The sequence below is a fragment of the Streptomyces lushanensis genome (assembly GCF_001700515.1).
GTDB lineage: Bacteria > Actinomycetota > Actinomycetes > Streptomycetales > Streptomycetaceae > Streptomyces > Streptomyces lushanensis.
This window is the reverse complement of record NZ_MAUD01000069.1, coordinates 1-50,547: the sequence shown is the minus strand read 5'-3', so window position 1 is coordinate 50,547 and position 50,547 is coordinate 1. Positions and strand designations below refer to the sequence as shown.

The window sequence follows — 50,547 nt, the reverse complement described above, 5'->3', positions numbered from 1 at the left end:
AGCGACATCGATCTGACGCCGCGCGGAGCCGAGCAGGCGGGCGGGCTCGGTGTCTGGGCGGCGGGCGCCGGCCTCGACGCGATCGTCACCTCACCGCTGCGGCGAGCCCGCCGCACCGCCGGGCCCGCCGTCCGCTCCACGGGTCTGGCCGCCGTCGTGGAACCGGACCTGAGGGAGCTGGACTTCGGCGTCGCCGAGGGCCGGACCATCGCCGAACTCGAAGCGTCGTACCCGCAGGAGGTCGCGGACTTCCGCCGCGACCCGGCCGCCCATCCGCTCCCGGGCGGGGAGAGCCCGAAGGCAGCCGCCGTCCGTGGCGCCACCGCGCTGCTGCGCCTGGCCGAGACCCACCGGGGCCGCCGCGTCCTGGTTGTCGCGCACAACACCCTGTTCCGGCTGGTGCTGTGCCGACTGCTCGGAATCCCGGAGAGCGAGTACCGCCGTGTGCTCCCCGGCCTGCGCAACTGCGCGCTCACCGAACTGCGGGTGGCAGCGGGGCAGGTGGCCCTGATCTCGTACAACGTGCCGACGCCGTAGGACTTCGGCCGGCTTTCCCGACTCGTCGCGGCGAGAAGGACGGCGGGAAGGACACAGGGCGTCCGGCATCGGTGCCGGACGCCCTGGCGGTGTGCGCGGTCGACCGGTGAACGTGACCAGCCGGTGAGTGCGGTCAGCGCGAGAGCCGCAGGAAGAGCAGTGAGGTGTCCAGCGCGGCTTCCAGATGGGCGCTGCTGCCGGTGGACATCAGGATCGTGACCCCGCCCTGGACGGCCGCGACCATCGCGGCGGCGGTGCGTCCGGCGTCGAGTTCGGCCGCGATCCGGCCGCTCCGCTGCATGCCGGCGATGCCGGCGTGCAGTTCGTACTGCCACCGCTCCACGAGCCGTCCGGTCACCGCCTGCGCGGCGGGCGTGCTGCGGCCCAGTTCGGTGATCAGCACACCCAGCGGGCAGTTCATGCCCTGCTGCTGATAGCGCAGTACGACCGCGTCCCGCCAGGCCTGCCACGCGTCCCAGGTCGTCAGCCGGCCGAGGTGCGGCTGCTGGTCCTCCAGGACGCGTTCGGCCTCCCGCTCGGCGACGGCGAGCAGAAGCTGTTCCCGGCCGTCCGGGAAGTAGTGGAAGAGCTGGCCCTTGCTGGTGGCGGTCCTGCGGCAGACATCGTCGAGGGTGGTGGTCAGCACGCCGCGCTCACGGATCTCGGCCGCGGCGCCGTCGATGATCCGCTGCCGTGTCGCGGCGCCCTTGGCGGTCAGCGCCCTCGCCATGTCGTCCGTCCTTCCGGCTTCCGGAGCCCAGGATTCTGGACTTGCGGGTCTATTTTAGGTCTGTGGCGGCGGGCCTGTCGACCGAGGGGGGACGGCGCCCCGGCCCGGACGAGGGGGACGGCCGCCCCGGCTCAGAGGTGGCCGACCGTCAGCGGGTCGAAGCCGACGCGGGTCGTCGAGCCGTCGTCCGCCCAGGTCACCTCGATCGTGCTTCCGTCGACGCCCGCCGTACGGACCGTGCTCACCGCCTCGGACAGCGAGATGGCGCCGGGCTCCCCGGTGAGGGTGGCGAGGGCGGCGAAGAGGGCCGTGCCCTCGGCCTGCGCCGTCAGCCGGGGCACATGGGCCCAGCGCGTGAACGCCGTGCCGTGCGGTGCCCGTTGTTCGTCCGCCGACTCCCAGCCGTACAGACCGAGCAGAGCGGACCGTACGCCGTCGCCGCCGCCCGGGCCGCCGCCCGGACCTTCGCCGTTGTCATCGCCGGTGCCGGTGCCGGTGCCGGTACTGGCGCTGGTCGCCCAGCCCGTCTGCCGTACGCGCGCTCCGGGCGGGGCGCCCGACACGCGGTGCACGCGCAGTTCGTACCGTCCCCTGACCACGGTGACGCTCTCGACCCGCAGTCCGGGCACCACGGGCGGGCCCGACACGAAGACCGGCAGATGCCAGGAGGCGGCCCAGCCCCAGCCGTCGCCGTGTCCGGCACCCAGGGGGCGGATACGGCGGCGGACGCTGCGGACTCCCGCGATCTCGACGGCGAAATGGTTGTCCGCGATGTTCTCCGGCGAGGTGGGGCCCGTCCTGGTGGAGTAGGCCTGCCGGCCGTAGTGCGGGTCGTCCTGGTGGGCCGACTCGCCTTCATGGGGACGGACGTTGTCGCTGCCGTGGTTGTGCAGCCGTACGATCCCGTCCACCGCCGTGGAGTGAACCAGCAGCCCCGGCGCGGGCAGGGCGAGCACCCGGTCGGGGCCTTCGCTGGGCACCGGTTCCTCGGTGGCCGTCCACAGGGGGTGCTCCGGGGGCGCGAGCAGCGCGGCGAAGGCCTTGGACGCCCAGTAGGGCGAGGCGGGGCCCGAGTAGCGCTGGAGCGTCGCGACATGAGGCCCGTGCCAGCCCAGGCTGAGCAGGCCGTCCGGGCCGGTGGCGCCGCGGTCCAGGAAGTAGCGCAGCGATCCGTTCAGCAGCCGGCGCGAGACACCGGGCGCGAGCGGAGTGTGCCCCGTGACGGCGCCCAGGGCGACCGCAGCGCCGGCCGCGAAGCGGTAGGTGAGCGAGCGGCCGAAGTGGATCGGGGCGCCGTCGGCGCCGAACAGCAGCGAGAAACTCTCCAGATGCTCGCGCAGCCGTGCGCCGAGACGTGCGTCCACGGGCTCCTCGGGTCCCGCGGGCTTCGCGGGTTTCACGGGCTCGGCCGACTTCCCTGTGTCGCCCGCGAGTTGGGTGCCGAGGGTAGGGGCCTCAAGGCGCGCGAGATGGGCGTCCAGCACCGGATAGAAGTGCAGCGCCCAGCCGTTGTAGTGGTCGAAGGCCCGGCCGTCGCCGTCGGCGTACCAGCCCTGCCCTCGGTACCAGCCCTCCAGCAGACCGAGCGCCCGCTCCCGCGCGCGTGCCGTCTCCGCGTCGCCCCGGCCCACCGACTCCAGGAATCCGGCGACGGAGTACGGGAAGAGATACCAGTTGTTGGGGGCCGGGGTGTGCCGCAGCGTTCCGCGCAGCCACTCCTCGGCGCGGTCCCGCACCTGCGGATCCAGCCGGTCCCAGAGCCAGGTCCTGGTCAGTCGCAGTCCGACGGCGACGGACGCGGACTCGACCATCGGCTGCCCGTGCACGTCGTGGCCGAGGATCAGCGGCCAGGACTCGGCGTCGTCCCTGCCGGGCGTACGGGTCCCGGCCGCGAGCCCGTCCGCGTACCGGTCGAGCCAGCCGTGCGGATCGTCGCCGCCCGCGCCCGCGACCCGGAAGGCGGCGGCGAGGAACGTACGGGCGTATCCCTCCAGACCGTCCGACCGCACCCCGGAGACGGAGGGCCGGCCGGGCAGGTCGAGCAGGGCGCGGCCCGGGGTGGCCCACCGCCAAGCGGCGTGCAGCAGACGGTCGGCGGTGGCCTCCCAGTCCGCCCGGGTGAGGCCGGTTTCCCGCCCGGGCCCGGGGGTCTCGCGAGGTGAGGTCATGCGAGGAAGGCCAGCCTTTCGCGTCGTACGGGATGGGCGAAACCGTCCCCCGCGGCCCAGCGGGCGGCCTCGCCGACGGCGAGATCGGCCAGCCGGCGCAGCTCGTTGCCCTCCGAGCCCGCGAGATGAGGGGTGATGATCGCGTTCTCGCACTCCCACAGCGGATGGTCCGGCGGCAGCTCGTCGGGATCCGTGACATCGAGGACGGCCCGGATCCGGTCCGCCCGGAGCAGCTCGACGAGGGCGTCCTGATCGACGACGGCACCGCGCGCGGTGTTGACGAGCACCGCGTCCCGCCGCATCGACAGAAGGAGTTCACGGCTGACCAGACCATGGGTGGCGGGCAGCAGCGGGGTGTGCACACTCACCGTGTCGCTCAGCGTGAACAGCTCGCCCAGCTCCACCCGCCGCACGCCGAGCGCCGCGGCCTCCTCGTCGTCGACGTACGGATCGTGCAGCAGGACCCGCAGATCGTAGGGCCGCAGCAGTTCGATGACGCGGCGGCCGATCAGCGAGGCGGACAGAATGCCCACGGTACGGCCGTAGTTGCCCACCTCGGCGGTGGTACGCGGTCCGTCCTCGCGACGGCGCGCGGCCCGGAGGCCGCGGGCGCGCTCCAGGGCGCGTTTGCCGGACAGCAGGATCATCGCGACGGTGTACTCCGCCACCGGAAGGGCGTTGGCCGCGGCGGCCGAGGACACCTCGATCCCGCGCTCCCAGCAGGCCTCGGTGACATGGCCGCGAACCGAACCCGCGGTATGGACGACGGCGCGCAGCCGGGGCGCCGCCGCCAGGGCGGTGGCGTCCAGGGGCGGACAGCCCCAGCCGGTGACGAGGAGTTCGACGTCCGCGAGCGCGGCGCGGGCCCGGTCGGTGGTGAAGTCGTCCAGGACGGGCGGCGGCGCCAGCTCGCACACGGCGCCCAGGGCGGCCAGGGCGTCAGGACCGAGCACGGCGTCCGCGACGTCCGGTGCCATGGCGAGCGCGGCGCGCGGCCGTGACCGCGACCCGGTCCCGGGCCCGGGGTGTGATCGGGACTCTTGCTGTGGCTGTGGCTGTGAGGGCAACGATCTCGATCTCCTGATACGGGAGCGCCGGGCTTCTCCTTGCCTCCGGCGGCTCCGGTCCGTCGGGGACCAAGTATGTCGGCCCGCCCACCGCGACCGGGTGCCGGGCAGCGTCTCGTACGGCTACGAAGGCCGCCCCGGCACCATCAGGACGTATCGGTCACGGAACCTGCCACCCGGCCGGGTTCGAGTCGGCGCCGCTCGGTTCGAAGGGCACGGTGAGACAGGCGAGCCGCGCTCCCGCCGTTCCCGCCTCACCGGGGGCCGTCGACGTGTGGTGCTCGTGGATGACCACGGAACGCGCTCCGCCCGGCCGGAAGCGCCACTCGTGCCGGGACTCGGCGGCGCCATGGCCTTCGGCGTCGGTGGTGAAGTCCAGCCAGACCTCGTTCTCGGGGTTGGCGTAGGCGGGATCGGTGGACGGCTGCTGCGGGTCCTCGACGTTCTGGTAGTGCGGACCGGAGGTGTCCGGCGTCGCGCCGCAGGGCTTGGTGTGCACATGCGCGCCGTACATACGCTCCGGGAGCAGACCGCTCACCCTGAGCCGGACCGTGGTGCCCTCCCCGCCGGCGCGTTCCCCGGTGTGCCCGCCCGTCTGCTCGCGGACCTGCTCGACGACGGAGACGCGGGAGCCCACGGGCACCTTTTCCACGTCGTACGTCAGCGCGTCCGAAAGCCGGAGAGCAGAGGGCGGCGTGAACCACCCTTCCGCCTTCACCGATTCGGAGCCTTCCCACGCGAATGCCGTGATGGCCGGCATCACGAGCACGGCTGTGACGGCGAGGGCTGCGGACGCCTTGCGATGAGTCCTCACGAGCGGTCTCCTTCGACGGTGATGTTGAGGAGTCCAGGGTGGTGGACGGCGGCGGTCCCGCCGTGTCGCATGGCGAGTCCGCGCCACGCGGTTAAGGCGTTCGGTGCAGTGGAGCGCGGAGCGTCGGGTGAGAGCCGAGGCGTTCGGCGCCGGCGCCTCCAATCAGCGCCAGATTAACGCCGGGGCGCATCACCGGCACGCAGAGGGCGTCGGCGCCGCCCCCCGGCATGCGACGAGGGCCCGCCCGGACGGCCCGAGCGGCCGCGCGCGCCCGACGGAGGGGCCCGGCGGGCCGGATCCTCCGTGCGGGTGACAACCGCGACCGCCACCTGCCGCCCCGCCGGACGAGGCCGCTCGGCGTCGGCCGCGCGCCCGTGTCCTCACGCCGTCGGGGCCGCGGGAGCGTCCGTACCGCAGGCCCGTCCGGACATCCGCCCGGCAGCGCCCAGGCGGGCCCGGAAGAAGTCGGCCAGTTTCCCGACCGCGGGCCCGACGTACGGCTCCTTGTCGTAGAGGTCGACGTGGCCGGCGCCGTCGATCCAGTGCAGTTCCTTCGGACCGCGCGCGTCCTGGAACGCGGCCACGCTCATCCACGAGGTCACCGCCTCACGTCCGACGATCATGAGAAGCGGGCGAGGCGCGACGAGGTGGACGAAGCGGAACCCGTCGAAGGACGCCATGCGGTCGACGCTGGACCAGGTGAAGGACCTCGCCGAGCGCGGGTGCCGGGCGCGGTCGGAGCAGTAGTACTCGTAGCCCTCGGCGCCGTGCCGACCTCCCAGCGCCCGGGCCTGCTCCATCGTGCCGGGGAAGACGGGGAAGGTCTGGACCCCCTCACCACGCGCTTCGGCGGTGCGCGCGGCCGAGGCCGCGTCGAGCATGGCCTGGAAGACGGCGGGGTCCTGGGTGCCGTCGGCGCCGTCGCGGAACTGACGGGCGATGTCCACGGCGGAGACGGTGCCGACGGCCTTGATCCGGTGGTCGGACGCCGTCGCGGCGAGGACGTAGCCCCCGGAGGCGCAGATGCCCAGCGCCCCGATACGTTCGGTGTCGACCTCGTCGTGCGTGGCGAGGAACGAGACCGCCGCCTTGATGTCCTCGACCCGGTGGGCCGGGTCCTCCAGACCGCGCGGCTCTCCCTCGCTTTCGCCCTGAAAGGCGGCGTCGAACGCGAGGGTGACAAAGCCCCTGCCGGCCAGGCGCCGCGCGTACAGGCCGGCGGTCTGCTCCTTCACGCCGCTGCCGGGGTGACCGACGACGATCGCCGGGTACGGTCCGGCCGTCCCGTCGTCCGGTGTGTACAGGTGCCCGGCGAGCCTCAGTCCGGCACTGGGAAAGGTGACGTCGGTTCTCACGATGGTGCTCCGGTCTCCGGAGGGACGGGCCTCGCCGCGGGGCGGGCTCCGGCGGCCACCTGGCGGCGGCCGCACGTCCACGGTGGCGTCGGCGCCACGGGGGTACCAGGGAAGGCGCCGCCTATGCACGTCAGTACCAGGCGCGCGGCTGCCCGCCCGCGGACACTGGAGTCATGGAACTCCAGGGGAACGCCTCCGGCGGCAACGAGCTGGGCGACTTCCTGCGCGCTCGCCGTGCCGCTCTGGACCCGCGCGGGGCGGGCGTGCCCGACGACGGCCGTCCGCGCCGGGTGCCGGGCCTGCGCCGTGAGGAGCTGGCCCAGCTCGCGCACGTGAGCGTCGACTACATCGTCCGCTTGGAGCAGGGCCGTGCCCGCCGGGTCTCCCGTCCGGTCCTCGACGCGCTCGCCGACGCGCTTCGGCTCGCCCCGGACGAGCGTGCCTACCTCGTCGCCGTCGCCGATGCCACGCCCGCGCCGGGACCGGGCAGGCAGCAGGTCGACGGGCGGCTCCAGCAGATGCTCTCGGCCATGCACGACATTCCCGCCATGATCCTCAACCGGCGTATGGACGTCCTCGCCTGGAACCGGGGCGCGGTCGCCCTGCTCACGGACTTCGGCGCGCTCGCTCCGGCCGGACGCAATCTGATCCGGCTGACCTTCCTCGACGACGCCTACCGCTCGCTGTACGCGGACTGGCCGGGGGCCGCGCGCGAGTGCGTGGCGGTTCTGCGGATGGAAGCCGGCCTCCATCCCAGGGATCAGGCCCTTGCCGCGCTGATCGGCGAGTTGAGCGTGCGCGATCCGGACTTCCGTACGTGGTGGGCCAGTCACCGGGTCCGCGGGCCGCGCCGGCTGACCAAGACCTACCTGCACCCCGTCGCGGGCAGCATCACCCTGGACGTCCAGCAGTTCTCCGTCGACACGCAACCCGACCAGCAACTGGTCGCGTACACCGCCCCGCCCGACTCTCCCTCCCAGCAGGCGCTGCGCTTCCTCCTCCAGTGGGCGGCCCGTCCCGGCCACATGGACGACAGGCGGGCCACGGAGGACAGCCGTCGCGGGAAGTGATCGGACGGTCCCCTCCGGGGCCGCGCGAACGGTACGGTTCCCGGCGACCGGCGACCGGCGACCGGCGACCGGCGACCGGCGACCCGCGACCCGCGACCCGCGACCCGCGACCCGCGACCGGCCGGCGGACCGGCGGACCGGCGGACCGGCGCGGCATCGGGGACCGGGCCGACGCGCCCTCTCACCCCACGTACCCTCGTCCCCGTGCGAGCCTCATCCCTGCGTCGCGTCGCCGTTCTCGTGCTCGAAGGCGCGAAGCCCCTCGATGTCGGTATTCCCGCACAGGTGTTCACGACCCGCGCGAGCATGCCGTACGAGGTGCGGGTGTGCGGCGCGGCGCCGGGTCTCGTGGCCGGCGGTGACGGCCTGTCGTACAGCGTCGCCCATGGCATCGACGCGCTCGCGTGGGCCGACATCGTCTTCATTCCCGGCTACCGGCACCCGGATCGCGACGACCCGCCGCGGGCCGTCGTCGACGCGCTGATCGCCGCCCACGACCGGGGCGCGCGGCTCGCCGCCATCTCGACGGGCGCCTTCGCGCTCGCCGCCACGGGCCTGCTCGACGGCAAGCGCGCCACGACGCACTGGCACTACACGCGGGCACTCGCGGCGAAGCGTCCGCTCGTGCGGGTCGACGCGAACGTTCTGTTCGTCGACGAGGGCAGCGTGCTGACGTCGGCCGGCGCAGCCTCGGGCATCGACCTGTGCCTGCACATCCTGCGGGGCGATCTGGGGGTGTCCGCGTCGAACCACGCGGCGCGGCGCCTGGTGGCGGCCCCCTACCGCAGCGGCGGTCAGGCGCAGTACGTGCCGCGCAGTGTGCCCGAGTCGCTCGGCGAGCGGTTCGCCGCCACCCGGGAGTGGGCGCTGCACCGGCTCGGCGAGCCCCTCACCCTTGAAGTGCTGGCCCGGCACGCGGCGGTCTCGCCGCGCACGTTCTCGCGGCGCTTCGTCGAAGACACGGGGTACACGCCGATGCAGTGGGTGATGCGAGCCCGTATCGACGTGGCCCGCGAGCTGCTGGAGCGTTCCCAGCGGGGCATCGAGCAGATCGCCGCCGACGTCGGTCTCGGCACCGGTGCGAATCTGCGGCTGCACTTCCATCGCATCCTCGGCACGACGCCGAGCGAGTACCGGCGCACCTTCGCCCAGGGGCAGTAGTAGCCCGTCACCGCCGCGTGGCGTGATCCTTTTGGACCGTGGCGACCGCTCCGCTGTCACCGGCGGACACCGCGCGAGAACCTGACGGCGAACCCGGACCCGGACCCGGACCCGGACCCGGACCCGGACCCGACCCGGACCCGACCCGGACCCGGACCTGAACCCGGACACCGACCCGAACCCGGCCCCGAAGGGACACCACTCATGACCCGCATCGCCATCAACGGATTCGGCCGCATCGGCCGCAATGTGCTGCGCGCGCTGCTCGAACGCGACAGCGACGTGGAAGTCGTCGCCGTCAACGACCTCACGGAGCCCGCCACCCTCGCCCGGCTGCTCGCCTACGACACGACGGCGGGCCGGCTCGGCCGCCCGGTGGCCGCCGACGGGGACGCCCTCGTCGTCGACGGCCGTCGGATCACCGTGCTCGCCGAGCGCGAGCCGGCCCAGCTGCCGTGGGCCGGGCTCGGGGTCGACATCGTGCTGGAGGCGACCGGCCGCTTCACCTCGGCCGGCGCCGCCCGTGCCCACATCGACGCGGGCGCGAAAAAGGTGCTCGTCAGCGCGCCGGCGGACGGCGCCGATGTCACCCTCGCGTTCGGGATCAACACCGACGCCTACGACCCGGCCGCGCACACGATCGTCTCGAACGCCTCGTGCACGACCAACGCGCTCGCGCCGCTGGCCGCGGTCCTGGACGGTCTCGCCGGCATCGAGCACGGCTTCATGACGACGGTGCACGCCTACACGCAGGAGCAGAACCTCCAGGACGGTCCGCACCGCGACGCCCGCCGTGCCCGCGCGGCGGCCGTGAACATCGTGCCGACCACGACGGGCGCCGCCAAGGCGATCGGCCTCGTGCTGCCGAACCTCGACGGCAAGCTGTCGGGCGACTCGATCCGTGTGCCGGTTCCGGTGGGATCGATCGTCGAACTCAATACGACCGTCGCTCGTGAGGTGACGCGCGAGGACGTGCTGTCGGCGTACCGCACCGCGGCGCGGGGGCCGCTCGCGGGCGTACTGGAGTACTCGGACGACCCGCTCGTGTCGTCCGACATCACGGGCAACCCGGCTTCGTCGATCTTCGACTCGGCTCTCACCCGCGTCGACGGCCGCCACGTCAAGGTGGTCGCCTGGTACGACAACGAGTGGGGCTTCTCGAACCGCGTGGTCGACACGCTCGAACTCCTCGCCGCCGGCTGACCGGAAACCCGGGCGGCCCGCCCACGAATGCCACGAAGGCCACGGCGTCCTGCCACCCGACAAGCCGCGGGGCGCCGGGCCCCCGACAACCCGGTTCGCCGAGAGGGGACAGCCGAACCCGCGCATGACCTCGCAGCGGTCATGTACTAGAGTTATCTCGACATCGAGATATCTGCCGAAGGCGTACCGCAGCCGCCACTCGGTAAGGGTTGCCTAACCAAACCTTACCTCAGCGGATCGGCGAGGGCCGTGGCGGCATCGAGCGGCGGTAGCCGCACACAGAGGTACGGGCGCGGTAGTACGCGCACATTGATGAAGGAGACTGTCGTGTCGGCGAACAGCTTCGACGCCCGCAGCACGCTGCGCGTGGGCGACGAGTCGTACGAGATCTTCAAGCTGGACAAGGTCGAGGGCTCCGCGCGCCTCCCTTACAGCCTGAAGGTGCTGCTGGAGAACCTGCTCCGCACCGAGGACGGCGCGAACATCACCGCCGACCACATCCGCGCGCTCGGCGGCTGGGACTCCCAGGCGCAGCCGAGCCAGGAGATCCAGTTCACCCCGGCACGCGTGATCATGCAGGACTTCACCGGTGTGCCCTGTGTCGTGGACCTCGCCACCATGCGCGAGGCCGTCAAGGAGCTGGGCGGCGACCCGGCGAAGATCAACCCGCTGGCCCCGGCCGAGCTGGTCATCGACCACTCCGTCATCGCCGACAAGTTCGGTACGCCCGACTCCTTCGCGCAGAACGTGGAGCTGGAGTACGGGCGCAACAAGGAGCGCTACCAGTTCCTGCGCTGGGGCCAGACCGCGTTCGACGAGTTCAAGGTCGTCCCGCCCGGCACCGGAATCGTCCACCAGGTCAACATCGAGCACCTGGCCCGTACGGTCATGGTCCGCAACGGCCAGGCGTACCCCGACACGCTGGTGGGCACCGACTCGCACACCACCATGGTCAACGGCCTCGGCGTGCTCGGCTGGGGCGTCGGCGGCATCGAGGCCGAGGCCGCGATGCTCGGTCAGCCCGTCTCGATGCTCATCCCGCGTGTCGTCGGCTTCAAGCTGACGGGCGAGCTGCCCGCGGGCACCACCGCCACCGACCTCGTCCTCACGATCACCGAGATGCTGCGCAAGCACGGCGTCGTCGGCAAGTTCGTGGAGTTCTACGGCGAGGGCGTCGCCGCCACCTCCCTGGCCAACCGCGCCACCATCGGCAACATGTCGCCGGAGTTCGGCTCCACCGCCGCGATCTTCCCGATCGACGGCGAGACGCTGAAGTATCTGCGGCTGACCGGCCGCAGCGAGCAGCAGGTCGCACTCGTGGAGGCGTACGCCAAGGAGCAGGGCCTCTGGCTCGACCCGGCCGCCGAGCCCGACTTCTCCGAGAAGCTGGAGCTGGACCTCGCCACGGTGGTCCCGTCCATCGCGGGCCCGAAGCGTCCTCAGGACCGGATCGTCCTGGCCGAGGCCAAGCAGAGGTTCACCGAGGACGTGCGCAACTACGTGTCCGAGGACGAGGAGGCGGGCAAGGAGTCCTTCCCGGCCTCCGACGCCCCCGCCTCCGCCGACGGCGTACCGACGCGGCCGACGCTCGTCACGGCGCCCGACGGTTCGACGTACGAGATCGACCACGGCGCCGTGGTCGTCGCCGCGATCACCTCCTGCACCAACACCTCGAACCCGTACGTCATGGTCGCCGCCGCGCTGGTGGCCAAGAAGGCGGTCGAGAAGGGCCTGACCCGCAAGCCCTGGGTCAAGACCACGCTCGCGCCCGGTTCGAAGGTCGTCACCGACTACTTCGACAAGGCGGGCCTGACCCCGTACCTCGACAAGGTCGGCTTCAACCTCGTCGGCTACGGCTGCACCACCTGCATCGGCAACTCGGGCCCGCTGCCCGAGGAGGTCTCCAGGGCCGTCAACGAGCACGACCTCGCGGTCACCTCGGTGCTCTCCGGCAACCGCAACTTCGAGGGCCGGATCAACCCGGACGTCAAGATGAACTACCTGGCGTCCCCGCCGCTGGTCGTCGCGTACGCCCTCGCCGGCTCGATGAAGGTGGACATCACCAGGGACGCCCTGGGCATCGACCAGGACGGCAAGCCCGTTCACCTCGCGGACATCTGGCCCACCGAGGCCGAGGTCAACGACGTCGTGGCCAACGCCATCGGCGAGGACATGTTCAACAAGTCCTACCAGGACGTCTTCGCGGGCGACGCGCAGTGGCAGGCGCTGCCGATCCCGACCGGCAACACCTTCGAGTGGGACGCGCAGTCCACCTACGTCCGCAAGCCCCCGTACTTCGACGGCATGACGATGGAGACCAGCCCGGTCGAGGACATCACCGGCGCGCGGGTGCTCGCCAAGCTGGGCGACTCGGTCACCACGGACCACATCTCCCCGGCCGGCGCGATCAAGGCCGACACCCCGGCCGGCACGTACCTCACGGAGCACGGTGTTGAGCGGCGCGACTTCAACTCGTACGGCTCCCGCCGCGGCAACCACGAGGTGATGATCCGCGGCACCTTCGCCAACATCCGGCTGCGCAACCAGATCGCGCCGGGCACGGAGGGCGGCTTCACCCGCGACTTCACCGTCGAGGGCGCCCCGGTCTCCTTCATCTACGACGCCTCCCAGAACTACCAGGCCGCCGGCACCCCGCTGGTCGTCCTGGCGGGCAAGGAGTACGGCTCGGGCTCGTCCCGCGACTGGGCGGCCAAGGGCACCGCGCTGCTGGGCGTGAAGGCCGTCATCGCCGAGTCGTACGAGCGCATCCACCGCTCGAACCTGATCGGCATGGGCGTCCTCCCGCTCCAGTACCCGGAGGGCGCCTCGGCGGAGGCCCTGGGCCTGACGGGCGAGGAGACCTTCTCCTTCACCGGCGTCACGGAACTCAACAACGGCACCACCCCCCGCACGGTCAAGGTCACCACGGACACCGGCGTGGAATTCGACGCGGTCGTCCGCATCGACACCCCGGGCGAGGCGGACTACTACCGCAACGGCGGCATCATGCAGTACGTGCTGCGGAGCCTGATCCGCAAGTAGGCCGCTGCCAGGCCGCCACAGCCGCCGAACCGAGGGCCGTGCCCCCGTACGTACCCGTACGGGGGCACGGCCCTCGCCATGTCCCGCGCTCGCCGGCCGCGACGGCTTCGATGGCGTGAACCTCTCTCGGAGACATTGCTCTGTGTAATCACGCGCACATACAATGTGGAGCAGTTGCGCACTCAATCAATCCTGAGTGGAGGCGGGCATGGGGCATGCCTGGGAGGCCGATCCGTCGGCGTTGTTCGAGCGGCGACTGGGAAAGTCGGCCGAGGAATTGGGCCATTCGGACGGCAAGGACGACTGCCCGGACATCTGGCAGCTCGACAACGGCGATATCGCGGTGATCGGTCGTGACCTCACCACGCATTACGCTCCGCGCCTGCCGGAAGGCGTGACTCTCGCCGCGGACGAACGACTGGTCGTCATTCCGGGAACCATGCTCAGCGCCGCGAAACCGGACATCGCCGATGCGTGACCTGCGCGCGCCGACCTTCCCTCCCGGTCAGGGGGAGAGGCTCGTACGAGATGTGTACAAAAGGGATTTCCGGGAGCGGTACGAAGCGATCCGTCACGCGGACTCCTGGAAACTCGAGCGCCGACAGCACTTCGAGGAAAAGGGCAGCCCCAGCCGGGACGCGCTGTCCCGAGGCGACTGGGCGGAAGCGCTGCGACTGATCGACGCACGACGCGAGGATCTGATCGCGTCCGCTCTCGACGACGAGCGCCGTGGTTCCCGATTCCATCGAGTGCGCGTGGTGGAAAAGCCGCTGACTCCCTATCTCCAATGGGAGCTGCATTCGCTGCGGCAGCGCGCGGAATGCGACGAGAGAATCCGTACGGTCGATGCCGAAATGGTGGCCGCTTCGGAGAGCGAGAAGATCCTGCCGGAATTGGTCGTCCTCGGCGGGCATACGCTGTATGAGGTGCTCTACACCGAATCCGGCGAGTCCTGTGGCGCGGTCCGCCATACCGCCCCGGACGTCGTCGGAATCTGGGAAGGCTACATCAAGGAACTCTACCGGGCAGGTGAGGATGTGGAGACCTACTTCGCCCGTGAGGTCGCGCACCTTCCACCGCCGACGATGAACGCGGAGTAGACCGATCAACGAGCACAGAAGAGACGAGGGGCGGCTCGGCAGGACGAACAATGACCTGTCGGGTACGTCACGCGATGCCGTACAGGCGGGCAGCGTGAGAGGAGGAATTCACTTCCACGGGCACGGCACGTCGGGCGAGGACGGTTTCCCCGCCCCCACGCCACGGCAACTCCCGGCCGACATACGCGGGTTCGTCAACCGTACACATGAACTCGACGAATTGAACGCCGTGCTGGCCGATGAGGACGGCCGGCCGCTGGTCATCTCCGTCTGCGTGATCGCCGGCACCGCCGGCGCGGGAAAGACCTCGCTCGCGCTGCGCTGGGCCCATCAGGTCCAGGACCGCTTCCCGGACGGTCAGCTTTACGTCAATCTGCGCGGCTACGACCCGGGGGAGCCGGTCACGGCTCAGGACGCCCTCCACCGTTTTCTCGGCGCACTGGGCGTACGGCCCGGATCGGTGCCCCGGGACCCCGATTCCGCCGCCGCGCTCTACCGCTCCCTGCTGGCCGGCCGCCGGATGCTGATCGTCCTCGACAACGCTGCCACGGTCGGCCAGGTCCGCCCGTTGCTGCCGGGCAGCGAGGGCTGCCTCGTGGTCGTCACCAGCCGGAGCCGGCTCTCCGGGCTCGCCGTCCGGGACGGGGCGCGGCGGCTGACGCTCGGGACACTGCCACAGCCCGAGGCGGTCGCCCTGCTGCGTGCCGTCACCGCCGGGTACCGGCCGGAGGATGATCTCGACAAGCTCACGGAGCTGGCCGGCCTCTGCGCCCGGCTGCCGCTGGCCCTGCGGATCGCCGCCGAACGCGCCGCGAGCCGGCCCCATATGCGGCTGGACGACCTGATCGCCGATCTGCGGGACGAGAGCGCCCTGTGGGACGCGCTCAGTACCGGAGACGACGAGGAGGCCGAGGCGGTCCGTACCGTATTCGCCTGGTCCTACCGGGCGCTGCCGGAGCGTGCCGCGCGCCTCTTCCGACTTCTCGGCCTGCATCCCGGCCCCGAGTTCGGCCTCCATGCCGCGGCGGCCCTCGCCGGACTGGCCGTCCCGAAGACCCGGCAGTTGCTCGACTCCCTGGTCGGCGCCCACCTGCTGGAGCAGACCGCGCCCGACCGCTACCAGTTCCACGATCTGCTGCGCGCCTACGCCACCGACCAGGCGCAGCACGAAGAGCCGCCCGGGGAACGGTCGGCCGCGCTCCGTCGCGTACTGGACTGGTATCTGCACACCGCCGACGCGGCACAGACCTGGATCAGTCCCGCCGAGCTTCATCTCCCGCTCACCCCGCCGGTCGAGGGAGTGCAGGCGCTGTCCTTCGCCGACTACGACACCGCCGTGGACTGGTCGGAGCGCGAGCACACCAATCTGCTCCAGGCGGTACGGGCAGCCATCGCCCTGGAAGACCGGCTCGCCTGGCAACTGACGGCTGTTCTGGCGAACGCGCAGTCTCCCTCCGCTCCCTTCGCCGACTGGCCGGCCGTCGGCCGACTCGGCCTCGAGGCGGCGCGCCGACTCGGTGACCGGAGCGCGGAGGCCCAGCTCCTCACCGAGATGGGCATGAGCCATACGCGGAACGATCGCCTCACCGAGAGCCACGCGAGCCACAGCGCGGCGCTCGGGATCCGGCGTGAACTGGGTGACCGGCTCGGGGAGGCGCATTCGCTCAACCTGATCGGCCTCTTCCATCTCCGTACCCGGCAACTCGCCGATGCCGCCTCGTACTTCGAGCAGGCCCTCACCGTCTTCCGGGAGCAGGGCGCTGCCCACTGGGAGGCCACGACCCTCTCGAACCTCGCGAGTACCCACTACCGCGCCGGCCGCCTCCCCGAGGCGTCCGGCGTCGCGCGGCAGGCGTTGGGGGCGCATCGTGGGCTGGGCAATCAGCGCGGTGAAGGCAATGTCCTGCGTCTGCTGAGCCATGTGGAGCTTGAGCGGGGGGACGGGGAGAAGGCGCTCGGTACGGCGCGTGACGCCGTGGACATCGCGCTGACGTTGCGCGATCACCGGCTGGAGGGCTACTGGCTTCTCACCCTGGGCGACGCCCAACTGGCCAACGGCCGCTCCACCGAGGCGCTCGCCTCCTACCAGCGGTCCGCCACGCTGCACCGCCGGCTCGGGAACCGGAGCCGGGAGGCCATGGCCTGGCACGGTACGGCCCAGGCGTACCGCCGGCTCGACCGGCACGAGGAGGCGGCACAGTTCCACCGTCGGGCCGCCGCCGTCCACCATGAGCTCGGTGACACCTGGGACGAGGCCATGGCCCTGGACGGGCTGGCCGAGGTCCTGGTCGTCGACGACCCGGAAGCCGCCCGGGAGCACTGGACGGAGGCTCTGGGACTGCTGGCCGGTTACGGCGATCCCCGCGCGGTCGAGGTCCGCGCCCGTGTCGAAGGCCGCCGCTCCGGAGCCGGTTGAGCCGGTGCCCCCGCTCGGTGCGCGGGGAACGGGAAACGGGCCGCCGGCTCCCGCCGGCGGCCCGTTCCGTCGTCCGTTCCCCGACCGCGCCCGCTACCGCAGCAGTTCCACCTCCGCCAGCGTCGGCGGGACATCGCCGGGACCGTCGCTCACCAAGCGGTACTTCCCGTACGTCCCCGGCTCGGCGATCGTGAAGGCCCTCGTCTGCTTGTCCCAGGTGAAGGACTGCGCCGACCGCGTGTCCAGGGTCTGCCAGGTCGCGCCGTCGTCCGCCGAGCCCTGGAGCGTCCAGCCGTCCGGGGCCTTCGAGGCCGCGGACGACGTCAGGGTGTACTGGACCGCGCGGGTCGCCGGTTCGACCGGCAGGTCCACCGACCCGACCGCTCCCTCGGTACGGGAGGAGTTGTCGAAGAGCGGGCCCGCCGAGGCCGGCAGCGCGTCCGTCCGCGGCGACGGGGCCTTGTCGTCCTGGGTGATCGAGACCGGCGCCGCGTCCTCGCCCGTGCCCCACGTCGACGGCTCCGGGCCCATCGTGAAGTCCAGCGTGCCGCCGGCCGCGATCAGCTCGTGCGGGAGGGCCGTGGAGTTCCAGGGCTTGCCGTTGACCCTGAGGCTCTGGACATAGATGTTCTTGTCGCTGTTCTCCGGAGCCTTGATCACCAGCGTGCGGCCGTTGTCCAGATGGACCTTGGCCTTGGTGAAGAGCGGCGAGCCGATCGCGTACTCACCGCTGCCCATCACCAGCGGATAGAAGCCGAGCGCCGAGAAGAGGTACCAGCCCGACTGCTCGCCGTTGTCCTCGTCGCCGTGGTAGCCCTGCCCTATCTCGCTGCCGACGTAGAGCCGGCCCAGCACCTCGCGGACCTTCTCCTGCGTCTTCCACGGCTGCGAGGCCGCGTTGTACATGTACGTGACATGGTGGGCCACCTGGTTGGAGTGGCCGTACATGCCCATCCGTACGTCGCGCGCCTCGGTCATCTCATGGATCACACCGCCGTACGAGCCGACGAACTCGGGACCGGCCGTCTCGGGCGTCGCGAAGTAGGTGTCCAGCTTCTCCCCGAGGCCGGCGCGCCCGCCGTACAGATTCGCCAGACCGCGCGAGTCCTGCGGCGCCGTGAAGGCGTAGCCCCAGCCGTTCGTCTCGGTGTAGTCGTAGCCCCAGACCCTCGGGTCGTACGTCGCCGAGTCCACCCGCCAGTCGCCCTTGAGGTCACGGCCCTGGAAGAAGCCGGCCTCGGTGTCGAAGAGGGAGACGTAGTCCTGCGCGCGGTTGCGGAAGTACTCCGACTCCTCCTTGTAGCGCGCCTTCTTGGTCTTCTCGTAGAGCGCCTCGCCCATCTTGGACAGGCCGTAGTCGTTGAGATAGCCCTCCAGCGACCATGAGAGGCCCTCGTGCGTCTCCGTGGAGGCGTAGCCGAGGAAGGGGGAGGTCTCCATGCCCTTGCGGCCCACACCCGAACTCGGCGGCACCACGGTGGCGTTCTTCAGCGCCGCCTCGTACGCCGCCTCCGCGTCGAAGTCGACGCCCTTCACATACGCGTCGGCGAAGGCCACGTCGGAACTCGTGCCGGTCATCAGGTCCGCGTAGCCCGGCGAGGACCAGCGGGAGATCCAGCCGCCGTCCTTGTACTGCTGGACGAAGCCGTCCACCAGCTCGCCCGCGCGCTCGGGCGTGAGGAAGGAGTACGCGGGCCAGGTCGTCCGGTAGGTGTCCCAGAAGCCGTTGTTGACGTACACCTCGCCGTCGACGATCTTCGCGCCCGTCCGCGTCGGCGTGTCCTGGCCCGTCTTCGCCGAGAACGGGCTCGCGTACTGCTGCCTGGGACGGGACGTCGTACCGGTGTTCTCGAAGCCGGAGTTGGGATACAGGTACAGCCGGTAGAGGCTGGAGTAGAGCGTGGTGAGCTGGTCGTGGTCCGCGCCCTCCACCTCCACCCTGCCCAGGATGTCGTCCCAGGCGTCCTGGGCCCGGTCCTGGACCTTCTTGAAGCGGGTGCCCTCGGGGATCTCGTCGGCGAGGTTCTTCTTCGCCTGGTCCACGCTGATCAGCGATGTCGCGATCCGCAGGGTGACGGTACGGTCCTCGCCGGCGTCGAAGCGCAGATAGCCGGTGACGTCCGGGCCCGCGCCGCCGGAGAGCTTGCCGCCCGCGGTGACGGGCGCGTCGAAGACGCCGTATACGAAAAGACGTGTCGCGCCGGTCGACAGACCGCTCCTGACGTCCGAGAAGCCGGTGAAGGAACCGGTCTCCGGATCGAGCGTCAGCCCGCCCGCGTTGGAGATGTTGTCGAAGACCATGGAGGCGTCGGCGCCCGGGTAGGTGACCCGCACCATCGCCGCGTGATCGGTCGGCGTCATCTCCGTTCTGAGACCGTTCTCGAACGTCACGCCGTAGTAGTGCGGCCTCGCGGTCTCGTTCTCGTGCCGGAACGGCAGCGCGCGCGCCGTACGGGACGCGCTGGGCGTGCCCGGGGCCACCGACGGCATCATCTGGAACGTCTGCCGGTCACCCATCCAGGGACTCGGCTCATGGCTGGCACTGAAGGCCTGCACGGTCGGCAGATTGTCGGCGTTGTTGGCGCGGCTGTACTCGTACAGCCAGCTGTTCGACCCCGCGTTGGTCACCGGGGTCCAGAAGTTGAAGCCGTTGGGCACGGCGGTCGCCGGGAAGGTGTTGCCGCGCGAGAAGGATCCGCTGGAGTTGGTGCCACGCGTGGTGGACGCGTAGTCCGACAGATGCTTGAGCCGCTCCTCGGGCGCCTTCGGGGCCAGGGTGATGTCGTCGATCCAGCCCTGGAAGGCCCCGGGGCCCTTGGGGGAGTCGTACGCCACCAGGATCCGGTCGACGGTCCTGCCCGCCGCGACCGAGCCGATGCTCGCGTCGACCTGGTTCCACTGGTTGACGTAGAGCCGCTTGGCGGCGCCCTGGCCCTGCGGGGTGAGCAGTCCGCCGTGCGCGTCGACGGCCTTGAGATCACTCAGATAGGTGCCGTCGGTGAAGGCGAGATCGACGGAGACGTTGGTGGCCGGATAGTTGAGGTCCGTCTCCGGAAGGGACGGATAGATCCGGTAGGAGAGCGCGGTGTCGCGCTCCACGGCCGTGTCGACATCGAAGATCTTGTTGTACGAGTACGCCCGCCCGTCCGGCTGGTGCGTCCCCGCGTACTTCAGCGCCCGCGTCCCGGTGAACCCGGCGGCGGCCTTGGCCGTGGGTGAGCCGGACGGGCCCCGGTCGACCTGGGTGCGCATGTCCTGGGGCGGCGGCGTGCTCGTATCGCCGTCGGAGAACTGGACATCGGCGAGCTGAGTGGCGTCGGAGCCACCGTTGTTGGCCGTGATGTCGAGCCGGTAGTGCCGGTACGCGGTGGTGTTGGCGACGTCGTACGACTTGGTCCGGAAGCGCTCGCCGAAGGTCTCACCCTTCCGCGTGTCCAGGTCTCGCCACTCCTTGCCGTCCGTGGAGCCCTGGAGCGTCCAGTCCCTGGGATCGCGCTCGGCGTGGTCGTTGGCCGAGGTCAGGGCATAGGTGAGGACCTTGACCGGCTCGTCGAGGTCGAACTCGACCCAGGCGGTCCTGGTGAACGCCAGCCACTTGGTGGCCGACTGGACATCGACCAGGTTCTCCTTGGTCTCACCGGCGCCGGTGTTCTCGCCGCTGGCACGGAGCTCCACCACCCGGTCGGTGACATTGCCCGGGATTCCACTGGTGAAGCCCCCGTCGACACCGGATGACCGCTTCTCGCCACCGGGGCCCACTTCGACGGTATTGCGCCAGTCCGGCTGTTTTTCGTCCGCCTCGAAGGACGAGTTGAATTCCTTTTCCGCCGGCTCGGGTTGCGCGGGTTGTGCCACGGCGGCGGACTGTGCCGTTACGACGAGCAGCGCGGCGGTCGCCACCAGGGCGGCCGCGTGCCATTGTCTGCGCCGGGGTCCGGTTCTCTGCTCCATACCGAGTCTTTCCTCCTGCGTACCAAGTCGGACAACGTTGTCAAACGAGAGCGCAGGGTCCAGTAGGAGCCAAGTGCAGAGTGGTGTCAAGGGTGTTGCGGGGGTGGAACATTTGGAATCGGCCATTCCGATCGGGCGGAGGTGGTCGAATGAGTACACAACCGCCTCGGATATCCGCGAGGTCTCAACTAGGGAAAGACTGCCGCCCAAACCTGCTTTCGATCTTGCTCCGCCGACGGGAAGTGGACTATACCTGTCGGCGTCCGCCCCTGGAGTTTCCCGCAGTGGCGGACAACACGTAGGAGGACGGAGGGACATGGGGAGGGCTCTGTCCGCTCCCGGCCGCCCGGCCGAGGCCCGTACTCCCGCGATTCGATCCGGACGACGAAGAACGACATTCCCGTACAACCCGGCTTTATCTGCACGACCCAGCTTCATTTGACCGCGGTGGCGGGGCCCTTCTCCTCAGGCGAGAAGCACGGGCGACCGGTACACCGCCTGAGTCCTGGAGAAGGCGAGGACTTGAGCATGGGATCCACCTCCGCTCAGCACAACGGGGGCCTCGGCCGTCGTGATGTGATCAAGCGGTCCGCCGCGATCGGTCTGATCACCGTCCCGACGATGAGCTTCCTGGCGTCCTGCGCGAGCAGCGACAGCGGGACCGACAACAAGGTCGAGAAGGGCACGACGTCCGAGAAGAACCCGCTCGGAGTGAACGAGACCGCGTCGCTCGACTTCGTCCTGTTCGACGGCGGTTTCGGCACCGAGTACGCCACGGACGCCGTGGAGCAGTACAAGAAGGCCTTCCCGAAGGCGGAGGTGAAGTTCACCCCGACCCAGAAGATCCAGTCCGAGCTCCAGCCGCGCTTCAACGGCGGCACCCCGCCCGACCTGATCGACAACTCGGGTGCCGAGCAGATGGACATGGGTGTTCTCGTCGGCAAGAAGCAGCTCGCCGACCTCACGCCGCTGCTGGACGCGCCGTCCTACGACGACCCGGCCAAGAAGGTCCGCGACACGCTGCGGCCCGGTGTCGTCGAGATGGGCCAGTTCGACGGCGACCCGGTCTGGATCCTGTACTACGCCTACACGGTGTACGGCGTCTGGTACTCGCAGACCGCGCTGGACAGGCTCGACGCGGAGTACCCCGAGGACTGGGACGCGATGCTGGCCCTCTGCGCGAAGGCCAAGAAGAAGGACATCGCGGGCTGGACGTACGCCGGCAAGTACCCGTACTACCTCCCGTTCTCGCTCTACCCGTTCATCGGGAAGATCGGCGGCCGTGAGGTCCTCGACGCGATCGACAACCTGGAGCCCAACGCCTGGAAGCACCCGGCCGTCAAGGCCGCCTTCGAGGCGTACTTCGAGCTGTTCAAGAAGGGCTACATCCTCCAGGGCACGCCCGGCCTCGACCACATCCAGTCGCAGACCGCGTGGACCGAGGGCAAGGCGCTGTTCATCCCGAACGGCTCCTGGGTGGAGAACGAGGCGGCCAAGACCACGCCGAAGGACTTCCAGATGAAGGTGGCCGCGCCGTCCGGTCTGGACAGCTCGGACAAGCTGCCGTTCGGCACCATCTGGGCCTCCGGCGGCGAGCCGTTCATCGTGCCGACGAAGGCCAAGAACCCCGACGGCGGCATGGAGCAGCTCCGCATCATGCTGAGCGAGGCGTCCTCGAAGAACTTCACCACCAAGGTGAAGTCGCTGACCTCCTTCAACGGCGGCACCGACGGTCTCACCCTGTCCACCGCGCTCCAGTCCGGTGTCGACGCCCTCGCCAAGGCGGGCGACAACGTCCTGAACCCGCGGATGCAGGACTGGTACGCCGCCCTCCAGAAGGAGAAGATCGGCGTGGGCGTGCTCGGCGAGATGATGGCCGGGCGCATGACTCCGGCCGAGGCCATGAACAAGGCCCAGGAGTTCGCCGACGCGGCGGCCAAGGACGACTCCATCAAGCACTACAAGCACCAGTAGGAGCGGAAAGCGGCCGGAAGCCCCGCCGGGGCTTCCGGCTCCGGCCCGTCGGCCGCGCGCACGGAGTCCGACGGGCTCCCCAAGGCAGCACGGCGGCACCCGCCGGGATTCGGGGTCGGGAGACATGCAACACGGCAAGTACCGGTTCATCGTGGGGTTTTTGATTGTCCCCCTGACGCTGTACGGACTTTTCGTCGTATGGCCGTTCGTCCAGTCCATCTACTATTCGTTCACGGACTGGACCGGGCTCAGCCCGGACTTCGCGATGGTCGGCTTCGACAACTACACCCGGATGCTCGACGACGACACCTTCTGGAGTTCTCTCCAGCACAGTCTGACCTTCGCGCTCCTGCTGCCCGTGGTGGTGCTGGGGCTGGCGCTGTTCTTCGCGTTCATGCTGAATGTCGGAGGGCGCCACCGTAAGGGATCCGCGATTTCGGGTGTGCGCGGATCCGGCTTCTACAAGATCGTGTATTTCTTTCCGCAGGTGCTCTCGATCGCGATTGTCGCGCTGCTCTTCCAGTTCGCGTACAACCCGAACAGCGGCGCCATCAACTCGGCGCTCGGCGCGGTCGGTCTGGACAGCGTGCGGCCGGAGTGGCTGGGCGACCCGAATCTCGCGCTGTGGTGCGTGATGGCCGTCCTGGTCTGGTCCACCACCGGCTTCTTCGTGGTCCTGTTCTCCGCGGGCATGGCCTCCATCCCCAAGGACTTCTACGAGGCGGCGCTGCTCGACGGCGCGAACCGCTTCACCACCTTCTTCCGCATCACCCTGCCGCTGCTGTGGGACACGGTGCAGTCGGGGTGGGTCTACATGGGCATCCTCGCCCTCGGCGCGGAGTCCTTCGCCGTCGTCCAGATCATGACCGTGGGACCCGGCGGGCCCGCCGATTCCACCAACGTACTGACCCTGCTCGTCTACCAGAAGGCGTTCCGTGACGGTCAGGCGGCCTATGCGACCACGATCGGTGTCGCCCTTCTCGTCGTCACGCTGGCCTTCTCCGCCATCGTGATGCGGCTGGGCCGACGTGAGCGGCTGGAGTACTGATGAAGACCACCGACACCCCTCCTCCGGCCGATGCCCCGGGCCCGGCCGGCCCTCAGGACACGCCTCCGGCCGGTACGGTCACGGTGCGGCCCGCCGTGCGCAGGACGGCTCCGCCGGCCGCCGGGGAGTCGCGGAGCGGCGGCGTCCTCAACGTGTTCTCGCACGGTGTGCTCGTCATCTGGGCCGTCCTGGTCGTGATGCCGCTGCTGTGGGCGGTCATGACGTCCTTCAAGGACGACAGGTCCATCTTCACCCGGCCGTGGTCGCTGCCCGACTCGCTGCACTTCGAGAACTGGTCGCGCGCCTGGACCCAGGCGCACATGAGCGACTACTTCCTCAACACCGTGCTGGTGGTGGCCGGTTCACTCGCCGGCACCCTGCTGCTCGGCTCGATGGCCGCGTACGTACTGGCGCGCTTCGAGTTCCCGGGCAACCGCTTCATCTACTACCTGTTCATCGGCGGGATGAGCTTCCCGGTCATTCTCGCGCTGGTTCCGCTGTTCTACGTGATGAACAATCTTGGCCTGCTGAACACCGTCCACGGTCTGATCCTCGTCTACATCGCGTACTCGCTGCCGTTCACGGTCTTCTTCCTCGTCTCGTTCTTCAGGACGCTGCCGACCTCGGTGGCGGAGGCGGCGATCATCGACGGTGCCTCGCACACCCGGACGTTCTTCCAGGTGATGCTGCCCATGGCCAAGCCCGGTCTGATCAGCGTCGGGATCTTCAACTTCCTGGGGCAGTGGAACCAGTACCTGCTGCCCACGGTGCTCAACACCGACCCGGAGAACAAAGTGCTCTCCCAGGGGCTGGTGCAGCTCGCGGTCAGCCAGGGATACAAGGGTGACTGGTCGGGTCTCTTCGCCGGTCTGGTGATGGCGATGCTGCCGGTGCTCGCCGCGTACATCGTCTTCCAGCGCCAGGTGGTGGCCGGTCTGACGGCGGGCGCACTGAAGTAGACCGCCGGGCGCCCGGCGGTCACGGGACGGCCCAAACCACTCGAACCGCCCGTCGGCACTGGTCGGCGGGCGGTTTGTCGTGTTCCGCATTGCTCAAGGTCTTGACGGGGAGCAGCCCGAAAGGCTGAGCTTAGGGTTCACAAGTTGGAGATACGTCGGGGTCTCATTGGCGCGGCCCCGGCCGGCGGCGGCGGTCGTGCCGGCTGCCAAGGGCAGGAGTGGATCAGTCGTGGAGACTCCAGGGTCGCAGTCGTCTCTGCACCGGGCCAACCTCGAACGAGTCGTACGAGCTGTTCGTATGGCCGGTTCGCTCACCCAGGCGGAGATCGCCCGGAGCACGGGACTGTCGGCGGCCACGGTCTCCAATATCGTCCGTGAGCTGAAGGACGGCGGCACGGTCCAGGTCACGCCCACCTCGGCGGGCGGCAGACGGGCCCGCAGCGTCTCGCTCAGCGGGGACGCGGGCACCGTCATCGGGGTCGACTTCGGCCATACGCATCTGCGGGTGGCCGTCGGCAATCTCGCCCACCAGGTGCTCGCCGAGGAGTCCGAGCCGCTCGATGTGGACGCCTCGTCCGCGCAGGGGTTCGGCCGCGCCGAGGAGCTGGTCGAGCGGCTGATCGAGAGCACCGGTGTCAGCCGCGGCAAGGTGATAGGCGTCGGGCTCGGTGTTCCCGGGCCGATCGACGTGGTGTCGGGCACGCTCGGCTCCACCTCGATCCTGCCGGGCTGGAGCGGCATCAACCCCAGCGACGAGCTGGCCGGCCGCCTCGGTGTGCCGGTCTACGTGGACAACGACGCCAACCTCGGCGCGCTCGGCGAGCTGGTCTGGGGGAGCGGGCGCGGGGTCAGGGACCTGGCGTACATCAAGGTCGCCAGCGGTGTCGGCGCCGGTCTGGTGATAGACGGCCAGATCTACCGCGGCCCCGGCGGCACGGCCGGTGAGATCGGCCACATCACGCTCGACGAGTCGGGCCCGGTCTGCCGCTGCGGCAACCGCGGCTGCCTGGAGACCTTCACCGCGGCCCGTTATGTCCTGCCGCTGCTGGAGTCCAGCCATGGCGCCGATCTGACGATGGAGCGTGTCGTCCAGCTCGCCAGGGAGGGCGATCCGGGCTGCCGCCGCGTGGTCGCCGACGTGGGCCGTCACATCGGCAGCGGTGTGGCGAATCTGTGCAACCTCCTCAATCCCAGCCGGGTGGTGCTGGGCGGGGATTTGGCGGAGGCTGGGGAGCTGGTGCTCGGCCCGATAAGGGAATCGGTCTCCCGGTACGCGATCCCCAGCGCGGCACGGCACCTCTCGGTGCTTCCCGGCGCGCTCGGCGGCAGGGCCGAGGTGCTCGGCGCTCTCGCCCTGGTGCTCAGCGAAATGGGCGATTCGACCCTTTTGGAGAGCGTCATTCCAGCCACGACACCTGCCTTCACTTAGATAACGAATGGCACCGTTGTCATCTCGTTAAGGATTTACTCCTTGACGCCGACCCCGGAGCCGAGTTGACTTCCAGCCACCTCGGCCGCAACGACGCGGCCTCGTCAGGGAGGTTTGTGAAGTGAACGCAATGATGCGTCGTGCTGCCGTGGCCGCCGCCGCCACCGCGATGGCCGTCTCGCTCGCCGCCTGTGGCAGCGCGGCGGAGTCCGGCGACAAGGCGGAGGCGTCGAAGTCGGACAACAAGGGCCCAATCACGGTCGGTCTGCTCCTGCCGGAGAACGAGACCGCCCGGTACGAGAAGTTCGACAAGCCGCTGTTCGAGAAGAAGGTCAGCGAGCTGACCGACGGCACGGGCAAGGTCGTCTACGCCAACGCCAAGCAGGACGCGACGCTGCAGAACCAGCAGGTCGACACCATGATCACCAACAAGGTCGATGTGCTCGTCGTGGACGCCGTCGACTCCAAGGCGATCGCCAGCTCGGTGCAGAAGGCCAAGGACGCCGGTATACCGGTCGTGGCGTACGACCGTCTGGCCGAGGGACCGATCGACGCCTACACCTCCTTCGACAACGAAGAGGTCGGCCGGGTCCAGGGCAAGGCGCTCCTCGAGGCGCTCGGCGACAAGGCCAAGTCCGGCGACATCGTGATGATCAACGGCGCCGTGACCGACCCGAACGCCGCCCTGTTCAAGAAGGGCGCGCACTCCCAGCTCGACGGCAAGGTGACCATCGGCAAGGAGTACGACACCAAGGAGTGGAAGCCGACGAACGCCAACGCCAACATGGAAGGCGCCATCGCCGCCCTGGGCAAGGACAAGATCATCGGCGTCTACTCCGCCAACGACGGCATGGCCGGCGGTATCATCACCGCCCTCAAGGGCGCCGGCTTCACCAAGCTCCCGCCGGTCACCGGCCAGGACGCCGAACTCGCCGGTGTGCAGCGCATCGTCGCGGGCGAGCAGTTCATGAGCGTCTACAAGTCCTACCCCGAAGAGGCCTCCGTGGCCGGCGAGATGGCCGTCGCCCTCGCCAAGGGCGAGAAGCTCGACTCCGTCGCCAAGTCGACGGTCGACAGCGCCACCACCAAGGGCATCCCCTCGGTCCTCGTCCCGGTCGTGTCGCTGACCAAGGACAACATCAACGACACGGTCATCAAGGACGGCATCTACACGGTCGCCGAGATCTGCACCGGCGCCTACAAGGCCCAGTGTGACGCGATCGGTCTGAAGTAGGTCACCCGGGGACCGTGCGGTCCCCGCCGGGTCCGCCCGGTGACCTGCCTCCGGTGAAGCCTGTCCGGCACCCCGCCCACTCAACAGCCCCGCAGCTCGGGCGGGGTGCCGGATGGAACCACCTCGGCCGCCGTGCCGCACACCGTGCCCCCGCACCGTGCGGCCGGCCCCTCAGATTCTCTTCTGCTCGACCTCCGCGCCTCCCCCCGGCGCGGCATCCCCGCCGGTCAGGCGGCGAAGGAGATGGTTCACGTGACCGCTACGCCCGTGCTGGCGTTGCGAGGGGTCTCCAAGCGATTCGGTGCCGTCCAGGCGCTCACCGAAGTAGAGCTTGAGGTCCACTCCGGTGAGGTGGTCGCCCTGGTCGGCGACAACGGTGCCGGGAAATCCACGCTGGTGAAGACCATCGCCGGTGTGCATCCCATCGATGACGGGGTCATCGAGTGGGAAGGCAGGCCCGTCTTGATCGGCAGGCCGCAGGACGCCCAGAACCTGGGCATCGCCACCGTCTACCAGGACCTGGCGCTGTGCGACAACATCGATGTCGTCGGCAACCTCTACCTCGGCCGTGAACTGCGGAGCTGGGGAGTGCTCAACGAGGTCGAGATGGAGCGCCGCTCGCGCGAGCTGCTCACCACCCTGTCGATCCGTATTCCGAGTGTCCGTATCCCGATCGCCTCGCTCTCCGGCGGCCAGCGGCAGACCGTGGCCATCGCCAGGTCCATGCTCGGCGAGCCCAAGCTCGTCATCCTGGACGAGCCGACCGCGGCCCTCGGTGTCGAGCAGACCGCCCAGGTGCTCGACCTCGTCGAGCGGCTGCGCGAGCGCGGTCTGGCCGTACTGCTCATCAGCCACAACATGGCGGACGTCAAGGCCGTCGCGGACAAGGTGGCCGTGCTCAGGCTCGGCACCAACAACGGCGTCTTCGATGTCGCGTCCACCTCGCAGGAAGAGATCATCGCGGCCATCACCGGAGCCACGGACAACGCCGTGACCCGTCGCGCGTCGCGCACCGTGGAGGTTCAGAAGTGACCACCGAGAACACCTCCCCCTCGCTCGACAAGGCGGCCCGGGGCGGCCAGGCGCCCGCCCCGGTCGACGCTCCCGCCGCGGCGGACGGCGCGGTCACCGCGATCGACCCGCGGCTGCTCGTGCGCGAGCAAGGATTCGGCGGCTACCTCACCGAGTTCAAGCGGAAGATCCGCGCCGGTGACCTGGGCGCGATACCCGTCGTGGTCGGCCTGATCATCATCTGGGCGATCTTCGGGAGCCTGAACTCCAACTTCCTGACCGCGGAGAACCTCAGCAACATCTCCGTGGCCATGGTCGGCACCGGCATGATCGCCGTCGGTATCGTCTTCGTCCTGCTGCTCGGCGAGATCGACCTCTCCGTCGGCTCGGTCAGCGGTGTCGCCGGCGCGACCTTCGCGGTCCTCAGCGTCACCCACGGCATGGCGGACTGGCTGGCGTTCGTCCTCGCCATCCTCACCGGTACGGCCGCCGGAGCCGTCCACGGCTTCTTCTTCGCCCGGATCGGCGTCCCGGCCTTCGCCGTCACCCTGGCCGGTCTGCTCTTCTGGAGCGGCTTCATGCTCCAGCTCCTCGGCGACAGCGGCACCGTCAACCTGAGCGCCGACAGCCTGGTCGCCAAGCTCACCACGTACTACTTCACCGATGTGGCGGCGGCCTACGGTCTCGCCGTGGTCGCGGTGGCGGTCTTCTTCCTGACCTCGTTCTTCGAGAGCCGCCGGCGCGAGGCGGCCGGAGTCCCGTCCAGGCCGCTCAGCGAGACCATCCTGCGCTCCGCGCTGCTCGCCGTGGTGGCCTTCGTCGTGGCGGCCCTCTTCAACCAGTACAAGGGCCTGCCGCTGGCGGTGGTGATCTTCCTCGCGGTGCTCGTGATCACCGACTTCGTGCTGCGCCGCACCAGTTACGGCCGTCAGGTCTTCGCGCTCGGCGGCAGCGTCGAGGCGTCCCGCCGCGCGGGTATCAACGTCGCGCTGGTCCGTATCTCGATCTTCTCGCTCGCCGGTACGTTCGCCGCGGTCGGCGGTCTCTTCATCGCCTCCAAGATCGCCGCGGCCAACCAGGGAGCGGGCAGCGGCGACCTGCTGATGAACGCCATCGCGGCGGCCGTCATCGGCGGCACCAGCCTCTTCGGCGGCCGTGGCCGCACATGGAACGCGCTGCTCGGTGTGCTGGTCATCGTCTCGATCCAGTACGGTCTCGCCCTCCAGGGCATCGCCTCGCCGATCCAGAACATGATCACCGGCGCGGTCCTCCTCGCGACCGTCGTCATCGACGCCGTGACCCGCAAGACCCAGAAGGCGGCGGGCCGCGCCTGAGCGGACGCCGTACGATTCGCCTGCCTGTGCCCGGCATCCGGCCCCGGATGCCGGGCACAGCCGTGTTCCAGGTGACGGCGATATGACGTACATACATCCGATCGAGTGATGTGCAACGCACCGCCCGCTGCTGACACGCGCGAGCGGAACATTAGACTCGCCAGATCGGCAGAGCTGGACCAGCCCAAAACGCAAGGAGGCACAGTGAAGCAGGTGCCGCGCGAAGCGCGCCGAGCAGGATCGGGGGTGGGCCGGTGGGAGCTGATGACTCGCATCAGGGGACCCCGCGATCTGGACCGGCTCGGCCCGGAGCAGCTTGAGGAGCTGGCCGGAGAGATCCGGTCGTTCCTCGTGGACGCGGTCTCCAAGACCGGCGGCCACCTCGGCCCGAACCTCGGTGTCGTCGAGCTGACCATCGCCCTGCACCGTGTCTTCCACTCGCCGAAGGACAAGATCCTCTTCGACACGGGCCATCAGTCCTACGTCCACAAGCTGCTCACCGGCCGTCAGGACTTCTCGCGGCTGAAGAGCAAGGGCGGTCTGTCGGGCTATCCCTCCCGCGCCGAGTCCGAGCACGACATCATCGAGAACTCGCACGCCTCCACCGTGCTCGGCTGGGCCGACGGTCTCGCCAAGGCCAACCAGGTCCTGAACAAGGACGACCGCGTGGTCGCGGTGATCGGTGACGGCGCGCTGACCGGCGGTATGGCCTGGGAGGCGCTGAACAACATCGCCGACGCCAAGGACCGCCCGCTCGTCATCGTCGTCAACGACAACGAGCGCTCGTACGCGCCGACCATCGGCGGCCTCGCGAACCATCTCGCCACCCTGCGCACCACCGACGGCTACGAACGCTTCCTGGCCCGCGGCAAGGACCTCCTGGAGCGCACCCCGGTCGTCGGCAGGCCGCTCTACGACACCCTGCACGGCGCCAAGAAGGGCCTCAAGGACTTCATCGCGCCGCAGGGCATGTTCGAGGACCTCGGACTGAAGTACGTCGGTCCCATCGACGGCCATGACATCGAGGCCCTGGAGTCCGCGCTGCTGCGCGCCAAGCGCTTCGGCGGCCCGGTCATCGTGCACTGCCTCACCGAGAAGGGCCGGGGCTACCAGCCCGCGCTCGCGGACGAGGCGGATCGTTTCCACGCGGTCGGCAGGATCCATCCCGACACCGGTCTGCCGATCGCCTCCTCGGGCGTCGACTGGACCGCCGTGTTCGGCGAGGAGATGGTCAAGCTCGGCAGGGAGCGCGAGGACATCGTCGCGATCACGGCCGCCATGCTCCAGCCGGTCGGCCTCGACAGGTTCGCGAAGCTCTTCCCCGACCGGGTCTACGACGTCGGCATCGCGGAACAGCACGGCGCCGTCTCCGCGGCGGGCCTGGCCACCGGCGGTGTCCACCCGGTCTTCGCGGTCTACGCGACCTTCCTCAACCGGGCCTTCGACCAGGTCCTGATGGATGTCGCCCTGCACCGCTGCGGGGTGACCTTCGTCCTGGACCGCGCCGGGATCACCGGCACCGACGGCGCCTCGCACAACGGCATGTGGGACATGTCGATCCTCCAGGTCGTGCCCGGTCTGCGGATCGCCGCGCCGCGCGACGCCGACCAGGTGCGCGCCCAGCTCCGCGAGGCGGTGGCCGTCGACGACGCCCCGACCGTCGTGCGCTTCTCCAAGGGCGCGGTCGGCCCCGCCGTTCCCGCCGTCGGCCGCATCGGCGGCATGGACGTCCTGCGCAGGCCCGACGAGGGCCCGGCGGACGTCCTGCTGGTCTCCGTCGGCGCGCTCGCGCCGATGTGCCTGGAGATCGCCGGGCTCCTCGACAAGCAGGGCATCACGACCACCGTCGTCGACCCGCGCTGGGTCAAGCCGGTCGACGAGGCCCTCGCCCCGCTCGCCGAGCAGCACCGTGTCGTCGTCACCGTCGAGGACAACAGCCGCGTCGGCGGGGTCGGCGCGGCGATCGCCCAGACGCTGCGCGACGCCGGCATCGACGTACCGCTGCGGGACTTCGGCATCCCGCCGCGCTTCCTCGACCACGCCTCCCGCAAGGAGGTGCTGGCCGAGATCGGGCTGACCGCGCCGGACATCGCGCGCCAGGTCACCGGCCTGGTCGCGAAGCTGGACGGCCGGCTGGAGAACTCGCCCACCGAGGCCGCCCGCGACTGAGCACCCGTTCCCCCGAACGGCTGATGGGCCGGTCGGTCCGCCCTGTACGGGGTGGTCCGACCGGCCCATCCGTGTGAAATAAGACATTGCGGTTGCCAGGGCTGCACGGCCTCTCGGTCATTGCCGGAACGACGCGCACACGGAGGTATGCCGGTGAGTACACAGCACACCCCGGGACCGGGCGGAAACGGGCTGTTCCGCACCAAGGGCGTCGAGCAGTCCATCCGCGACACCGAGGCCCCCGAGTTCGCGCTCAAGAAGTCGCTCTCCGCGCTCGATCTCATGGTCTTCGGCATCGGTGTGATCATCGGTACGGGAATCTTCGTACTGACCGGAGTGGTCGCCCGGCAGAACGCGGGACCCGCCACCGCGCTCGCGTTCGTCGTCTCGGGCGTCGTCTGCGCGCTGGCCGCCCTCTGCTACGCCGAGTTCGCCTCGACCGTGCCGGTGGCCGGATCCGCGTACACCTTCTCCTACGCCTCGCTCGGCGAGCTGCCCGCCTGGATCATCGGCTGGGACCTCGTCCTGGAACTGGCGCTGGGCTGCGCGGTCGTGGCCGTCGGCTGGTCCGGCTATGTGCGTTCGCTGATGAGCAACGGGGGCGTGGGCCTGCCGGACTTCCTGTCCGGCACCCATGGCGGGAGATTCGGCTTCGACCTGCTCGCCTTCCTCCTCGTGCTCGCCGTGGCCGGCGTCCTCGTCGTCGGGGTGAAGCTCTCCTCACGGGTCACCGCCGTCATCGTCGCCGTCAAGGTCACCGTCGTACTGCTCGTGATCGCCGTCGGCGCGTTCTTCATCACCGGCTCCAACTACCGGCCGTTCATCCCGCCCGCCGAACCGAGGCCGGGCGGCGGCGGACTGCGGGCCCCGCTCATCCAGCTCCTGTCCGGCTATGTGCCCACCGACTTCGGTGTCATGGGCATCTTCACCGCCGCGGCCGTCGTCTTCTTCGCCTTCATCGGCTTCGACATCGTCGCCACCGTCGCCGAGGAGACCGTGCATCCTCAGCGCGACGTCCCGCGCGGCATCCTCGGCTCGCTGTTCCTCTGCACGGTGCTGTACGTCGCGGTGTCCCTCGTCGTCACCGGGATGCAGAACTACTCCCGGCTCTCCGTGGACGCTCCGCTCGCCGACGCCTTCAAATCCGTCGGCCATCCCTTCTGGGCCGGGCTCATCAGCTTCGGCGCGGCCGTCGGCCTGACCTCCGTCTGCATGATCCTGCTGCTCGGCCAGACCCGGGTGTTCTTCGCGATGAGCCGCGACGGGCTGCTCCCCGGCACCTTCTCCCGCATCCATCCCCGGTTCGGCACGCCCTACCGCTCCACCGCCCTCCTCGGTGTGCTCGTGGCGGTCGTCGCGGGCTGCACCTCCATCGAGGAGCTCGCCGAACTGGTCAACATCGGCACCCTCTTCGCCTTTGTCGTGGTCGCGCTGGGCGTCGTCCTCCTGCGCCGGCGGCGCCCCGACCTGCCTCGCGCCTTCCGCACCCCGCTGGTGCCGTACCTGCCGATCGCCTCCGTGCTGGCCTCCCTGTGGCTGATGCTCAATCTGCCCGCCGAGACCTGGCTGCGCTTCGGCGTCTGGATGGTCGTCGGCTGTGTCGTCTACGCCTTCTACGGACGTGTCCACAGCCGCCTCGAAACCGCCCGCTGACGGCGGACAGCGGCTCGTACCGGCCCCCGCGATGCTCGCCGAGCCGCCGCCGCCCGCCCTTCGGCGCGGACACCCGCCGCGCCGCGCCGCACCGCCCGGTGCCCGCGCGGGCGCCCCGTACTGGCGGCGGCTGATCCCGGTCGTCGCGCTGCTGGTCCTGATCACCCGGATCCCGTCCTTCCGCCACCCCCTGTGGAGCCCCGACGAGGGCTATCTCGCCGTCCAGGCACGGATGCTGGCCGACGGCGGGGCGCTGTACGAGACCGTCGTCGACCGCAAGCCGCCGCTGCTGCCCTGGCTGTACGAGGCCGTCCTCGCGCTCTTCGGGGACGGCTCCCCGTACGCGATGAAGGTCCTCGCCGCCGTGGCCCAACTGCTGACCGCCGCCCTGCTGGCCGCCGTCGCGCGCGAGCGCTGGGGCGACCGCGCGGGCCGGACCGCCGGGGTCCTCCATCCGCTGCTCTCCATCGGCCTCAACCCCGAGGACACCCAGGCCGCCACCTTCGAGGTCTTCATACTGCCGTTCACGGCCGCGGCGATCTGGTGCGCGGGCCGCGGGCGCCCGGGCGCCGCCGGACTCGCCGTCGCCGGCGCGCTGCTGACGAAACAGACCGGCGGCGCCGTCCTCGTACCCGTCCTGTGGCTGCTCTGGCACTCCGCGCCCGGCAGGGCGGGGCTGCCGCGGCTCGCCGCCGGGCTCCTGCTGCCGGTGCTCGCGGCGGCCCTGCTCACCGACCCGTCCGGGTTCCTCTTCTGGACGGTGACGGGATCGGCCGCCTACGCCGCCTTCACCGGCTCCGGACTCCATGTGGTCTCCCGGGGCCTCGCGAACACCGCCCTGCTCGCCCTCGCCTGCTCCGCGCTGCTGGCACCGCTCGCCCGCGCCCGGCGCGCCGCCGCGCGGGGCGGCACCGCGGATCTGTGGGTGTGGCTCGCCGCGTCCGCCGTCGCCGTCGTGGCGGGCTTCCACTTCTTCGGCCACTACTTCCTGCAACTCGTCCCGCCGCTGGTGCTGCTGGCGACCGCCGCCCTGCGCCCGCTGCCCCGCGAACAGGCCGCGTCCGCGCTGCTGGCCTCGGTCTGTGTCTGCGCGCTCTTCCTCACCTGGGGCTTCCTCGCGCCGCGCCCGGAGCTGGCCCACGCCCAGCGGCTCGCCGACGCCGTACGGGCCCGTACCGGGCCCGCCGACCGGGTCCTGGTCTGGGGGATACACCCGGAGACGTACTGGCTGGCCGACCGGACGCCCGCCAGCCGCTATCTGACGGCCGGTCTGCTCACCAACTACAGCGGCGGCCGGGACGGTCCCCAGGTCGGCGAGAAGTACGCCATGGCGGGCGCCTGGCCCGTACTCGTCGCCGAACTGCGCTCCCGTCCGCCGGCCCTGGTCGTGGACGACTCGCGCGGCGGACCCTACGGCCCGGGCCGGCTGCCCACCCTGCGCGCGCTGCTGGCCCGGCAGTACCGGCCGCTGCCCGCCACGGTCGACGGCGCGGTGCTCTACGTACGCTCCTCCGGAGGCTGACGCACGGTCCTGGGGCCCACGCAGCGCGCGCCGTACGCCGCCACCCTGCGGCACAGCTCCCGGTCGGCCGAGACGACGACACAGCCGAGCCCGTCCGCCGCCGCCCGCGCCGCCAGCTCCACGATCCGGTCGTCGCCGCTGCCGGGCGCGGGCTCGACCCGTACTCCCGCCACCGGCGCCACCTCCCGGGCGGCGCCCTCCACCACCAGCACGATCTCCACGGGCCCCGGATGCCCGGCGATCCCGCGCGCGGCGTACGGCACCAGGGAGTCGCGCAGCCGCTCCGTGGCGCCGCGCCGGTCGCGCCACCAGCCGTCGGGGACGGAACCGACCACGTTCGCCGCGTCCACGACGATCTGAGTCCGCATCCGGCAAGCGTGTCACAGCGCCGGCGCGCGGGCTCGCGGATCCGCCGCGGTACCCGCGCGTATCATCGTGTCCCGGGTTTCCAGCGCTCGGAAGGTGGCGGCGGGCCATGACACCGAGGTCCGGACGGACGTCGAGACGATCGGGAGACGGCGCGGGCGGCGCCCTGACGGGCGAGCCACGCCGTACGCTCCCGGCACTTCCCGTGGACAACTCCCTCCCGGCGACGACCGGCTGGCTGCTGCGCGGCAAGGACGGCAGGCTCACGGCCTACGCGCCGGCCGCCGAGGGGGCGCTGCGCTGGACGGAGGACCGGCCGGGCGGGCCCGGCTGGTCGGGGCCCGACCTGCTCGCCGCACCCCGTGGCGGTCTGCGGCCGTATCTCTCCATCGCCCAGAGCACCGAGGGCTTCGTCCATCTGCTCGCGGTACGCAGACGCCCCCGCGCCGACGGACCCGACGACGTCGACCTCCTGCACGCCGTCCAGTTCCAGACGGGCCGTCCGCTGCGGGACTGGCAGTCCCTGGGCAATCCGCACGGCAAGGACCGGGCGAAGGCCGTCCGTATCGGCCTGCCCTCGATGGTCCTGGACGCGACCGGGTCCGTGCATCTCTTCGTGCGGAACGCGAACGGACGTCTCTCGGCCAAGAGCCAGCTCCGGTCGGGCCGTTGGCGGGCCTGGGGCGGCGCGAACCCGGAAGGGACCGTGCTGACCGGCGAGGCTTCGGCGGCCGTCACCGATCACGGCAGGATCGACGTCCTCGTGCCGGCCCGGGACACCATCGTCCGCTGGCTGCGCGAGAAGCCCGAGGCGGCCCTGGAACGCGCGGAGGACGAGCCGGTCGCCCCGGTGGCGCCCGGCACGCTCATCGCGGAGCGCACGGGCGCGGGACGGCTCACGTACTTCTGGCGCGACGCCGAGGACGACACGGTCCACGCCTGGCGCCCCGGTACGGAACCGGCCCGGCTGGGCGGCCCCGGCAGCGGACCGCTGGCCCTGCTCCGCACCCCGGTCGACGGCCTGGACTGCACGATCCTCGCCCAGCGCGGCCCCGACGGCCGCCCCAGCATCGCCGCGTACCCCACCGAGCACGAGGCCGCGGGCCTCAACTGGACACCGTCCGGCGAACCCTGCGTGGGCGCTCCGGCCCTGGCCCTGGACGGCGACGGACGAGTGGTCCTGGCCGCACTGGGCGAGGACGGCACCCTGCGCCTGGCCCGCCAGAAGGCGGAGCCGGGCCTGGCCCTGGCGGCCTGGACACAGGTCTGACGGACCGTGGGCCACGCGGACGGCGGTCAGGCCGTACGGAGACTCTCCGTACGGCCTGGCCGGTCGTCCGCCGTGTGAGGGGCTACGCCGGTACGCTCGCCACGCCCGGCGCCAGGAACCGCTCGCCGTTCACACGTTCCGAGACGCCTTCCCGGTCCAGATACGGCGTGATGCCGCCCAGATGGAAGGGCCAGCCCGCGCCCGTGATCAGACACAGGTCGATGTCCTGGGCCTCGGCCACGACGCCCTCGGCCAGCATCAGCCCGATCTCCCGCGCCACCGCCTCCAGGACACGCTCGCGCGTCTGCTCCTCCGTCAGGACCGTGCCGCCCTGCTTGAGCAGCGCGGCGACCTCCGGATCCAGCTCCGGCGTGCCCGAGTCGTAGACGTAGAAGCCGCGCTTGCCCGCCTTCACGACCGCCGCGAGATTCTCCGAGACCGTGAAACGGTCCGGGAACGCGCGGTGCAGCGTCTCGGAGACATGCAGCCCGATCGCCGGGCCGACCAGCTCCAGCAGCACCAGCGGCGACATCGGCAGCCCCAGCGGCTCCACCGCGCGCTCCGCCACCTCGACGGGAGTGCCCTCGTCGATGACGTTCTGGATCTCGCCCATGAAGCGCGTGAGGATACGGTTGACGACGAACGCCGGCGCGTCCTTGACCAGCACCGCGCTCTTCCTGAGCTTCTTCGCCACCCCGAACGCCGTGGCCAGCGCCGCGTCGTCGGTCCGCTCGCCGCGCACGATCTCCAGCAGCGGCAGAACCGCCACCGGGTTGAAGAAGTGGAAGCCGACGACACGCTCGGGATGCCTCAGCTTCGACGCCATCTCGGAGACCGACAGCGACGAGGTGTTGGTGGCGAGGATCGCGTGCGCCGGAGCGACGGCCTCGACCTCCGCGAACACCTGCTGCTTGACGCCCATCTCCTCGAAGACGGCCTCGATGACGAAGTCCGCGTCCGCGAAGCCCTCGGCCTTGTCCAGCACACCCGAGACGAGCGCCTTGAGCCGGTTCGCCTTGTCCTGGTTGATACGGGACTTCAGCAGCAGCTTGTCGATCTCGCCGCGGACGTGGCCGACGCCCTTGTCGACGCGCTCCTGGTCGATGTCCGTGAGGACGACCGGGACCTCAAGGCGGCGCAGGAAGAGCAGCGCGAGCTGTGAGGCCATCAGCCCCGCGCCGACCACGCCCACCTTGGTGACCGGGCGGGCCAGCGACTTGTCCGGCGCCCCGGCCGGGCGCTTGGCACGCCGCTGCACCAGATCGAAGGCGTAGATCCCGGCGCGCAGCTCGCCGCCCATGATCAGGTCCGCCAGCGCCCGGTCCTCGGCGTCGAAGCCCGCCTGGAGGTCGCCGTCCTTGACCGCGGCGATGATGTCGAGCGCGCGGTAGGCGGCCGGGGCCGCGCCGTGCACCTTGGAGTCGGCGAAGGCCCGGCCGCGTGCGACGGCCTGGTCCCAGGCCTCGCCGCGGTCCACCGCGGGCCGTACGACCTCCAGCTCGCCCTTGAGGACGGACGCCGTCCAGAGCAGCGACTGCTCCAGGAAGTCCGCGCCCTCGAAGATCGCGTCCGCGATCCCCAGCTCATGCACCTGCGCGCCCTTGAGCTGCTTGTTCTGATTGAGCGAGTTCTCGATGACGACTGAGACGGCGCGCTCCGCGCCGATCAGGTTCGGCAGGAGCGTACAGCCGCCCCAGCCGGGCACCAGACCGAGGAAGACCTCGGGCAGCGAGAAGGCGGGCAGCGCGGCCGACACCGTGCGGTAGCGGCAGTGCAGACCGATCTCCACCCCGCCGCCCATCGCCGCGCCGTTGTAGTACGCGAACGTCGGCACGGCCAGGGCGGTGAGCCTCTTGAACACGTCATGGCCGCCGCGGCCGATCGCGAGAGCGTCCTCGTGGCGCCTGAGCAGCTCCACGCCCTTGAGGTCGGCGCCGACGGCGAAGATGAACGGCTTGCCGGTCACGCCCACACCCACGACGGAGCCCTCGGCCGCCTCCGCCTCGACCTGAGTGATCGCGGCGTCCAGATTCGCCAGCGACTGCGGGCCGAACGTCGTCGGCTTCGTGTGGTCGAGACCGTTGTCCAGCGTGATGAGCGCGAAGCGCCCGGCGCCCGACGGCAGATCGAGATGGCGTACGTGCGCCTGGGTGACGACCTCGTCGGGGAACAGCTCGGCCGCGCCCTTCAGGAGTTCAGCGGTGCTCACTTGGTGCCTCCGTCGAAGTGCGGGTTCTCCCAGATGACCGACGCGCCCATGCCGAAGCCGACGCACATCGTGGTCAGGCCGTAGCGGACCTGCGGCTGCGTCTCGAACTGCCGGGCGAGCTGGGTCATCAGCCGTACGCCGGAGGAGGCCAGCGGGTGGCCGAAGGCGATGGCGCCGCCGTACTGGTTGACGCGCTCGTCGTCGTCCGCGATGCCGTAGTGGTCGAGGAAGGCCAGCACCTGCACGGCGAAGGCCTCGTTGATCTCGAACAGTCCGATGTCGGAGATCGACAGGCCCGCCTTGGCGAGGGCCTTCTCCGTCGACGGGATCGGGCCGTACCCCATCACCTCGGGCTCGACGCCCGCGAAGGCGTACGAGACGAGCCGCATCCTGACCGGCAGTCCCTGCTCGCGCGCGAAGTCCTCGGCGGCGATCAGCGAGGCCGTGGCGCCGTCGTTGAGCCCGGCGGCGTTGCCCGCGGTGACCCGGCCGTGCGGCCGGAACGGCGTCTTCAGTCCGGCCAGCGTCTCCAGCGTCGTACCGGGCCGCATCGGCTCGTCGGCGGTGGCCAGACCCCAGCCGGTCTCGCCTCCCGCCGGATCGGTACGGCGGATCGAGATCGGCACCAGATCCTGCTGGATCGCGCCGTTCGCGTACGCCTTGGCGGCCTTCTCCTGCGAACGCACCGCGTACTCGTCGGCACGCAGCCTGGTCAGATGCGGAAAGCGGTCGTGCAGGTTCTCGGCCGTCATCCCCATGAAGAGCGCCGACTCGTCCACGAGCTTCTCGCTCACGAACCGGGGATGGGGGTCCACACCCTCACCCATCGGATGCCGGCCCATGTGCTCGACACCGCCGGCCACGACGACGTCGTACGCGCCGAACGCGATGGAGCCCGCCGTGCTGGTCACCGCGGTCAGCGCGCCCGCGCACATCCGGTCCACGGAGTAGCCCGGCACGGACTGCGGGAGCCCGGCGAGGATGCCCGCGGTACGGCCGAGAGTGAGGCCCTGGTCACCGATCTGCGTGGTCGCCGCGACGGCGACCTCGTCGATCCGTGCCGGGTCGAGGTCCGGGTTGCGGCGCAGCAGCTCCCGGATCGCCTTCACGACAAGATCGTCGGCCCGGGTCTCGTGGTACATGCCCTTCGGGCCCGCCTTGCCGAACGGGGTACGGACGCCGTCGACGAAGACGACGTCCCTGACGGTACGAGGCACGATGGCTCTCCTCCAGGGTGCGGGATGGCACTGCGGAGCACGCCGAAGCGCGCGCCTACCATGCTACTCCCCGGTAACCCACCCGCCCAGCCGGGTCCCGCCCGCCGGACGGAGGCGACGCGCGCTCGCCCCCGTCCGCCGGACGGGCCGGTTTTCCGGCCCGTGGCCCGGCGGCGTCAGGGCGCGGGAGACAGCGAGCGTGTCAGCAGGGGGGCCACCAGGTCGATCTGCCAGGCGCGTGCGCCGTACTCCTCCAGTGCCAGCGACACCGCCTCCACCGTCCGCTCCCGCGGCGGCTCCCAGCAGACCCGCCGCACCGTGTCCGGCGTGATCAGGTTCTCCTGCGGCATGTTCAGCCGCTCCGCCAGCGCCGAGACCGCCGCGCGCGCCGCCGACAGCCGCTCCGCCGCCTCCGGGTCCTTGTCCGCCCAGGAGCGCGGCGGCGGCGGTCCCGCGACCTGCTGGCCCGGCTGCGGCAGCTCCGCGTCCGGCAGGGCGCGCGCCCGGTCCACCGCCGCCTGCCACTGTTCGAGCTGGCGCCGTCCCATCCGGTGGCCGAAACCGGGCAGCGCGGTGAGCGCGTGCACGGTCGCCGGCAGGGCCAGCGACGCCTCGATGATCGCGGTGTCGCTCAGCACCTTGCCCGGGGAGACGTCACGCCGCTGCGCCACCCGGTCGCGGGTGGTCCACAGCTCCCGTACGACCGCCATCTGACGCCGGCGGCGCACCTTGTGCATTCCCGACGTACGGCGCCACGGATCCTTGCGCGGGGCCGGCGGCGGGGCCGAGGCGATCGCCTCGAACTCCTCGTGCGCCCACTCCAGCTTGCCCTGCCGGTCGAGCTCCTTCTCCAGCGCGTCGCGCAGATCGACCAGCAGCTCGACATCGAGCGCGGCGTACCGCAGCCAGGGCTCGGGAAGGGGCCGTGTGGACCAGTCGACGGCGGAGTGGCCCTTCTCCAGCGCGTACCCGAGGACGTTCTCGACCATCGCGCCGAGCCCGACCCGGGGGAAGCCCGCCAGCCGGCCTGCCAGTTCCGTGTCGAACAGCCGGGTGGGCGTCATGCCTATTTCGCGCAGGCACGGAAGATCCTGGGTGGCCGCGTGGAGGATCCACTCGGTCTCCGCGAGCACCTCACCGAGCCCGGACAGATCCGGGCAGCCGACCGGATCGATCAGCGCCGTGCCCGCGCCCGCACGGCGCAGCTGGACCAGATACGCGCGCTGCCCGTAGCGGTAGCCGGACGCGCGTTCCGCGTCGACGGCCACCGGGCCGGTGCCCGCGGCGAAGGCCGCGATCACCCCGGACAGGTCTGCCTCGGTGGCGACCACCGGCGGAATGCCCTCGCGGGGCTCCAGCAAAGGGATCGGCGCCGATTCGCCGTCGCCCGGGGGCTGCGACATCAGCGGCTGCCGCCGCGGGCCCCCGGTGGTTCGCAGTGCTGGCTCTGCTGCGGTCTCTTGGGCGTCGGTCACCTGTCAAGGGTATCTGTGAACGGACGGCGCCCGTCGACGGAACGTTCCGTCGACGGGCGGTGGGGGAGAGGAGACGGTCAGTGGATGATGCCGGTGCGGAGGGCCACGGCGACCATCCCCGCCCGGTCGCCCGTGCCGAGCTTGCGCGCGATACGGGCGAGATGGCTCTTGACGGTGAGCGCGGACAGGCCCATCGAGACACCGATGGCCTTGTTGGACTGGCCTTCGGCCACCAGCCTGAGCACCTCGACCTCACGGCCGGAGAGCTCGCGGTAGCCGCCCGGGTGGCTCGGCGCGCCGGGCGGGCGGCGGTGCAGCCGCTGACCCGCGCCGATGGGGGCGGCGCCGGGGCGGGTTGGGTGGCCGATGTTGGTGCGCGTGCCGGTCACGACATAGCCCTTGACGCCGCCCGCGAGGGCGTTGCGCACCGCGCCGATGTCATCGGCGGCGGAGAGGGCGAGGCCGTTGGGCCAGCCGGCGGCTCGGGTCTCGGACAGCAGGGTCAGCCCGGAACCGTCGGGCAGGTGGACGTCGGCAACGCAGATGTCGCGCGGGTTGCCGACGCGGGGGCGTGCCTCCGCGATGGACGATGCCTCGATGACGTCTCGTACTCCAAGGGCCCACAGATGGCGGGTGACGGTGGAGCGGACGCGCGGGTCGGCCACGACGACCATGGCCGTCGGCTTGTTCGGGCGGTAGGCGACCAGGCTTGCGGGCTGCTCGAGGAGAACGGACACCAGGCCTCCTGGGAGGGTGCGGGACGGAGCCGGCTCTGGGGGATGAAGCCGGAGGGAACCGTGTTTGAAGGGTCATTGACCTCTTCGGCAGCAATCCCGCCCGCCTTTAGAGAATGATCACGATTTGGTGAGTAACAATTCGGGCAATTCGGACGGATGATCGATCATCCTATGACCCGTCCCAGCGCTCCGACGGGCACGGAGGGCAGCACGCGGCACCGCCGTGGCGTCATGACGCCACGGCGGTGGTGTGAAGGCGCGTCAGCTGCGTCAGGACACCTGCGGACCGCGCCGCTGGGGCAGGGACACCACGCCCGCGCCCGAGCCCGTCTCCGCGGGGCCCTGGAGCGGTCCCGGCGCGGCCGGCGGCAGTCCCGCGATCTGGCAGAGCAGATCGCACCAGGCGGCGAGATGCGCCGCGGTGTCGGGCACACCGGCCCGGCCCTCGCGCGGCGTCCAGGACGCGCGGATCTCGATCTGGGTCGCGGGCCTGCGCTCGGCCAGACCGCCGAAGTAGTACGAACCGGCCCGCGTGACCGTGCCGCCGGCCTCTCCGTACGACAGGCCGCGCGCCTCCAGCGCGCCCGTCAGCCAGGACCAGCACACCTCGGGCAGCAGCGGATCGGCGGCCATCTCCGGCTCCAGCTCCGCCCGCACCAGCGTGACCAGCCGGAACACCCCCTGCCAGGCCTCGTGCCCGGCCGGGTCGTGCAGCAGGATCAGCCGGCCGTCCGCGAGATCGTCCTCGCCGTCGACGACCGCCGCCTCCAGGGCGTACGCGTACGGCGCGAGCCGCTTGGGCGGCGGGGTCGGCTCGATCTCGATCCCGGGACGCAGCCGCGCCGACCGCAGTGCCTCGACCGCCGTACGGAACGCGGACGGGACGGAGCCCCCCTCCGCGCTGTCTGTTCCCTCGGTGCCGTTGGAATGATCGGAAAACTGTCCCTGAGCCGCAGCCATGCGGGGAAGAGTAGGCGGAACCCGCGTCTCGCGCAGGGAGGGACACCCGGGCCGGGGCGGCGGCTTCCCCGTACATGCGAAGATTCTGGTCGTGAGCGCGATCGACAGCCCTTCGGGCCAGCAGACGAAGACATACGAATCGGCCTTCCTCAAGGCGTGCAGGGGGGAGCCGGTGCCGCACACGCCGGTCTGGTTCATGCGGCAGGCGGGGCGTTCGCTGCCGGAGTACCTCAAGCTCCGCGAGGGAATCCCGATGCTGGAGTCCTGCATGCGGCCCGAACTGGTCACGGAGATCACACTCCAGCCGGTACGGCGTCACAAGGTCGACGCCGCGATCTACTTCAGCGACATCGTCGTCCCGCTCAAGGCCATCGGGCTCGACCTCGACATCAGGCCGGGTGTCGGTCCCGTCGTCGCCGAACCGATCCGCCGCCGGGCCGATCTCGCGCGGCTGCGCGATCTCACTCCCGACGACGTCTCCTATGTCACCGAGGCGATCGGGATGCTGACCCAGGAGCTGGGCTCCACGCCGCTCATCGGCTTCGCGGGCGCTCCGTTCACCCTCGCCAGCTATCTCGTGGAGGGCGGCCCGTCCCGCAACCACGAGCACACCAAGGCGATGATGTACGGCGATCCGGCGCTCTGGGCCGATCTGCTGGACCGGCTCGCCGGCATCACCTCGACCTTTCTCACCGTGCAGATCGAGGCGGGCGCGAGCGCCGTGCAGCTCTTCGACTCCTGGGTGGGCGCCCTGGCCCCGGCCGACTACCGCCGCTCCGTGCTGCCGGCCTCGGCCAAGGTCTTCGACGCCGTCGCCTCGTACGGGGTGCCGCGCATCCACTTCGGTGTCGGTACGGGCGAACTGCTCGGCGCGATGGGCGAGGCGGGCGCGGATGTCGTCGGTGTCGACTGGCGCGTACCGCTCGACGAGGCGGCCCGCCGGGTCGGCCCGGGCAAGGCGCTCCAGGGCAATCTCGACCCGGCCGTCCTCTTCGCGCCGACCGCCGTGGTGGAGGAGAAGGCCGACGAGGTGCTCGAAGCGGCGGCCGGGCTGGAGGGCCATGTCTTCAATCTGGGCCATGGTGTGCTGCCCAGCATGGACCCGGACGCCCTGACCCGGCTGGTGGAGTACGTCCACACCAGGACCGCCCGCTGAGCGCGCGGGCACCGCGGCGCCTCGCGTCCCCGGCTACATCCCCGCCGCCCGTACCGCCGTCGTCGCCTTGCGCGCCGCGACCAGTACCGGATCCCACACCGGGGAGAACGGCGGCGCGTAACCGAGGTCCAGAGTGGTCATCCGCTCCACCGTCATCCCGGCGGTCAGCGCGACCGCCGCGATGTCCACGCGCTTGCCCGAGCCCTCGCGGCCCACGATCTGGACTCCCAGCAGTCGGCCCGTACGGCGCTCCGCGAGCATCTTCACCGTCATCAGGGCCGCGCCCGGGTAGTAACCGGCGGTGTTGGTCGACTCGATGGTCGCGGTGACGAACTGGAGGCCCGCCCGGCGGGCGTCCTTCTCGCGCAGTCCCGTACGGGCGATCTCCAGATCGCAGACCTTGCTGACGGCCGTACCGACCACACCGGGAAAGGTGGCGTAGCCGCCGCCGACGTTCGCGCCGATGATCTGGCCGTGCTTGTTCGCGTGGGTGCCCAGGGCGAGATGGCGGGTGGTGCCGGAGACCAGGTCCAGGACCTCCACGCAGTCACCGCCCGCCCAGATGTTCCCGTGGCCGCGCACCCGCATGGACCGGTCGGTGAGCAGTCCGCCGTGCGGCCCGAGCGGGAGCCCGGCGGCGCGGGCGAGAGAGGTCTCGGGTACGACACCGATCCCGAGCACGACGACGTCCGCCCGATACTCGCCGTTCTCGGTGGCCACGGCCCGCACCCGGCCGTCCTCGCCGGTGAGGACCTCGGTGACCGGAGCGCCGCCCACCGTGGTGATGCCCATCCCGTCCATCGCCTCGTGGACCAGCCGGCCCATGTCCGGATCGAGCGTGGCCATCGGCTGCTCGTCCTGGTGGACGACCGTGACCTCGTAACCGCGCTTCAGCAGCGCCTCGGCCATCTCCACACCGATGTAGCCCGCGCCCACGACGACCGCGTGCCGCCCGCGCGTACCGGCCAGCGTGTCCAGCAGCGCCTGGCCGTCGTCCAGGGTCTGCACGCCGTGCACGCCCGGCGCGTCGATCCCGGGCAGCGCCGGGCGCACGGGCCGCGCGCCCGTCGCGACGACCAGCTTGTCGAAACCGGTCCAGCTCTCCGTACCGTCGTCGAGATCCCGCGCCAGGACCCGCTGCCCGGCCACATCGATCTCCCTCACCTCCGTACGGGTACGGAGATCGATGGCGCGCGCCCGGTGTTCCTGGGGTGTACGGGCGATCAGGTCGTCGCGCTCGCCCACGTCGCCGCTGATCCAGTACGGAATGCCGCACGCCGAGAACGAGGTGAAGTGGCCGCGTTCGAAGGCGACGATCTCCAGCGCCTCCGGTCCCTTCATCCTGCGGGCCTGCGACGCGGCGGACATGCCTGCCGCGTCGCCGCCGATGACCACCATGCGCTCCGCCGCCATTGCGCGTCCCTTCGTCGTGTGTCCGGGGGAGACGCTACGCGGGCGGTGTCCGGATCAGTCGCGCGGTGCGGCCTGCGGGGGCGGCCCCGCGGGAGCGGCGGGAGCGGCCGGGCCGCCCGGTCCTGTCGCTCCGTTCCCGTCGGAGGCGGCCGGGACCGTCGTGGGAGGTCCCTGGTGCGCCCCGGCCGCGGGCAGCAGCCGGCGCGCCAGCCGCCACAGCGCGTAGAGCACGGCGAGCGCCACCGCGAACGGCGCCACCGCGCCGATCACGACCGCGATCCAGCGCAGTGTCGCGGTGAACGCGTCCCAGCCGCCGCCCAGCGCGTCCAGGAAGCCCGGGTCGTCGTCCCGCTCCCGCGCCGGCTTCGCGACCGGAGCCTCGGAGAGCTCCAGTGTGATCGTGGCCAGGGTGGTGCGGTCCTTGAGCGAGGCCTGCTGGGCGAGCAGTGACTCCAGCGCCGCCTGACGGCTGCTCAGCTCGCCCTCCAGCGCGACCACGTCGCCGAGCTTGGTGGCCCGGTCCATCAGCTCCCGTATCCGGGCCACGCTCACCCGCTGCGAGGCGATCCTGCTGTCCACGTCGACCACCTGGTCGGTGACGTCCTCGGCGTTCGCCTTGCGGGCCAGCAGCGTCCCGGTGCCCGCCAGTTCGGCCAGGACCGAGTCGTACGCGTCCTGCGGCACCCGCAGCACGATGCGCGACATCACATAAGAGTCCTCGTCCCGCTCGGTGGACTCGTTCTCGACCAGGCCCCCGGCGTTCCCGGCGGCGGCCCGTGCCGTGGACAGCGCCTTCTGGGTGTCCTTGACGCGTACGGTCAGTTCGGCGGTACGGATCACCTGTGTGCCCACCCGTGAGGGCGGTGTGCTCGCCTTCACGCCTTCGCCGCCCGGGGCCTGTGCCGCCCGGTCGGCCGCTGCCGCGCCCTCCTGCTCGCCCCCCTGTCCCGGAACGGCCTTCGCGGCCCGGCCCGAGGCCGAGTCCTGACTCGCGGTGTCGTTCGCACCGCATCCGGCGAGTGCCAGCGAGATGGTGAGTAGTGCCGCCGCGAACGCGGGTGTCCTGCGCATACCGGCCCCCTGGGTGAAAAAGGAATGACGCCGGTTCGACGTACGGGGCCCTTGGGCGGGTTGCCCTCTCCCGGTTCCGAAGCGGTCACGGTCGGGACTCGTCACGGGTTTGAGACAGTGGGGTCATGGAGCCGAGCGCGCAGCACGTGGAGACACACACAGGTCATGTCGTCGTCGTCGGAGGGGGCATCGCCGGTCTGGCGGCGGCGCACCGGCTGCTGGGCGCCGGGATCGACGTGACCCTGCTGGAGGCCACCGACCGGCTCGGCGGAAAGCTGTACGCCGGTGAGATCGAGGGCGCGCCCGTCGACCTCGGAGCCGAGTCGATGCTCGCGCGCCGCCCGGAGGCCGTCGAGCTGGCCCGCGCCGTCGGGCTCGGCGGACTGATCCAGCCGCCCGCCACCGCCACCGCCTCGGTCTGGACCCGTGGCGAGCTGCGGCCCATGCCCAAGGGCCATGTGATGGGCGTACCGGGCGATCCCGCCGCGCTCACGGGTCTGCTCTCCGAGGAGGGCCTGGCCCGCATCGCCCGCGAGGCCGAACTGGCGCCCACGGAGATCGGCGACGATGACGACGTGTCGGTCGGCGCGTTTGTCGCGGAGCGGCTCGGCCGCGAGGTCGTCGACCGGCTGGTGGAGCCGCTGCTCGGCGGTGTCTACGCGGGCGACGCGTACCGGATCTCCATGAAGTCGGCCGTCCCGCAGCTCTTCGAGGCGCTCAGGAGCCATGACTCGCTGCTGGGGAGCGTGCGCGCCCTCCAGGCCGCGGCAGCCGCGGCGGCGCGGCCGGCCGGCGCGGTCTTCGCGGGCATCGAGGGCGGTGTGGGCCGGCTGCCGGGCGCCGTGGCCGACGCCGTACGGGCCGGTGGCGGCCGGATCCGTATGGAGAGCCCGGTTCTCGGGCTGACCCGGACCGCCGACGAGTGGCGGATCCGTACCGACCGCGACGTGCTGGCCGCCGACGGGGTGGTCCTGGCGGCTCCCGCCTGGTCGGCCTCCGCCCTGCTCGCCGACGAGTCCCCGGCCGCCTCCGCCGGACTCGCCGAGATCGAGTACGCCTCGATGGCGCTGGTGACGATGGCCTTCCGGCGCTCCGACGCCGACATGCTGCCCGAGGGCAGCGGCTTTCTCGTACCGCCCGTCGACGGACACACCATCAAGGCGTCGACCTTCTCCACCCGTAAGTGGCGCTGGGTCGCGGAGTCCGCGCCCGGTCTCTTCCTCCTGCGTACCTCGATCGGACGCTACGGCGAGGAGGAGCGGGTCCACCAGGACGACGCCGATCTGGTCGGGGTGTCCCTGCGCGACCTCGCCGAGGCCACCGGGCTCCGCGCGCGTCCCGTGGCCGCCGAGGTCACCCGCTGGATCGACGGGCTGCCGCAGTACCCCGTGGGACATCAGGTCCGGGTGGCCCGGATCCGTGAGGCCGTCGCCAAGCTGCCGGGCCTGCGCCTGTGCGGCGCCCCGTACGACGGCGTCGGCATCCCGGCGTGTGTCGCGAGCGCCCACCGCGCGGCCGACGAGATCATCGCCACGTCGACCCTGGCGTGGGGCACCGGACGCGGCGCGGGAGAATAGGGCCATGACTGCTGCTCCAGAGAAGACCCCGAACGCGGGCAAGAAGGCCAAGGACCTCAACGAGGTCATCCGCTACACGCTGTGGTCCGTCTTCAAGCTGCGCGACCTGCTCCCCGAGGACAGGACCGGCTACGCGGAGGAGGTCCAGGAGCTGTTCGACCAGCTCGGCGCCAAGGACGTCACCGTCCGGGGCACCTACGACGTGTCCGGGCTGCGCGCCGACGCCGATGTCATGATCTGGTGGCACGCCGAGACCTCGGAGGAGCTCCAGGAGGCGTACAACCGCTTCCGCCGCACACGGCTGGGACGGGCGCTGGAGCCGGTCTGGTCGAACATGGCGCTGCACCGGCCCGCCGAGTTCAACAAGTCGCACGTACCGGCCTTCCTGGCCGACGAGACGCCCCGGAACTATGTGAGCGTCTATCCCTTCGTCCGCTCCTACGACTGGTATCTGCTGCCCGACGAGGACCGCCGCAGGATGCTCGCGGACCACGGCAAGATGGCGCGCGGCTTTCCGGACGTACGCGCCAACACCGTGGCCTCGTTCTCGCTCGGCGACTACGAGTGGGTGCTCGCCTTCGAGGCCGACGAGCTGTACCGGATCGTCGACCTGATGCGTCATCTGCGCGGCTCGGAGGCCCGGATGCATGTCCGCGAGGAGGTCCCGTTCTACACGGGCCGCCGCAGGTCGGTCGCGGAACTGGTCGCCGGACTGGCGTAGGCCAGGGCCCGCCGGGTCCCGGCGGGCGCCTCGGGCGCACGGGTCCCCGCGGCCCGCGCCCGGTGGCCGGTCCGCGGCCGTACGGACCGGCCGCCCCGCCCGGAGGATCAGACGATCGGCGGCAGCTTGCGCCCGCCCGACCGCCCGTCCAGCGACACCGGGTTCGGTTCCGTGTGCGGCGCGCACTCCGCGCGCCGCACCGGCGCCTGTCCACGGAGCAGATAGTCCTCCACGTAGCTGTTGACGCAGGCGTTGCCGCCGCCGGCGATCCCGTGCGTACCCGCGTCGCGCTCGGTCACCAGGGCGGAACCGGCCAGCCTGCGATGCAGTTCGAGCGCTCCCTCGTACGGCGTCGCCGCGTCCCGCTCGGCCGCGAGGATCAGCGTCGGCGGCAGCTCGCCCGGCCGGGTACGGACATCAAGGGGCTGCTGCCGTGGCACCGGCCAGTAGGCGCACGGCAGATTCATCCAGGCGTTGTCCCAGGTCTCGAAGGGCGCGCGGCGGGCGAGTTCGGTGTTGTCGCGGTCCCACACCCGCCAGTCCGTCGGCCAGGGCGCGTCATTGCACTCGACGGCGGTGTACACGGCGTTGCCGTTCTCGCTGTCGGCCGCGGCCACCGGCCTGGGCGAGGCCTGCGCGATCAGCGGCGCCGGATTGCCCTTGACGTACTCGGAGAGCGCGGTGGCGCGCATCGCCCAGTAGTCGTCGTAGTAACCGGCCCCGAGCATCGCCGCCTGCAACTGGCCGGGACCGACCTTCCCGCCGGCCGGCTCGCGCTCCACGCCGGCGCGCACCGTCTCGTAACCGCGCTGGACCTCCTCCGCCGTGGTGCCCAGACGGTAGGTCTTGTGGTGCTTGGCGACCCAGGTACGGAAATCGGCCCAGCGGCGCTCGAACGCGGCCGACTGATCGAGGTTGTTGCCGTACCAGATCCGCCGCGGATCCGGATTGACCGCCGAGTCGAAGACCATCCTGCGCACATGGGACGGGAAGAGCGTCGCGTAGAGCGCGCCGAAGTAGGTGCCGTACGAGGCGCCCATGAAGGTCAGCTTCTCCTCGCCGAGCGCCGCGCGCAGTACGTCCAGATCGCGGGCGTTGTTGAGCGAGGTGAAGTGGGCCAGGGCGGGGCCGGTGTTCTCGGCGCAGCCCCGGGCGTACGCCTTGGCCTCGGCGATCCGCTCCTGTTTGTACGACTCGGTGGGATGCACCGGCGATTGGGTCGGGGCCTTGCTGAAGTCCGCCGGGTCCATGCAGGACAGCGGCGCGGAGCGGCCCACCCCGCGGGGCGCGTAACCGACGATGTCGTAGGCCCGGGCGATCCGCTTCCACTCGGGCATCTCGGCGGCCATCGGGAAGTACATGCTGGAGGCGCCGGGGCCACCGGGATTGAAGACCAGTGCGCCCTGCCGCTGGTCCGGCTCCCCGCCC

At 70.9% G+C, this 50,547-nt stretch carries 37 protein-coding genes; 22 read left to right on the top strand and 15 right to left on the bottom strand.

The window, feature by feature from the left end; genetic code table 11:
* A partial coding sequence (locus BFF77_RS06180; protein WP_066944618.1) for a histidine phosphatase family protein occupies positions 1-537 on the top strand: 537 nt, incomplete at its 5' end.
* Between the two features lie 133 nt (positions 538-670).
* Here BFF77_RS06180 and BFF77_RS06175 read toward each other — a convergent pair.
* From BFF77_RS06175 to BFF77_RS06155, 5 genes are all read right to left on the bottom strand, one after another.
* Positions 671-1,267, bottom strand: coding sequence for a TetR/AcrR family transcriptional regulator (locus BFF77_RS06175; protein ID WP_066944616.1), 597 nt, complete (start codon positions 1,265-1,267; stop codon positions 671-673).
* A gap of 131 nt (positions 1,268-1,398) precedes the next feature.
* Positions 1,399-3,435: a DUF2264 domain-containing protein gene (locus BFF77_RS06170; protein ID WP_066944615.1), complete on the bottom strand. Its 2,037-nt coding sequence runs from the start codon at positions 3,433-3,435 to the stop codon at positions 1,399-1,401.
* On the bottom strand, positions 3,432-4,412 hold the full coding sequence (locus BFF77_RS06165) for a hydroxyacid dehydrogenase (protein WP_066944612.1): 981 nt from the start codon (positions 4,410-4,412) through the stop codon (positions 3,432-3,434). Before BFF77_RS06165 ends, BFF77_RS06170 begins: the two co-directional genes overlap by 4 nt.
* 250 nt (positions 4,413-4,662) lie before the next feature.
* A complete protein-coding gene (locus BFF77_RS06160; protein WP_066944610.1) occupies positions 4,663-5,316 on the bottom strand; it encodes a superoxide dismutase family protein in 654 nt (217 codons plus the stop codon).
* A gap of 380 nt (positions 5,317-5,696) precedes the next feature.
* Positions 5,697-6,674 carry an alpha/beta hydrolase gene (locus BFF77_RS06155; RefSeq protein WP_211280169.1) on the bottom strand — a complete coding sequence of 326 codons (978 nt, stop codon included), beginning with the start codon at positions 6,672-6,674 and terminating at the stop codon, positions 5,697-5,699.
* A gap of 170 nt (positions 6,675-6,844) precedes the next feature.
* Between BFF77_RS06155 and BFF77_RS06150 the strand changes: the two genes are divergently transcribed.
* From BFF77_RS06150 to BFF77_RS06120, 7 genes are all read left to right on the top strand, one after another.
* A complete protein-coding gene (locus BFF77_RS06150) occupies positions 6,845-7,741 on the top strand; it encodes a helix-turn-helix transcriptional regulator (protein WP_066944606.1) in 897 nt (298 codons plus the stop codon).
* A gap of 204 nt (positions 7,742-7,945) precedes the next feature.
* Positions 7,946-8,902, top strand: a complete 957-nt coding sequence (locus BFF77_RS06145; RefSeq protein ID WP_066944604.1) for a GlxA family transcriptional regulator — start codon at positions 7,946-7,948, stop codon at positions 8,900-8,902.
* 204 nt (positions 8,903-9,106) lie between these two features.
* On the top strand, positions 9,107-10,105 hold the full coding sequence (gap, locus tag BFF77_RS06140; protein ID WP_066944602.1) for a type I glyceraldehyde-3-phosphate dehydrogenase: 999 nt from the start codon (positions 9,107-9,109) through the stop codon (positions 10,103-10,105).
* Positions 10,106-10,432: 327 nt separating this feature from the next.
* The gene (gene acnA / locus BFF77_RS06135; RefSeq protein WP_066944600.1) at positions 10,433-13,147 is read left to right on the top strand and encodes an aconitate hydratase AcnA; all 2,715 of its coding nucleotides are present in this window, start codon (positions 10,433-10,435) and stop codon (positions 13,145-13,147) included.
* 208 nt (positions 13,148-13,355) lie between these two features.
* Positions 13,356-13,625 carry a hypothetical protein gene (locus BFF77_RS06130; protein ID WP_066944598.1) on the top strand — a complete coding sequence of 90 codons (270 nt, stop codon included), beginning with the start codon at positions 13,356-13,358 and terminating at the stop codon, positions 13,623-13,625.
* Complete coding sequence (locus BFF77_RS06125; protein WP_066944596.1) at positions 13,618-14,247, top strand: DUF6879 family protein; 630 nt, start codon at positions 13,618-13,620, stop codon at positions 14,245-14,247. The genes BFF77_RS06130 and BFF77_RS06125 overlap by 8 nt, the downstream gene beginning before the upstream one ends.
* Before the next feature lie 94 nt (positions 14,248-14,341).
* Positions 14,342-16,663 carry an ATP-binding protein gene (locus tag BFF77_RS06120; RefSeq protein WP_079124878.1) on the top strand — a complete coding sequence of 774 codons (2,322 nt, stop codon included), beginning with the start codon at positions 14,342-14,344 and terminating at the stop codon, positions 16,661-16,663.
* A gap of 93 nt (positions 16,664-16,756) precedes the next feature.
* On the opposite strand, the gene BFF77_RS06115 is transcribed toward BFF77_RS06120, so the two are convergent.
* The gene (locus BFF77_RS06115; protein ID WP_066944594.1) at positions 16,757-20,614 is read right to left on the bottom strand and encodes a GH92 family glycosyl hydrolase; all 3,858 of its coding nucleotides are present in this window, start codon (positions 20,612-20,614) and stop codon (positions 16,757-16,759) included.
* Between the two features lie 528 nt (positions 20,615-21,142).
* Here BFF77_RS06115 and ngcE point away from each other — a divergent pair.
* From ngcE to BFF77_RS06065, 10 genes are all read left to right on the top strand, one after another.
* Positions 21,143-22,588, top strand: coding sequence for an N-acetylglucosamine/diacetylchitobiose ABC transporter substrate-binding protein (gene ngcE, locus BFF77_RS06110; protein WP_066944592.1), 1,446 nt, complete (start codon positions 21,143-21,145; stop codon positions 22,586-22,588).
* A 124-nt stretch (positions 22,589-22,712) separates the two neighbouring features.
* On the top strand, positions 22,713-23,636 hold the full coding sequence (locus BFF77_RS06105; protein WP_066944591.1) for a carbohydrate ABC transporter permease: 924 nt from the start codon (positions 22,713-22,715) through the stop codon (positions 23,634-23,636).
* On the top strand, positions 23,636-24,595 hold the full coding sequence (locus tag BFF77_RS06100; protein ID WP_066944589.1) for a carbohydrate ABC transporter permease: 960 nt from the start codon (positions 23,636-23,638) through the stop codon (positions 24,593-24,595). The genes BFF77_RS06105 and BFF77_RS06100 overlap by 1 nt, the downstream gene beginning before the upstream one ends.
* 229 nt (positions 24,596-24,824) lie before the next feature.
* On the top strand, positions 24,825-26,024 hold the full coding sequence (locus BFF77_RS06095) for an ROK family transcriptional regulator (protein ID WP_066944587.1): 1,200 nt from the start codon (positions 24,825-24,827) through the stop codon (positions 26,022-26,024).
* Positions 26,025-26,157: 133 nt separating this feature from the next.
* Positions 26,158-27,258 carry a substrate-binding domain-containing protein gene (locus BFF77_RS06090; RefSeq protein WP_066944626.1) on the top strand — a complete coding sequence of 367 codons (1,101 nt, stop codon included), beginning with the start codon at positions 26,158-26,160 and terminating at the stop codon, positions 27,256-27,258.
* Positions 27,259-27,501: 243 nt separating this feature from the next.
* On the top strand, positions 27,502-28,290 hold the full coding sequence (locus BFF77_RS06085; protein ID WP_066944585.1) for an ATP-binding cassette domain-containing protein: 789 nt from the start codon (positions 27,502-27,504) through the stop codon (positions 28,288-28,290).
* Positions 28,287-29,603, top strand: a complete 1,317-nt coding sequence (locus BFF77_RS06080) for a sugar ABC transporter permease (RefSeq protein WP_066944582.1) — start codon at positions 28,287-28,289, stop codon at positions 29,601-29,603. The genes BFF77_RS06085 and BFF77_RS06080 overlap by 4 nt, the downstream gene beginning before the upstream one ends.
* 264 nt (positions 29,604-29,867) lie before the next feature.
* Positions 29,868-31,772 carry a 1-deoxy-D-xylulose-5-phosphate synthase gene (gene dxs / locus BFF77_RS06075; RefSeq protein WP_066944624.1) on the top strand — a complete coding sequence of 635 codons (1,905 nt, stop codon included), beginning with the start codon at positions 29,868-29,870 and terminating at the stop codon, positions 31,770-31,772.
* 147 nt (positions 31,773-31,919) lie between these two features.
* Positions 31,920-33,425 carry an amino acid permease gene (locus BFF77_RS06070; RefSeq protein ID WP_066944580.1) on the top strand — a complete coding sequence of 502 codons (1,506 nt, stop codon included), beginning with the start codon at positions 31,920-31,922 and terminating at the stop codon, positions 33,423-33,425.
* A 31-nt stretch (positions 33,426-33,456) separates the two neighbouring features.
* Positions 33,457-34,947, top strand: a complete 1,491-nt coding sequence (locus BFF77_RS06065) for a glycosyltransferase family 39 protein (protein ID WP_066944622.1) — start codon at positions 33,457-33,459, stop codon at positions 34,945-34,947.
* Here BFF77_RS06065 and BFF77_RS06060 read toward each other — a convergent pair.
* The gene (locus BFF77_RS06060; RefSeq protein ID WP_066944576.1) at positions 34,923-35,315 is read right to left on the bottom strand and encodes a PIN domain-containing protein; all 393 of its coding nucleotides are present in this window, start codon (positions 35,313-35,315) and stop codon (positions 34,923-34,925) included. The genes BFF77_RS06065 and BFF77_RS06060 overlap by 25 nt on opposite strands.
* A gap of 203 nt (positions 35,316-35,518) precedes the next feature.
* Here BFF77_RS06060 and BFF77_RS06055 point away from each other — a divergent pair, with 203 nt between their 5' ends.
* On the top strand, positions 35,519-36,583 hold the full coding sequence (locus BFF77_RS06055) for a DUF8189 domain-containing protein (protein ID WP_211280167.1): 1,065 nt from the start codon (positions 35,519-35,521) through the stop codon (positions 36,581-36,583).
* Positions 36,584-36,665: 82 nt separating this feature from the next.
* On the opposite strand, the gene BFF77_RS06050 is transcribed toward BFF77_RS06055, so the two are convergent.
* The 5 genes from BFF77_RS06050 to BFF77_RS06030 all read right to left on the bottom strand — a co-directional run bounded on the left by BFF77_RS06050 (position 36,666) and on the right by BFF77_RS06030 (position 43,181).
* Complete coding sequence (locus BFF77_RS06050) at positions 36,666-38,792, bottom strand: 3-hydroxyacyl-CoA dehydrogenase NAD-binding domain-containing protein (RefSeq protein WP_066944574.1); 2,127 nt, start codon at positions 38,790-38,792, stop codon at positions 36,666-36,668.
* Positions 38,789-40,009, bottom strand: a complete 1,221-nt coding sequence (locus tag BFF77_RS06045; protein ID WP_066944572.1) for a thiolase family protein — start codon at positions 40,007-40,009, stop codon at positions 38,789-38,791. Before BFF77_RS06045 ends, BFF77_RS06050 begins: the two co-directional genes overlap by 4 nt.
* A gap of 176 nt (positions 40,010-40,185) precedes the next feature.
* Positions 40,186-41,484, bottom strand: a complete 1,299-nt coding sequence (locus BFF77_RS06040; protein WP_066944569.1) for a ribonuclease D — start codon at positions 41,482-41,484, stop codon at positions 40,186-40,188.
* Between the two features lie 77 nt (positions 41,485-41,561).
* Entirely contained in the window at positions 41,562-42,221 is a 660-nt protein-coding gene (locus BFF77_RS06035) for a helix-turn-helix transcriptional regulator (RefSeq protein ID WP_066944567.1), read from the bottom strand.
* A gap of 270 nt (positions 42,222-42,491) precedes the next feature.
* Positions 42,492-43,181: a DUF3000 domain-containing protein gene (locus BFF77_RS06030; RefSeq protein ID WP_066944565.1), complete on the bottom strand. Its 690-nt coding sequence runs from the start codon at positions 43,179-43,181 to the stop codon at positions 42,492-42,494.
* A 91-nt stretch (positions 43,182-43,272) separates the two neighbouring features.
* Here BFF77_RS06030 and hemE point away from each other — a divergent pair, with 91 nt between their 5' ends.
* Positions 43,273-44,337, top strand: coding sequence for a uroporphyrinogen decarboxylase (hemE, locus tag BFF77_RS06025; RefSeq protein WP_066944563.1), 1,065 nt, complete (start codon positions 43,273-43,275; stop codon positions 44,335-44,337).
* Between the two features lie 33 nt (positions 44,338-44,370).
* Here hemE and BFF77_RS06020 read toward each other — a convergent pair whose 3' ends face one another.
* Positions 44,371-45,750 (bottom strand): FAD-dependent oxidoreductase, encoded by a 1,380-nt coding sequence (locus BFF77_RS06020; protein WP_066944561.1) that lies wholly within the window; start codon positions 45,748-45,750, stop codon positions 44,371-44,373.
* 54 nt (positions 45,751-45,804) lie between these two features.
* Positions 45,805-46,821, bottom strand: coding sequence for a DUF4349 domain-containing protein (locus BFF77_RS06015; protein WP_066944559.1), 1,017 nt, complete (start codon positions 46,819-46,821; stop codon positions 45,805-45,807).
* A gap of 125 nt (positions 46,822-46,946) precedes the next feature.
* On the opposite strand from BFF77_RS06015, the gene hemG reads away from it, so the two are divergent.
* Together hemG and hemQ are read left to right on the top strand one after the other, a co-directional pair.
* Positions 46,947-48,398 carry a protoporphyrinogen oxidase gene (gene hemG, locus BFF77_RS06010; RefSeq protein WP_066944557.1) on the top strand — a complete coding sequence of 484 codons (1,452 nt, stop codon included), beginning with the start codon at positions 46,947-46,949 and terminating at the stop codon, positions 48,396-48,398.
* A gap of 4 nt (positions 48,399-48,402) precedes the next feature.
* A complete protein-coding gene (gene hemQ / locus BFF77_RS06005; protein WP_066944555.1) occupies positions 48,403-49,119 on the top strand; it encodes a hydrogen peroxide-dependent heme synthase in 717 nt (238 codons plus the stop codon).
* Positions 49,120-49,226: 107 nt separating this feature from the next.
* Here hemQ and BFF77_RS06000 read toward each other — a convergent pair.
* A partial coding sequence (locus BFF77_RS06000) for an alpha/beta hydrolase (RefSeq protein ID WP_066944553.1) occupies positions 49,227-50,547 on the bottom strand: 1,321 nt, incomplete at its 5' end.

What these genes read in the sequence shown, in the direction of transcription:
- BFF77_RS06165 (WP_066944612.1), bottom strand. Translation starts at nt 4,412, where the DNA reads ATGGCACCGGACGTCGCGGACGCCGTGCTCGGTCCTGACGCCCTGGCC.
- dxs (WP_066944624.1), top strand. Translation starts at nt 29,868, where the DNA reads ATGACTCGCATCAGGGGACCCCGCGATCTGGACCGGCTCGGCCCGGAG.
- BFF77_RS06170 (WP_066944615.1), bottom strand. Translation starts at nt 3,435, where the DNA reads ATGACCTCACCTCGCGAGACCCCCGGGCCCGGGCGGGAAACCGGCCTC.
- gap (WP_066944602.1), top strand. Translation starts at nt 9,107, where the DNA reads ATGACCCGCATCGCCATCAACGGATTCGGCCGCATCGGCCGCAATGTG.
- BFF77_RS06070 (WP_066944580.1), top strand. Translation starts at nt 31,920, where the DNA reads ATGCCGGTGAGTACACAGCACACCCCGGGACCGGGCGGAAACGGGCTG.
- hemQ (WP_066944555.1), top strand. Translation starts at nt 48,403, where the DNA reads ATGACTGCTGCTCCAGAGAAGACCCCGAACGCGGGCAAGAAGGCCAAG.
- BFF77_RS06030 (WP_066944565.1), bottom strand. Translation starts at nt 43,181, where the DNA reads ATGGCTGCGGCTCAGGGACAGTTTTCCGATCATTCCAACGGCACCGAG.
- BFF77_RS06175 (WP_066944616.1), bottom strand. Translation starts at nt 1,267, where the DNA reads ATGGCGAGGGCGCTGACCGCCAAGGGCGCCGCGACACGGCAGCGGATC.
- BFF77_RS06020 (WP_066944561.1), bottom strand. Translation starts at nt 45,750, where the DNA reads ATGGCGGCGGAGCGCATGGTGGTCATCGGCGGCGACGCGGCAGGCATG.
- BFF77_RS06115 (WP_066944594.1), bottom strand. Translation starts at nt 20,614, where the DNA reads ATGGAGCAGAGAACCGGACCCCGGCGCAGACAATGGCACGCGGCCGCC.
- BFF77_RS06125 (WP_066944596.1), top strand. Translation starts at nt 13,618, where the DNA reads ATGCGTGACCTGCGCGCGCCGACCTTCCCTCCCGGTCAGGGGGAGAGG.
- ngcE (WP_066944592.1), top strand. Translation starts at nt 21,143, where the DNA reads ATGGGATCCACCTCCGCTCAGCACAACGGGGGCCTCGGCCGTCGTGAT.
- BFF77_RS06105 (WP_066944591.1), top strand. Translation starts at nt 22,713, where the DNA reads ATGCAACACGGCAAGTACCGGTTCATCGTGGGGTTTTTGATTGTCCCC.
- BFF77_RS06060 (WP_066944576.1), bottom strand. Translation starts at nt 35,315, where the DNA reads ATGCGGACTCAGATCGTCGTGGACGCGGCGAACGTGGTCGGTTCCGTC.
- BFF77_RS06015 (WP_066944559.1), bottom strand. Translation starts at nt 46,821, where the DNA reads ATGCGCAGGACACCCGCGTTCGCGGCGGCACTACTCACCATCTCGCTG.
- BFF77_RS06065 (WP_066944622.1), top strand. Translation starts at nt 33,457, where the DNA reads ATGCTCGCCGAGCCGCCGCCGCCCGCCCTTCGGCGCGGACACCCGCCG.
- BFF77_RS06085 (WP_066944585.1), top strand. Translation starts at nt 27,502, where the DNA reads ATGGTTCACGTGACCGCTACGCCCGTGCTGGCGTTGCGAGGGGTCTCC.
- BFF77_RS06130 (WP_066944598.1), top strand. Translation starts at nt 13,356, where the DNA reads ATGGGGCATGCCTGGGAGGCCGATCCGTCGGCGTTGTTCGAGCGGCGA.
- BFF77_RS06090 (WP_066944626.1), top strand. Translation starts at nt 26,158, where the DNA reads ATGCGTCGTGCTGCCGTGGCCGCCGCCGCCACCGCGATGGCCGTCTCG.
- hemG (WP_066944557.1), top strand. Translation starts at nt 46,947, where the DNA reads ATGGAGCCGAGCGCGCAGCACGTGGAGACACACACAGGTCATGTCGTC.
- BFF77_RS06100 (WP_066944589.1), top strand. Translation starts at nt 23,636, where the DNA reads ATGAAGACCACCGACACCCCTCCTCCGGCCGATGCCCCGGGCCCGGCC.
- BFF77_RS06150 (WP_066944606.1), top strand. Translation starts at nt 6,845, where the DNA reads ATGGAACTCCAGGGGAACGCCTCCGGCGGCAACGAGCTGGGCGACTTC.